Raw genomic sequence first — 53,449 nt, 5'->3', positions numbered from 1 at the left:
GAACCCGTACCGCGTGCCCAGCATCTTCGTGATCGGTGAGGCCGAGGACGGCAGCACGCGTTATGTGGAATGCGAGCCGATCGCCAAGGATGCGCACGGCTTCCTCGCCGTGGGGCCGGTGTTCGGCGAGCAGTTCGCCAGCAAGGCGGACACCGTTGTCGATACCGCGCGCAAGGATCTCAACGAACTCGCCTACGGCGAGCGCGACACGCTCGACGCCATCGACGCCCGCAACAAGGGGCGCATGGCCTTCGACGGCCAGATCGACCCGTTCAAGCACGTGCGCGAAGCGGCCGAGCGCGCGCCCAGCCACATCCTGCGCCGCGGCACCGAGCTGGACGTGCCGAACCCCGTGCATGTGGAGCTGCGCCCGCTGGGCCATGTGCAGGCACTGCAGGAGCTGAAGGCGCGGCTCGAACGCGTCCTCACCAAGGCCGAAGCCGCCGCCGTGCGCGAATGGTACCCCGACGGCGTCCCCGAAACCGAACTCGATGCCCTGGCGCTGCGGCTTGCCGCACCGGCGCCCCAACGCCCGCGCCTATCGGTGGTGGGTTGATCCCTTTCCAAGGAGGAGTTGCACGATGAAAGCCACGTTCCAGATCGATAGCCCCAACATCCTGGCCGAGGCGCGTCCCGGCGACCTGTTCGTCCCGCTGGGCCCCGACCTGGTGGAATGCGTGTGCGCGGTGCGCTGCCATGCCGTCGAGCATGCGCAAGGCAGCCATGTGGCGTGGCCGCAGGATGCCTCGTTCTCCATCGACAGCCAGTTCGATGTGGTGGTGGTGGCCTGCCGCGTGGGCAAGGGCGAGCCGGAGTACTTCCCGTCCGGCCACACGGTGCCCATGCCCGCCGCCACGCCGGTGGCCTTCATGGAGCAGGTGGAGGCGCTGTCGCTGCGCCCGCGCGTGGCCGACGCCGGCCTCACCGCTCTTTCGCTCGATGACATCCGCAGCGCGCTGGCGCTGTCCCCGTCGCCGTTCAACTTCGCCCTTTCCGATGTTTCGCGGCCGGAGCTTGCTTCGCGCCTCTAACCGATCCGCTTCACCCACCTGATCTGGAGATCAGTCATGCACGCACAGACCGCTATCGCAACATCCGTCTTTCCCACCTGCATTGCGCAGGCAGCGGCGATCCCGCCGGGCAACACATTCATCCGCCTCGACTCTCCTAGCGAAGTGCTGGCGCCCCTGACCTTCGCCGGCGGCGACGTCGCCGAGACTGCGCACGTGTGGGCCGTGGTGATCGCAGTGAACCACGACAGCGAGGGCTATATGCCCGGCCAGCTGGTGCGCATCCAGCGCAGCGCCCTGGTTCGCCGTGTGCACGAGGCGCGGGCGCCCGTGTACGCGCTGGAGCAGTGACGATGGCGCGCACCGGCCGCCCCATCACCAGCGAGCGCAGCGAGAAGCCCTACCGGCTGCACGGGCTGCTGATCCGCCACGGCATCCCGCATGACGACCTGCGCCGCGCAATCGTCTATGAGGCAGGCATGCGTGCCGGCCAGTCGCTGGCCAGCAGCACGCTGTCGCAACTGCTCACGCGCCATGCGTGGCCGCGCACGGTGCATCCGGACACTGTGATGACCAAGGTGGCGGACTTCCTGCGCGCGCGCGGCGTGCCCGACGACGAGATCGCCACGGCCTGGGTGCCGGAGGGCGAGGACACCGAGCGGGTGCCGAACACCGAGCGCGGCGTGTTCCGCGCTGCCCAGCACACCGAGGCCACCCCGGCCGACCACGACGACTTTCAATTCCCGGAGGCAGAAATGCTCAGTCCCGCCGCACGCGAACACTTCGGCCTGGCACGTCATCCGTTCATGGACGACGTGCAAGGCCCGGCCGACGTCTACCTCAGCAAGGATCAGCGCTACATCCGCGAAAGCATGTACTACGCGGCCAAGCATGGCGGCTTCATCGCCGTGATCGGCGAGTCCGGCAGCGGCAAGAGCACGCTGCGCCGCGACCTGATCGACCGCATCCGCCGCGACGACGAGCCCATCGTCATCATCCAGACCAAGACGGTGGACAAGCGCGAGCTGACCACGAGCCATATCTGCGACGCGATCATCGCCGACATCTCCACCGAGACGCCCAAGCTCAGCAAGGAGGCCAAGGCCCGACAGGTGGAACGGCTGCTCGCCAGCAGCGCGCGCACCGGCATCTCGCATGTGCTGGTGATCGAGGAGGCACACGACCTCACCAAGCACACGCTGCGCTACCTCAAGCGCTTCTGGGAGCTGGAGGACGGTTTCCGCAAGCTGCTCGGCATCATCCTGGTGGGCCAGCCCGAGCTGGGCGACCTGCTGGACGAGCGGCGCAACCCGGACATCCGCGAGGTAATCCGGCGCATCGAGCAGGCGCGCCTCAAGCCGCTCAACGGCAACTTGGAGGACTACCTCGCGCTCAAGCTCAAGCGCATCGGCGCGCGCGCCGAGGATCTGTTCGAGCGCGACGCGTTCGACGCCATGCGCAATCGCCTCACGCGGCGCCGCCACGGCACCAACGAGGTGGAGTCGCAGCTGTACCCGCTGGTGGTGCAGAACCTGGTCGTGAAGTGCCTCAACCAGGCCGTGGAACTTGGCCTGGACAAGATCAGCGGCGAGCTGGTGGGGAGGGTGTGATGGCCACGCTCACCGGACAGATCCGCGACGCGATCGCTTCTAGCGGTGGCATGTCTGCCACCCAGCTGATGGAAGTCCTTCCCGAGGGCACCAGCAAGGACACCGTCTGGGCACTCCTCACCCAGCGCAAGAAGGCCGGCGAATTCGGCTCCCGCGTGGAGGACGGCATGGCGGTGTATTTCATCGCCCACCCGGCCGCGCCGAAGCCACCTGCGGCGGCTCCGGCGGAGCAAGCGGAGGCCCAGCCGCCAGCCGCCAGCCGCCAGCCGCCAGCCGCCAGCCGCCAGCCGCCAGCCGCCAGCCGCCAGCCGCCAGCCGCCAGCGAAAAGCCTGCAGCTTCTCGCGCAAAGGGCAAGCCCCGCAGTACGCCCGCGCGCCGCGACTTCAAGGCCGCCAGCGACTCGCAGGCCAAGGTGCGCGCCGCGCTGGAGTTCAACCATGCCACGGCGTGCGATGCGGTGGAGATCTATATCGCATCGGTGGCGGACGTCGGCATCTACCACGCCTTGTGCGATGCGCGCGATCGCTCGCGCGCCGCGCTGGACGAGTTCCTGGTGAGCGGAGGACGTGATGGGTAACTCGACTCCCCACCAGCGTCTGCACATCCGCTGCCTGCTGACGGAGCTGGAGATCAGCTCGCTGCACGTCACTGCCGAGCTGATCCCCTGCGCCGAGCGCGCAGGCATCACCACCTGGCAGGTGGGCGACCGCCTCGACGACGTGCTCAACCAGATCACCCGCGAACAGGCGCGGGCGCTGGCCAAGGTGCTGATGCGGCCGGAGGCGGCGCTGTCATGACCCAGATGGGTGCCCTGTATCCACGAAGCGACAGCTCGCACAACGGCATCGAGCTGGCCTTTCGATTCGTGCTGTGGGCCCAGCAGATGCATTCGGCCCCCACCCATCACCAGATACGCGAACACTTCGGCTGCAGCGTTGCCACGGCCTTTCGCTGGCGCGCGGCATGGCTGGCAGCCAACGGCATCACTCCCCCTTTCCAGGAGCACAAGCCATGCACCGTTACCCGAACGAAACCTTGAACCATTGGGCCGACATCTACGTGGCGCGCGGCATGCGCGGCTACGGCATCTCGCTGGAGGCCTTCCTGGCGTACCCGCACCAGATCCTCACGCGCATCGACCGCATCGACGCGACGGCCGCCGCCATTGCTGCGCGCGAGCCGCTGCAGCACCGCCGCGAGCGCCGCGCCGACCACCAACTGCGCCAGCGCGGCCAGTTGCTGATGCAGAAGCTGTGGCACGGCTCGCGCCGCCGCAACCGCGCCGATGCGCCGCTGCCGAGCCGGAGGTGAGCATGCGCATCACGTGCCCCAGTTGCGGCGCCGGCTTCAGCCTTGACGTGGCCCTGCAGATGGATGCCTCGCGCAGCGCGCTGATGCGTGCCCTGCACATGCCAGCGCCGCTGGCCGGCCTATGGGCGCAATACCTCGGCCTGTTCCGCAGCAAGACGCGCGCCCTGGCGCATGACCGCGCCGACAAGCTGATGGCCGAGTTGCTGCCGATGCTCGATGCCGGCGTGGTGGAGCGCAACGGCAACCAGCGCCCGGCGCCGCTGGAGCTGTGGCGCGATGCCCTGCAGCAGATGGTGGAGCTGCGCAACGCCGACAAGCTGCAGTTGCCTTTGAAGAGCCACGGCTACCTGCTGGAGATCGTCTTCGCCGCCGCCGAGCGCGGCGCCGCGCAGGCGGAGCGTCAGCAGGAAGACCAGCGCCGCCGCGGCGATCACCGCCGCACCACCAGCACACAGATGGATCGCCTGGACAAGCTCTCGCGCATCCGCGGCGACTACCAGAACGGCCTGCTCGAACGCGAACAGGCCGAAACCCGCTTGCGCGAGATCGGCTACGGCCCGGAGGTTCTCGATGCCTGACGTTGAACTCACCCGCGACACCCTGCTGGCCGCGCTACGCCATCACATCGGCCGGCGCCACGGCGTCACCGCCACCGCGCTTTGCCGCGAGGTGCTGGGCGTCACGCCCACGCCTGCCGACGAGCGCCGCCTGCGCGAGCTGGTGGTGGAACTGCGCAAGGACGGCCACCACGTGTGCGCCCACCCGCGCGACGGCTACTTCCTCGCCGACAACGCCGAGGAGCTGCAGGAAACCTGCGCGTTCCTGCACTCGCGCGCCATGTCCAGCCTGGAGCAGGAAAGCGCGATGAAGCGCGTGTCGATCCCTGATCTGGTTGGACAGGGGAGGTTGCCGTCGTGAGCCAATCTCCCAGGCAAATCGCGGTGCGGACACTGCGCGCCATGAAGGTCATCGGCTCGATCCTCGAAATCAAGGCCGGCGAGTGGGAAGAGGTCGACGAATACCTGCGTGGCCAGCTCTGGGATCTTCGAGACGCAGTGACGAAGCTGCAGAACGAGATCGATGAGACCTATCCCGGTCGCGGCCGGAGGAAGTCGGCATGAAGACGCAGACGCTGACCGAAGCGCATAAGAGCCGGATCGAGTTCTACGCCGACCTTTGCTTCAAGGCATTGCTGCGTGCTGACGACGCAGTGATGAACGGCGATTCCTATACCGCAGACATGGATCGCGACCGCGCCGCCTACTGGTCGGGCCGCGCCTTCGGCGAAGTGCTGGCCAGCACGGTGTCGGCATGACCTGCACCTGCGTCCGCAACGTCGACCGCCAACTGCGCACCAGCGGCGCACGCCTGGTGACCATGACTCCGCGCGGTCGCGATGGTCGCAAGGCCGGCGCCCCGCGCGTGTTGGTGCGCGCCATGTACGACAACCCCACCCGCCGCATTCCCCCCACGGCAGTGGCCACCCACTGTCCGTTCTGCGGCACCAAGTACAAGGACTGATCCCCATGCAAATGCAAGACATCGAATCCCGCGCCAAGGCCTTCGCCAGCGCCCGCGACGAGTTGGCCAGCCGCCTGCAGGATCTGCGCGACGAGCAGGAAACCGCCAAGCGCCGGCGCCTGCAGGGCATCAAGAATTCCCTGGCGCGCTTCACCGCCGCCCACGGCGAGTTGAAGGAGGCTATCGCCACCAGCCCGGCCGAGTTCAAGTCGCCCAAGACCCGCGTGCTCCACGGCATCAAGGTCGGGTTCGTGAAGCAGCGCGGCAAGCTGGAGCTGGGCGACGTCGACACTGTGCTCAAGCTGATCCGCAAGCACTTCCCCGACCAGGTCGACACCCTGATCAAGGTCGACGAGTCCCCGGTGAAGGCCGCCCTGCAGAACCTGCCCGCCGGCGACCTCAAGCGCCTTGGCGTGCGCATCACCGACGACGTGGACGCCGTGGTGCTCAAGCCCGTCGACGGCGATCTGAACAAGCTGATCGCCGCGCTGATCAACGACGACGACGTGGCGGAGACGCAGGCGTGAACATCAACGTTCGCACCTGCCGTTGTTGTGGCTGCACCGACATGCGGGCATGTCCAGGTGGTTGCTACTGGATCGCCGAGGATCTCTGCAGCGCCTGCGAACAGCAGGCTGCCGACGAGCTGATGCTCGCCAAAGGAGCCAATCCGTTCATGGTCAATATCTGCGGACAGATCTGCCAGACGGTGGACAGCACTGATCGTATCCACATGGTGAAGCAGTTCACTGCTTCGGAATGCCGCAGTGCGATCGCGTTGCCCAACCTACAGAAGACTGTGCTCACTGCCATCGAGCGGCGCCTGCGCAAGCTGGAGCGCGCGTCATGAGCGGCTACACCATCACCAAAGCCGAAGCCCTGTGCTTCGACCACGAGCTTCGCCAGGTAGTCGTGCTCACCTTTGACGGCACCGAGACACGCGTCACAACCTTCGGTGTCACCGCCCTGGACAGCGCCATCGCCGCCGAAGCCGGCAACCGCATCAAGCGCTCGCTGATGTGGCCGGAGTCGATGTGCAACAGCGTCTCGCTCAAGGTGCAGCGTCTCCACGACCGCATTGCGGAGCTGGAACGCCAGTTGGCTGGGGAAGCGTGATGGCCGCGGCGCAGTCGAAGACTGGCCAGGTGCTCGGCGTGCTGGGCGATGGCCCGGCCACCACCGGCGAAGTCGCCGCCGAGCTTGGCTGGTCTGTGCACCTCGCCTGCGCCCACCTGAAGAACCTGCACCTGGCCGGCCGTGTGGCACGCCAGCCATTTCCCACCGGCGATCACCGAGTCCGTTTCCTGTGGTCGCTCCCCGAACCTGAACAGACGCGCGAACGTTCGCGCATCCAGGAGTGAACGATGTTTTTCCGCAACCTCAGCCTGTTCCGTTTTTCCAACATCGTCGGAGACGACCTGAAGCGCCTCGACGAAGCGCTGGGCGAGCACCGCCTGCGCCCCTGCGGCCCGCTGGAATTGCGCACCAGGGGCTTCGTGCCGCCAGTGGGCAACGGCGAGGACGCCGCGCTCACGCTCACCGTGAAGCGTTGCACCTGGCTCACCGTGGGCGGCGAGGACAAGCTGCTGCCAGCGGCGGTGGTCAACGACGAGCTGGATCGCAAGGTGCGCAAGATCGCCAAGGAACAAAGCCGCAAGGTCGTCGGCCGCGAGCGCATGCGCATCAAGGAAGACCTGCTCACCGAACTGCTGCCGCGCGCCTTCGTGCGCAGCTCGCGGCTTTCCGGATATGTGGATACCGAGAACGGCTGGCTGGTACTGGATACCTCCAGCCGCAAGTCGGCCGAGAACGCGCTGACGCAGATCCGCGAAGCGCTGGGTAGCTTCCCCGCCGTGCCGCTGGCGCCGGAGGAAGGCCCGCGCGTGCTGATGACCGACTGGCTGGCGAACGGCAACCTGCCTACCGGCCTGGCGCTGGGCGACGAGTGCGAGCTGCGCGACCCGGCCACCCGCACCGGCGCCCGCTGGAAGGGCCGCGCCGAGGATCTGGACAGCGAGGAAGTGAAGGAGCACCTGCGCAACGGCAAGCAGGTGTTCCAGCTCGGCTTGGTGTTCGATGACCGCATGAGCTTTGTGCTGGGCGAAGACCTGATCGTGCGCAAGCTGAAGTTCCTCGACGTAGTGATCGACGAGCTGGGCGCCGACCATCAGGATGCTCTCGCCGAGGCAAGCGCCAGCTTCGCGCTGTTCACCCTGGAACTGTCGCGGCTGCTGGCCCGGATGGCGGAATGGTTCGCGCTGCCGCGCCCGTCCGATGGTGATGTCCAGTGAACCGCGCCGCCATCCTGCGCAAGATCAAGGCTTGCCTGCGCCTCGCCGGTTCATCCAATCCGAACGAAGCAGCCGCCGCGCTGCGCCAGGCGCAAGCCATGATGCGCGAGCACGGCATCAGCCATGCCGAGGCGATGGACGTCGAGGAGGCCGAGGTCAACACCCGCGCCCGTGGCGCCGAGCTGGCCAGGAGTGTGCTCTGGTTGGCGTCCCTGGCAGCGGACGGTTTCGGAGCGCAGATGATCGTCTGCCGCAAAAAGGACTGGAACAGCGGCTCCACGGTGGTTCGCTTCTACGGCTGCGACGGCGCCGCCGAGATCGCCGCGTTTGCCTTCACCGTGCTGCGTCGGCAACTGGACGCCGACCGCCTCAAGCACATCGCGCGCGTGCGCAAGCGCGGCAACCGCGAGGCTCGCGGCGAGGTGTTCGCCTTGGCTTGGGTCGATGCCGTCGCGCATCTGTTTCCCAAGGCAGTCATCACCGACGATAAGCGGCTGGCGGTCGACGAGTTCATGCGCGCGCGCTACCCAGACGCCGGCACCAGCGCCGGCCGCGACCTGACCACGCGCGGCAAGACCCGCGACGACGATGCCCAGGCCGGGCATGAGGCCGGCAGCAACGCCAGGCTGCATCGTGGTGTGAAGGGTGCTACCCAGCGCGGCTTGGAGCATCAGCCATGAAGCAGCTCCTGATCCGTCGCGTCGAGGGATGCTCGATCGCGCCTCGCGGCTACGGGATCGTGTTCGTCGACTATTTCCGCAGGGAAGCGATCTATGCGCCCATCCCGTTGAACCTCCTGATGGCCTGGTGTCGTGCCGCCTGGATCTGGATGCGGCATGGCTTCTATACCCGCGAGATGGGGCGCCGTGAAAGGGAACTCGCAGACCTGTTCCGTGCACCGGCGCGCTTCCCCTACGGCAGCTTCATTGATCCCATGATTGCTGGCGCAGGCCCGATGCGGTTCCGCTCCGGCGTCCTCTTTCGCTGGGGATCGCTCTGGATCGGCGCCCACTGGTCATCGGCCAACCGCCGCCTGTGCATCAACCTGGTTCCGTGCGTGACGATCTGGATCGTTGCGCCGGGTGGAGTCACGCCATGAACGCGGCGCGCAAGTCGAGCCCGGCTCGCAATGTCGAGCTGGCGAAGATCCACATCGCGGCCCAGCAGCTCGGCATGGACGACGACACCTACCGCGACATGCTGTGGTCGATTGGCCGCGTTCGTTCGGCCAAGGATCTCGACCTGGCCGGCCGCCAGGCAGTGCTGGCGCATCTGGTAGGTTGCGGCTGGGTCGATAGCAACGCCAACCGTGCGCGTGGCGGTAAGCCGGCCCACACCTATAAGAAGGGCAGCCAAGCGGCGCTAATTCGCCACCTGTGGACGCGCCTCGCCCAGGCCGGCCAGGTGCAGGACGGCTCCGACCGCGCCCTGCGCGCCTTCGTGCGCAGCCAGTCGGCGCCTCACCATCCTCAGCGCGCCGGCTGGGACGACCCGCGCCTGCTGCCGCGCTCGGCGGCCGGTCACATCATCGAGCATCTCAAGCAGTGGTGCGAGCGGGCGGGAGTGGCGCGCTGATGGGTTTCCGTACCGACCAGATCCCAGCTCTGATCCGAGACTGGTCGGAGATCGCCGCCGGCGTGCTCGGCGAGCATGGGATGGATAGCGACCGGGCGGCGAAGGTCGGTTTCGACATCGTCCGCACCATCTGCAACGAATACTCAGGCCAGCAGCTCTATCTCCCGGTCTGGCTGGCCAGCCGCATCAGCGAGCGCAACCAGGCCATCGTGCGCGACGCTACGGCGGGCGCCGACATCGCTGTCCTGGTCGACCGCTACAAGCTCAACATGACCACGATCTACAACATCCTGCGCCGCGCCGAACGCGCCGAGATCGCCTCCCGCCAGCGCCCCCTCTTCGACGCCGACTGACTCGCCCGCGCCCCTTTCGCCTCGCGCAACGAGTTTTCATTCCGGCTTCCCGTTATTACCCTTGATGACCCTCTGTTTCCCGGTTTATCAAGGACACGTCCCTTGGAATATCAAGGAACAGCTCACTTTTGCTTGTCCAAAAGAGAAGTAGCCAAGAGAAAACGACACCCCGATGGCGCGCCCTTCGGGCATCCTGCCCTACGGGTGCGCGGGTGGGTTCCGGGGTTTTTCGACGGGACTCCTGTCCCGGCGAAAAACTGGCCGGCATCCCTGCCGGCCACCCTACGGGCTTTCCTCCACCCACCCGCCACGCCATAGGGGCCCCGGGTAAAGCAGCGCGCTCCAAGCGCGCACTTTTGGAGAGAGCCGAAACGAAAGCCAAGGCCAAGCTCGAAACCGAAGCGCTGCAAGCTTGCAGTGCTCCTGCTTCTGGCGCGCACGATGCGCGCCTGCACTTCCGGGCCCCCTCGGGGGCGGTGAGGCGTGGACGATCAGGCCGCGCAGCGGGCGAGTCCATGGATGGACTCGCCTTTTCGACCGGGCAGGAGGCCCGGCCGAAAAGCCCGGCCACGCCTCACGGACTCGGAGGGCAGGATGCCCGCAGAGCGCCTCCGCGGGGTGCCCTTTTCTCTTGGCTACTTCTCTTTTGGGCACGCAAAAGAGAAGTAGCTCGGGCCGCGGCAGCGGCACGAAACCGCTCTGAAACTAGCGCAGGAGTCCAACCATGAACCTCCTGCGCCTAGCCCTCCGCAACCTGCGTCGCGAATGGCGCCTGCCCGAACTGCGCACGCTGGCCGGCTCGCTGCTGCTGGCCGTGCTGGCACTGGGCGTAGTGGCCACGCTGGCCACGCGGGTGGAACGCGGCATCCTCGCCAGCGCGGCGGAACTGATCGGCGGCGACATCGGCCTCTCCGCACCGCAGACCGTGCCGCAGGCATTCGCCGACGAAGCGCAGCGCGACGGCCTCGCCATCGCGCATGCCGCCGGCTTCCCCAGCGTGGCCTTCGCCAACAGCCGCAGCCAACTGCTCGACGTGGAAGCCACCGACGGCGCCTATCCGCTCCGCGGCAAGCTGGTGCTGGCCGATGCAGGCGGTCGCCAGCACAACGGCCACGGCCCCGCGGCAGGCACGGTGTATCTCGACCATCGCGCGCTGGTGGCGCTTTCGCTCAAGGTGGGCGACGCGCTGCAATTGGGCGGCAAGCCATTGCGCATCGCCGCGGAGCTGGTGCAGCAGCCCGACGGCGGCGCACTGGTGACGCTGGCGCCGCGCGCGCTGATGAGCCTGACCGATGCCGAACAAGCCGGCCTGCTTGGCACCGGCAGCCGCGCACGGCATCGCCTGCTGCTGGCCGGCACGCCGGAAGCCGTGCAGCGCTGGCGCGCGTGGGCCGAGCGGCAAACCCTGCCGCAAGGCGCGGAACTGGTCACGCCGGAACAGACGCAGGAACGCATGCGCACGGCATTCGACCGCGCGGGCGCCTTCCTGCACCTCACCGCCCTGCTGGCCGCGCTGCTGGCCGGCGTGGCGATCGCGCTGTCCGCGCAGCGCTACGCGCGGCGCAAGACGCCCGAGGTGGCCCTGTTGCGCGCCTTGGGCACGCCGCGCCGGCGCGTGCTCGGCCTGCTGCTCCTCACGCTCGCCGCGCTGGCCGTGCCGGTCGCGCTGGCCGGCAGCTTGCTCACGCTGGGTGTGGCGCAGCTGGCATGGCAGTTCGCCAGCACGCTGTTCGGCGGCATCCCCACCGAACTGCCGCTGCTGCCCGCGCTGGGCGCCGCAACCATGGGCCTGGCCGTGCTGGCCGGCTTCGCCTTGCCGCCCCTGTTGCGGCTGGCCGAGGTGGCGCCCGTCGCCGTGTTCCGCCAAAGCCTCGCGCGGCGCGTGCGCCGCTTCGACGCCCTGTACCTGCTGCCTGCGCTGGTGGCGCTGGCGCTGATCTGGAGCCAGAGCGGATCGCTGCAACTCGCCGGCATCCTTGCCGCCAGCCTCGCCGGCGTGGCGCTGGTGGCAGCGCTGCTCGCGGCGCTGCTGCTGTGGCTGGCGCGACGCGTGGCACCAGGGGCGCATCCCGCCTTGCGGCTGGGCCTTGCCGCGCTGGCGCGGCGCCGGGGCTTGAGCGTGGTGCAGGCCACTGCGCTCGCGCTCGGCCTCACCGCGCTGCTGCTGTTGTCGGTGGTGGCGCCCGCGCTGCTCGACGGCTGGCGCCGCGAACTGCCCGCCGATACGCCGAACTGGTTCGCGCTGAATCTCCAGGACGAACAGCGCGACGGCTTCGCGCAGGCGCTGACGCGCATCGGCGCCGACCGGCTCAACATGATGCCGCTGGCGGTGGGCAAGCTCGCCGCGATCAACGGCAAGCCCGTCGATGGCCTGCGCTTCGCCGATCCGCGCGCGAAGGAGTGGGCCGACCGCCAGTTGCGCCTGTCGTGGGCCGGCGCGCTACCCCCCGCCAACCGCGTGATCGCCGGGCAATGGTTCGCGGCGCAACCGAGGCAAGCCGAGGTATCGGTGGATCGCATGTGGCGCGACATGTTCGCGCTGAAGCTGGGCGACACGATGAGCTTCGACGTGGGCGAAGGCCGCATCGACGCCAGGATCGCCAGCTTCCGCCAGGTGGACTGGAGCTCGTTCCGCGTCAACTTCTTCCTGCTGCTCGATCCCGCACACGCGGGCACGCTGCCGCACACCTGGCTGGCCAGCTTCCACCTGCCGCCGGGCCACGCGCAGGCGATGGCGCAGCTGTCGCGCAACTATGCCAACCTCAGCCTGGTGGACGTGGACGACCTGCTGGCGCGCATCCGCCAGATCGTGGATCGCGTGGGCGGCGCGGTGCGCTGGATCCTGGCCTTCAGCCTGCTCGCCGGTGCGCTGGTGCTGGCCGCCTCGCTCGCCGCCAGCGCCGCCGAACGCCGCCACGAAGCCGCGCTGCTGCGCACGCTGGGCGCGCGCCGCGCGCAGCTGCGCGTGGCCGCCGCCTGCGAGTTCGCCCTGCTCGGCCTGATCGCCGGGCTCACCGCCGCATTGGGCAGCGCGGGCGCCGGCCTGTGGCTGGGCCGCGCGGTGTTCCGCATCGACGGCTTCGCACCGCCCTTGGCACCGCTGCTGCTGGGTGCGCTGGCCTGCGCCTTCGCGGTGATGCTGCTGGGGCTGGCAGGCACGCGCAAGGTGGCGCGCACCTCGCCGATGCGGCTGTTGCGGGAAGGGTGAGGCTGCCGTCACCATCCGCGGGTTCGCACCCACGCGGAGACCCCATGTACACGCTCTACTACTCCCCCGGCACCGCCAGCATGGTGGTGCACCTGGCCCTGCTGGAAACCGGCGCACCCTACGAGTTGAAGCTGGTCGATTTCGAGCGCGACGCGCAGCACGGCGACGAGTACCTACGGCTCAACCCGCGCGGCGTGGTGCCCACGCTGGTGGTCGACGGCCGGCCGCGCCACGAATCGGCCGCGCTGCTGGCGATGCTGGCCGAGCGCCATCCCGAGGCGAAGCTGATCCCGCCGCCGGGCACGCCGGAGCGCGAGGCCTGGCAGCAGTGGGTGGTCTATCTCAGCAACACGCTGATGTCCGCCTACCGCTTCTGGTTCTATCCCGCCGACCTGGGCATGGCGGAACACACCCCGGAGGTGCGCGCGGCCCTGCAGAAGAAAATCGAGGCGGTGTGGCGCCTGCTCGACACCCAGCTCGCGCAGGACGGCCCCTACCTGCTGGGCGCGAGCTTCTCCGGCGCCGACCTGCTGCTCACCATGCTGATGCGCTGGTCGCGCAACATGCCGCGCCCCGCCACCGAATGGCCCGCGCTGCAGCGGCTGGCCGACCTGGTACGCGCGCGTCCGAGCTGGAAGAAGCTGTACGAACTGGAAGGCCTGAGCGAGTGGTGACGCGCGACGGCGATGCCGCCGCCGCGGACGGATCGAACCTGTAGAGTGCGCTCTCCAACGACAAGGAAACACCCATGGCCGACCAGACTCCACCCGGCAAACCCGATCCCGGACGCCAGCGCAACATCGGCGTCGGCATCGGGCTCGGCGTAGCCATCGGCTCGGCCATCGGCGGCGCGATACACAACCTGGCGCTGGGCATCGGTGTGGGCGTCGCCATCGGCGCCGCGTTCGGCGCCAGCCGCCGCGGCACCGGCAAGCAGGATCGCGAGTGACCCCTGCCGCCATCGTCCCCGGCTGGCGCGCCAGGCTGCGATCCGAATGGCTGCTGCTGCTATTCGCCACGCTCTCGCTCATCCTGGCCCTGCTCGATCCGCACCCGCTGGCGGACTACCACCGCTGGCTGCAGATCCCCACGCTGGCTGGCCTGCTGGGCCTGATGCTGGCGATCCAGGGCATCCGCGCCAGCGGGCTGGTGCAGCACGCGGCGGGCGCGCTGGCCGCACGCGTGCACAGCCTGCGCGCGCTGGGCCTGCTGCTGGTGGCGAGCGCCGCCCTGCTCGCCACGGTGCTGACCAACGACGTGAGCCTGTTCCTGATCGTGCCGCTGACGCTGGCGATCGGCACCATCTCCAACCTGCCGGTAGCGCGCATGGCGGTGCTGGAAGCGCTGGCGGTGAACGCCGGCAGCACGCTCAGCCCCATCGGCAACCCGCAGAACCTGTTGCTGTGGCAACACTCGCAGTTGCCGTTCCCGCGCTTCGCGCTGGCCATGCTGCCCGTGGCCGCCGTGATGTTCGCGCTGGTGGCCGCGCTCACGCTGGCGTGGCTGCCGAAGGGCCGCGCGACGTTCCACCCGACGCAGGTGGACGGTCACTCGGTGGCCACGCCGCTAGCCGTCGGCTCGCTGCTCGCGCTGGCGGCGATGGTGCTGGCGATGGAATACGGCCTGGCCTTGCCGGGCGCGCTGGCGCTGGCTGTGGCCTACGCGCTGGCGGCGCGGCATGTGCTGGGGCGCATCGACTGGCTGCTGCTGGCCACGTTCGCGGCGATCTTCCTCGGCCTCGGCCACTTCGCCGCGCTGCCGCTGGTGCAGCACGGCCTCGGCCGGCTGGCGCTGGATCGCCCGCCGACCTTGTTCGTCAGCGGTATCGCGATCTCACAGATCATCAGCAACGTGCCGGCCACCGTGCTGCTGCTGGATCGCACGCACGACGCCATCGCGCTGGCGGTGGCGGTGAACGTGGGCGGCTCCGGACTGGCGATCGGGTCGCTGGCGAACCTCATCGCGCTGCGGCTGGCGGATCAGCCGCATGGCTTGCGGCTGTTCCATCGCGTGTCGATTCCGTTCCTGGTGGTGTCCGCGCCGCTGGTGTACCTGGTGTGGCGGTGGCTGGGGTAAGTCCGCCTTTCCGCTCGTGTGCTTTCGCAACACGATGTGGCCACGCTACGCCGCGCCATGCCTGAAAACCGAGGACTTTCACGCTCGTCATTCCGGCGCAGGCCGGAGGTGCCTTACAACAGCGAAGCTGGTCATCCAGTGACCTTATGGCTCGAACGAGCGTGATCGCTGCTGGATGACTCGCTGCGCTCGCCCCTCCGGGGCCGCCCTACGAGCGTTCTGCGCACTGCGTGCTTGTCCGGCCTGCGCCGGGATGACGAGCAAAGTCTTGGCGCCTTGCCCCTCGCGACGATGCGAAGGGCAAACCCTCTCGGCAAGCAGAGGTCAATCGTCGTCGCTGGGCACGCTGACCTTGCCCTTCACTCCGCTGTGGTTGACATCACCGCTGCCCTTGGCGCCAAGGCTTAGGTCGCCGCCAACGTCGTGCACGCCGAGGTCGCCCGAGCCCAGCGTGTCCGCATGCACGCTGCCGCCCACGTTGCGCAGGGTCACGTCGCCGGAGCCGATGCTGCCCACCTTCGCATCGCCCTTGATGCCGCTGACCTTGAGATCGCCCGAACCCACCGAGCCGGCCTGCAGGCTGCCCACGTCGCTGGCGTCCACGTCGCCCGAGCCCACGCTGGTGCGGAACGCGCCGGCGATGCCGGACGCGTGCAGGTCGCCCGAACCCACCGAACTGTGCAGCTGCTGCACGCCGTTCACGCTGGCGTCGCCGGAGCCCACGCGCACCGTCACCGGAAGTTCCGGCGGCAGCTGCACGTTGGCCTCGATGTTCGTGGAGTAACTGCCGAACAGGTGGAACGAGAACGTGTTCCCGCCACCCAATTCGATGATGAGCTGGTCGCCTTCGCGGCGCTGGGTGATCTGCAGCTTGTCCAGCAGCGACTGATCGGAAGCGCAGGCGCGGCCGTTCACCACCAGCTGCTTCGCGCCCGGCGTGCCGTTCACGTGCAGGTCGTAGCTGTTGACGTCGATCTGCACGCCGTGCACGCCGGCGAGGTCGACCTGCAGGTTGCGCGGCGCCTGGTATCGGCAATCGTCGGCGGCGTAGGCGATGAGCGGGGCGAGCAGCAACAGGGCAAGGGCGGTGCGGCGCATGGCGGGACTCCGTGTTGGGTATCGCCTGATCTGATGCGGCCGGGCGGCAAAAGGTTGCAAGCCTGCGAAAAAGGCGGCCAAGGGTAGTTGTCCATTTGATTTCGCGATCCATCGATCCGAGCCGCCAATGGTCTGCGCCGCCGTCCTTCGACTCCGCTTCGCTACGCTCAGGACGAACGCTGGTGCATCGTATTTGCGGGCCGGATCAATGAGGATAATCGCGAAGTTCAAGCCTCGTCCTGCTTGGCGCGCCGCCACAGCGCTTCCTGCGCGGCGAGGTCGCGTCCGGCCAGCGTGCCGCCCTCGTCGGCGGCCAGCTGCTCCATGCGGCGGAAGCGGCGCTCGAACTTGGCGTTGGCATGGCGCAGCGCGCGGGAGAAATCCACGCCGGCATGGCGGGCGAGGTTGGCCGCCACGAACAGCACGTCGCCGATCTCGTCCTCCAGCCGCGCCGGGTCGGAGCCGGCGTCGAACTCGGCGCGCACCTCGTCGATTTCCTCGGCGAGCTTGTCCAGCACCGGGCGGTGATCGGGCCAGTCGAAACCCACCGTGGCGGCGCGCTGCTGCAGCTTGGTGGCGCGCTTCCACTCGGGCAGGCCGCGCGAGACGCCGGCCAGCGCGCTGGCGTCGTGCGCTTCGCCCTTTGCGGCGCGCTCGGCGGCCTTGAGTTCTTCCCAGGCCTGCTTCTGCGCATCGAGATTTTCGTACTGCGCTTCGCCGAACACGTGCGGGTGGCGGCGGATCATCTTGGCGCTGATCGCCTGCGCCACGTCGTCGAAACCGAAGCGCCCCTGCTCGGCCGCCATCTGCGCATGGAACACCACCTGCAGCAGCAGGTCGCCAAGCTCCTCGCGCAGGTCGTCGAAGTCGCCGCGGTCGATCGCGTCGGCCACCTCGTAGGCTTCCTCGATGGTGTAGGGCGCGATGCTGGCGAAGTCCTGCTGCACGTCCCACGGGCAGCCGCGCGCGGGATCGCGCAGGCGCGCCATGATCGCCAGCAGCTCGTCGATGCCGCGCCGCGGAGCGTCGCTCATGGCAGGCCCGCGTCGCGCAGCCTGGCCGGCCAGTCGAGGCCGGCGTCGCCCACCGCGACGAACTCGGGGTTGAGCAGGGATTCGCCGCGGTCGTAGCGCAGCGGCCTGCCGTGCAAGTCGAGCACGGCGCCGCCGGCTTCCTCCAGCACGCATTGCGCGGCGGCGGTGTCCCATTCGCTGGTGGGGCCGCGGCGCAGATAGATGTCCGCGCCGCCGCGCGCCAGCAGGCAGAACTTCAGCGAGGAACCGAGCGGCTGCAACGCGTAGTCATCGCCGATCAGACAACGCAAGGTGTCCTCCTGCGAGCCACCGTGCGAGCGGCTGCCGGCCGCGATGGCCGGCCGCGCCAGCGTGCGGGTGCCGATGCGCTCCCAGCCGCCGCCTTCCACCGCCTGCCGCCAGGCGCCGATGCCGCGCGCAGCGGCGTACAGGTCGCCGGTGACCGGCGCCAGCACCACGCCCAGCACGGGCTGGTGGTCGTCGATCAGGGCGATGTTGACGGTGAACTCGCCGTTGCGCTTCACGAACTCGCGCGTACCGTCCAGCGGATCGACCAGCCAGTGCCGCTCCCACCCACGGCGCTGCTCCCACGGCACCTGGCTGGCCTCCTCGGAAACCAGCGGCAGCACGGGCTCGATGCGCGCCAGGCCCTCGGCGATCACCTGCTGCGCGGCGAGGTCGGCGGCGGTGAGCGGCGAGCGGTCGTCCTTCAGCTCGACGTCGAAGTCCTGGCGGTAGATGTCGAGGATGGCTTCGCCCGCGCGACGCGCCAGCACGGCGACGTCGAGCAGCAGGGGATGGTCGAACGGCACGCTCACTTCGGTTGCATCCTTCCGGCAAGGTATTCGCGCGCCATGAACAGCGCGGCGATGGAACGGCCCTCGGTGACGTCGTCGCGCTCCATCAGGGTATGCAGGTCGTCGAGCTTCCACGGCACCACGTCCAGCGGCTCGGGCTCGTCGCCTTCGAGGCGTTCGGGATAAAGCTCCTGCGCCAGCACCACGTGCGCGACATGACTCATGTAGGACGGCGACAGCGAGAGCGTACGCAGCGGCGTCAGGCGACGCGCGCCGTAGCCCACCTCTTCCTTCAGCTCGCGGTCGGCGCCCTGCTCCACCGTTTCGCCGGGGTCGAGCCGCCCCTTGGGCAGGCCCAGTTCGTAGCGCTCCAGCCCCACGCCGTACTCGCGCACCAGCAGCACGGTTTGCGCATCCAGCAGCGGCACGATGATCACCGCGCCCAGGCCGCCCGGCTTCATCCGCTCGTAGGTGCGCCGCTCGCCGTTGGAGAATTCCAGGTCGACCTGCTCGAACCGCAGGAAACGGCTGTCGGCGACGTCGCGCGTGGCGTGGATGATGGGCGGCTTGGGCATCGGTCGATTGTAGCTTCAGCGCGCCAGGCGCCGCAGCGCCTCGGCGTGGATCGCCGGCGTGCCGGCCAGCACGCTGCGCGTTTCCAGCGTGGGCGTTTGGCCGTCCAGATCGGTGAACACGCCGCCGGCCTCGCGCACGATCGCGGCCAGCGCCGCGATGTCGAGGATGTTCACGTCCGACTCGAGCACCAGATCCAGCGCGCCGCGCGCCAGCAGGTGGTAGTGGCAGAAATCGCCGTAACCGCGGATGCGGTTGCTATCGCGGATCATCGCGCCCAGCGCGGCCCAGCGCGTGTCGCCGGTGAGCGTCTTCACGTTGCCGGTGGAGATCGACACCTGCGCGAAATCCGCGGTGTCGGCCACGCGCACGCGCTCGCCTTCGAACCATGCGCCGTTGCCCGCGCTGGCCCACATCGTCTCGCCGTACACCGGCGCGCTGGACACGCCCAGCACCAGCTCGCCGCGATCCATCAGCGCGATCTGGGTGGAGAAGAACGGCGTGCGGCGCACGAAGCTCTTGGTGCCGTCCAGCGGATCGACCAGCCACAGCAGGCCGTCGCGCGCGCCGTCGAGGCCGCTTGCTTCCAGACCATATTCCTCGCCGTAGATCGCCGCCTCGGGCAAGGCCGCGCGCAACACCTTGCGGATCGCCTGCTCGGCCTCGCGGTCGGCCACCGTCACCGGCGTGGCGTCGCCCTTGATCTCCACGTCCACGCCGCGCTTCCAGTAGTGCAGGATCACCTCGGCGGCGGCGGCGGCGGCCTCGCGGGCGGCGGCGAGGGCCTGCGCGGCGGTTTCGCTGTTCATCGTGCGGTTTTTCCCGTGATGGCGGCGGCCATGCCGCCGCTGCGTGCAATGTGGAGAGTGCCGTCGGCATCCGGCTTGCCCAGCGTGGCGATCCAGCGTTGCAAGGCCGGATCGGCATGCCGCGCCTGCAACGTGGCTGCGAGCCGCCAGCCCAACAGGCTCAATTCGAGATCGCCGGTCGTGCGCAGCGGCCCCTGGCCGTCGTCCTGCCATTGTGCATGGATCACGCCGCCCTGCGCAGCGAGCGTGCCATGCAGATTGCCCAGCGGAACATCGCCGTTTTTCATATGCATCGCGGCCTGCCGCCACTGCCAGTCGGCCTGCAGTTCCAGCGGCCAGCCACCCTGCAGCACGGCATGCTGCGCACTCAACACGACTTCGCCCTGCGGCTGGCCCGACGGCAGGCGAAGGCGCGGATCGGCCAGCGCCGCCAGATCCGCATGCGCGCGCAGGTCGTTCAATTCCACCTGGCCGCCGGGCAGCTTCCGCATGCGCCCGCGCAAGTCGAACTGCGGCCCCGCGAAATCGAGCTGCAACCCGGCCTGCCCGAGCAGCGCGCGGCGCGACAACTGCCATTGCACGCGGCCCAGCTCGCGGCCATCCGACGACCGCACGCTATCCGCGTGGCCGTCCCACAGCGTGCCGCCTACCTGCTGCAGGCGCAGGCCGTGCAGCGACGGCTGCAGCAACGGCATCGCCCAGCGCGCAGGCAGCCACCACAACAGTGCCGCGGCGGCCAGCAACAGCACGGCCACGGCTGCAAGTATTTTCCTGAGGATTTTCAAACGGACTTCCCGCAAGTTCCTTGCGCGCACTTGAGCGCGCAGCCACGCACGCCGATCATAACCGGATGACGAATCCCGCCGACCGCAACGCCGCGCTAGCCGCACGCGACCTGAAGCACATCTGGCACCCCTGCACCCAGATGCACGACCACGAGACGATCCCGATGCTGCCCATCGTGCGCGGCGAAGGCGCATGGCTGGTCGACGCCGAGGGGCGGCGCTACCTCGACGGCATCAGTTCATGGTGGACCAACCTGTTCGGCCACGCCAACCCGCGCATCGCCGCCGCGCTGGCGGAACAGGCGCGCACGCTGGAACACGTGATCTTCGCCGGCTTCACCCACCCGCCCGCGATCGAACTGGCCGAGGAACTGGTGCGCATCACGCCGGCCGGGCTGGACAAGGTGTTCTTCGCCGACAATGGCTCGGCGGCGATCGAAGTGGCGCTGAAGATGAGCTTCCACTACTGGCTCAACCAGGGTCACGGCGAGAAGACCCGCTTCATCGCGCTCAGCGGCAGCTACCACGGCGAGACGCTGGGCGCGCTGTCGGTGAGCGACGTGGCGCTGTACCGCAAGACCTATGCGCCACTGCTGCTCATGCCCATCCTCGCGCCCTCGCCCGACGCCTACGAGGGCGAGCCCGGCGAAACGCCGGCGCAGGTCGCCGCGCGCCGCCTGGCCGAGCTGCGCGCCCTGTTGGAGCGCCACGCGCACGAAACCTGCGCGGTGATCGTGGAGCCGCTAGTACAGTGTGCGGGCGGCATGCGCATGTACCACCCGGATTACCTCGCCGGCCTGCGCAGGCTCTGCGACGAGTTCGCCGTGCACTTCATCGCCGACGAGATCGCGGTGGGTTTCGGCCGCACCGGCACGCTGTTCGCCTGTGAGCAAGCGCACGTCTCGCCCGATTTCATGTGTCTGTCCAAGGGACTCACCGGCGGCACCCTGCCGCTGTCGGCCGTGCTCACCACGCGGCACGTGTACGAGGCGTTCTACGCCGAATACAGCGCCGGCAAGGCCTTCCTGCATTCGCACAGCTACACCGGCAACCCGCTGGCGTGCAGCGCGGCGCTGGCCACGCTGGCGATCTTCCGCGACGAACCGGTGCTGGAACGCAACCGCGTGCTGGCGACGCACCTCGCCCGCCGCCTGGCACCGTTGCGCGACCATCCGCACGTGGCCGAGGTGCGCCAGACCGGCATGATCGCCGCGGTGGAGCTGGTCGCCGACAAGGCCACGCGTCGCCCCTTCCCCGCCGAAGACCGCCGCGGCCTGCGCGTGTACCTGCACGGGCTGCAACATGAAGCGCTGCTGCGCCCGCTGGGCAACGTGATCTACTTCATGCCGCCCTACGTGGTGAGCGAGGCGGAGATCGACCACCTGGTCGCGGTGGCCGCGGCCGGCATCGAACGGGCCGTGGCCTGACATGCGCACCATCCGCATCCATGTCGACCTGCCGTTGGCCATCGGTACCGAGACTGCCCTGCCGGCACAGGCCGGCGAACACGTGGCGCGCGTGCTGCGCCTTGTGGCAGGCGACCCGCTGACGCTGTTCAACGGCGATGGCGACGACTACACCGCGACGATCACCAGCGTCGGCAAGCGCGAAGTGCTGGTGCGGGTGCTGGATCGGCAGGCCGTGGAGCGCGAATCGCCGCTGCCGCTCACACTGGCGCAAGGCGTGGCGCGCGGCGAGAAAATGGATCTGATCGTGCAGAAGGCCACCGAGCTGGGCGTAGCGCGCATCGTGCCGCTGCTCACCGAGCGCGCTGAGGTGAAGCTGGACGCCGCACGCGCCGAGAAGCGCCTGGCGCACTGGCGCGCAGTGGCGGCCAGCGCCTGCGAACAGTGCGGCCGCGCCCGCCTTCCCGAAATCCTCCCCACGCAGACCTTGCCTGCGTGGCTGGCCTCGCTGGATGACGCTGCGGCGCTGCGCCTGGCCCTGCTGCCCGAGGCCACGGCTTCCGCGCGCGACCTGCGCCCCGGCAACGCTGGCGCCTTGCTGGCGGTGGGGCCGGAAGGGGGGCTGGGCGAACGGGACGTGGCGCTGCTGGGCGAAGCCGGCTTCCGCGGCCTGCGGCTAGGGCCGCGCATCCTGCGCACCGAAACGGCGGGACTCGCGGCCTTGGCCGCGTTGCAGGCATTGCACGGGGATTTTTGAGCAGCGCGGCCGGATCGAAGGCGGCCCCGGCAACGTTCGGCGAAACCGGGAGTCCGGAAACCGCCTGCCGCCTCGCCGGTCTTGTCAGGCCGCGCCGTCCAGCGCTTCCGCTTCGTCGCCGGGCCGATCCAGCAGTTGCATCAATTCCGCCTCGATGCCTTCGAGGTCGGGGATCACCGCCACGTCGTCGCGCACCAGCACCTGCGCGCGCACGCCGGCCGGCAGTGCGTTGCCGTCGTGGGTGGGGATGATGAGCTCGGAGTTCAGCGTGGTCAGTCGCGGGAAACCCTGGGTGAGCACGGCGATGAACGGCATCTGCGGGTGGCCGCCCAGCGCCTTCAGCACGGCCACGCGCACGGTGAGTTCGGCATCGCCCTCGTCGGCGCCGGCGAGGCGCGAGAACGACACCAGCGGCACGCGCCAACCGCGCCAGGCGAAGCGGCCGAGCAGCCACTCGGGCGCGCCCTCCACCGCCTCGTGGGCCGGCAGGGTGATCACTTCGGCCACGGTGGCGTTGGGCAGCAGCAGGCGCAGGCTGCCCGCCGGCACCAGCACGCAACGGATTTCGCGGGGCAACTCGACGCTCATGGATAGACCTCGATCAGATGCGCCGCCAGTTCGTGCAGCGTTCCGGAATAACTCACCAACCGCTCGGCGAAGATGCTGCCGACCATGTCGTCGTAGTGCTGTCCGTCGACGGCCTCCACCCACACCTGGCCGCCGCGGTCGTGGATCGCCTGCGCGCCGGCCACCGCATCGGTGGAACGGCCGGCGAACACGATGCCCAGCGCGTCGCGCGCGAACGCGCCCGCCGCCATGCTGAAGCTGGCGTCGATGGACGGCTCCTGCGCGGCTTGCAGTTCGATCTTGCCGTCGCGGCGCAGCTTCACCTGGCCGTCGGCCGGCGCCAGCAGCACTTCGCCGCCGCGCGCGCGGCTGCCCTGCGTGGCCAGCCGCACCGGCAGGATGGAATGGGTGGATAGTTGCTCCAGCACGGCCTCGACCGGCTGCGTGCCGAAGTGCTGCACCAGCAGGATGGTGTGGCGCGCACTGGCCGGCAGCAGGGCGAGGAAATCGCAGACCGACGGCAGGCCATCGGCGGCGGCGCCCAACAGCACCACGCGGCTGAGCGCGCTGTCGAGATCGTCCAGCAGCATCTCGGTCGGCTCCCAGGCCTGCGGCGCCACGGCCTCCTCCATCGACACCAGCTCCAGGCTCAGCGTCGGCTTGAAGTCCTCCGCCGTGGGCTCGACGTCCGGCGCGAGGAAGTCGGCGGCGCTGAGCTTCTGGATGCCGAAGTCCGCGGCCTTCGGCGGCGCGGCGGCGACTTCGTCGTGATCGACCAGCGACCAGTTGCCGGGCGCCGGAGGCGCCTTGGCCTCCACAACCGGCGCCGGTGCGGCGACAGGCGCGGCAGGCGCCTCGTCGGCCTGCGGCGCGAAGCCGAAATCGCCGTCCTGCAACGGCAATTCCTGGTGCGGCACGGCGGACGTGCCGTCTTCCTCCGGCAGCAGCAAATCGCCGGCGAGCATGGCGGCCAGCTCCGCTTCCAGGTCGTCCGGTGCGGCTGATCCACGCGCCGCGGGCTCCCCGGCTTCGTCGTGTTGCGCGGCCGGCGCGACCGCGTCGAAATTCTCTAGCAGAGGCTCGATGGCCGGCATGTGGGCCTGCTCCTCGGGTGCCGGCGGCGCGGGCTCGGCAAGCAGCGCGGCCAGTTCCGCTTCCAGATCGTCGGAAGTGAGCTCGCCCTGCACCTCGGGTTCGACGGGCTGTTGTTCTGCCGCTGCCGCTGCCGGCGCGAATGCGGCTTCCGGCTCCGATGCGGGTACCGGTTCGACGGGCGCGACGACGGCCGGCGCCACCGCTTCCGCGTCGGCCGGACGCGGCGGGTCGATGTCGCCGCTGGCCAGCACCTTCACCGCGAGGTGGCGCGCCCAGCGCGCGCGATCCCAGCCGCTCAGCGCGCGGCTGGCGCGGGCGTCGTTGAGCACCAGGCGCGGACGGTCGCCGTCGACCATGCCGAACAGGCGGTCGAAGGCGTCGTCGTCCTCGTCGTCCAGGTTCACCACCAGCACGTCGGGATCGTGCTGGCGCAGCGTGCCGGCATCGAAGCCCGCGACGGCGCCTTCGTGCACGATGCGCGCGCCGCGTTCCTGCAACACTTGGCGCAGGTGCGCGCCCAGCTCGGCATCGTCGAACAGCAACGCCACCGAAGGCTGCGTTTCAACCATGATGCGGCTCCTGCGCAAGCTGCTCTACGGCACGGCGCTCCAGCGCCTCGGCGCGCTGATCCAGCACCTCGGCGATCTGCGACAGCAGCTCGGCCTCCTGGTACGGCTTGCCGAGATAGCGATCCACACCGATGTCGAACGCGCGCTGGCGATGCTTCTCGCCGGTGCGCGAGGTGATCATGATGATCGGCACGTCGCGCAGGCGCGGATCCGCCTTCATGTGAGTGGCCAGCTCGTAGCCGTCCATGCGCGGCATCTCGATGTCCAGCAGCATCAGGTCGGGCACGCGCTCGTGCAGCTTCTCCAGCGCGTCCACGCCGTCCTTCGCGGTGCCCACTTCGTACTCGTGGCGCTCCAGCACGCGGCCGGTGACCTTGCGCATGGTGATCGAATCGTCCACCACCATGACCAGCGGACGGGCGCGCTGCTCCTCGATCTTCGGCAGCTCGACCGCGGTGAGGCCCTCGGACAGGCGCTGCTCGCGGCGCACCATGCCGCTGCGCACCAGCGGCGCCAGGTCGAGAATCACCAGCACCGAGCCGTCGCCCATGATGGTGGCGCCCAGCACGCCCGGCACCGAACTCACCTGCGGGCCGACCGACTTCACCACGATTTCGCGCGAGCCCAGCACCGCATCGACGCGGATCGCGGCGCGCAGGTCGCCGGCGCGGGCCAGCAGCAGGGGCGGCTGTTCGCCTTCCGGCACCGAGCCGGGCGGCAGGCCGAGCAGTTCGGCCAGGTCGTGGATGCCGAACTGTTCGTCGCCGTGGCCGAACACGGGTTCGGCTTCGGCCATGCGCACGGCCAGTTCGTCGGCATTGACGCGCGCCACGCCCTGCACCGAGGTCATCGGGATGGCGAAGGTGCTTTCGCCGATGCGCACCAGGATCGCCTGGGTCACCGCGAGGGTGAACGGCAGGCGCAGCACGAAGGTGGTGCCCTGGCCCTGCTGCGACTCGATGGCGAGCGAACCGCCCAGCTGCTTGATCTCGTTCGCCACCACGTCCATGCCCACGCCGCGGCCGGCCAACTGGGTGACCGTGCTGGCGGTGGAGAAGCCGGGCTGGGTGATGAGGGCGAGCACCTGGTCGTCGCTGAGGCGCGCGTCGGCGGCGATCAGGCCGCGTTCCACGCCGCGCTTGCGGATGGCCTCGCGGTCGAGGCCGCGGCCGTCGTCGCTAACGCGCACCACCACCTCGGTGGCCTCGCGCGCCACGCGGATGCGCACCGCGCCTTCGGCCGGCTTGCCCGCCTTGCGGCGTTCCTCCGGCGACTCCAGGCCGTGCGCCACGGCATTGCGCAGCATGTGCTCGAACGGCGCCTTGATGCGGTCGAGCAGGTTGCGATCCATTTCGCCGTGCGCGCCGTCCACGTACAACTGCGCGCTCTTGCCCTCTTCCTGCGCCGCCTGGCGCAGGGTGCGGCGCAGGTTCGGCACCATGGTGTCGAACGGCAGCATGCGCGTGCGCAGCAGGCCTTCCTGCAGCTCGGTGCTGACGCGCGACTGCTGCACCAGCAGGTTTTCGGCCTGGCGGGTGAGTTCGTCCAGCGTGCCCTGGATGGACACCAGGTCGGACACCGACTCGGCCAGCGCACGCGAGTACTGCTGCAGCTGCGAGAAGCGGTCGAGCTCCAGCGGGTCGAACGCGGCGACGCTGCCCGCCTCGCGGTGCTCGCGCTGGAAGCGCGCGATGATCTGCGCCTCGGTCTCGATTTCCAGCATGCGCAGCTGGCTGCGCAGACGCTGCACGGTCTGGTCGAGTTCGACCAGGTTGTTGCGGTAGCCGCCCACCTGCTGCTCCAGGCGCGAGCGGTAGATCGCCACCTCGCCGGCATGGTTCACCAGGTTGTCGAGCAACTCGGCGCGTACGCGGATCTGTTCCTGCGACGAGGACGCCTCGGCGGCCTGTTCCGCCATCAGCTCCGGCAGCGACTCGGTCTCCACCTCTGCCGCATGCGCCGCCGGTTGCACGGCGGGCTGCACAGGCGCCGCACGGGCAGCCAGCGCGGCGTCGTCGGCGAACTGCTGCTGGCCGGCCAGCGCCAACAGGTGGTCGATCACGCCCTTCGGGTAGGCCGGCGCCTGGTTCTGCGACACCTGCTGCACCATCGTGTGCAACTGGTCGAAGCTGGTCTCCAGCACGGCGATCAGCGGCGTCGCCTGGGCCGCGTCGGCCACCGGCTTCTCCAGCAGCGTCTCGATGGCGTGGGCCAAGTCGCCCACCGACATCATGCCGGCGATGCGTGCGCCGCCCTTGAGCGTGTGCAGGTCGCGCTGCAGTTCGCCCAAGTGCGCGACCGCAGCCGGCTCGGCATGCCACTGCGCCAGCACGCCGTCGGCGTGATCGAGGATTTCGCGTGCCTCCTCGACGAAGACCTCCAGCAGGTCGGCGTCGACGGGCAGGCTTTCGTTCGCGGCAGGCACATCGGCGGCAGGCGCGGCGCGCACGGCTTCGGCGGCGGCACGGCGTGCCGCTTCGGCGGCGCGTTCCGCCTCCGCCCTGGCCTGTTCCGCTGCCGCGGCTTCCGCGGCGCGCTGCTCGGCCGCGGCCTTTTCCGCAGCGGCGCGGATCTGCGCCTCGGCGGCTTCGCGGGCGGCGCGCTCCTGCGCCTGGCGTGCCAGTTCGGCCTGCTCCTGTTCGAGGCGCTCCTTCTCGGCCTGCTCGCGCGCCGCCTGCTCCTGCGCTGCTTGTTCTTGCGCCGCTTGTTCGGCGGCGGCGCGTTCGGCCGCTTCCCGTTCGGCGGTTTCGCGGGCGCGCTGCTCGGCCTCGGCGCGCTCGGCTTCGGCCGAGGCATCCGGCTCGAACGCACCCAGCGCGGCCATCAGTTCGTTGGCGAAATGGTCGTGCGCGCCGTCTTCCGGCAACACGACCGGCGCCACATGCTCCGCCGCGGCGAGGTGGGCCTCGAGGGCATCCGCCGCATCCTGTTCCGGCTCGGCATCCGCGGCGTGCGCCGCAGGCTCGGCTGGCGGCTGCGCGGCCTCCGCATGGTGCTCGGCGATGACGTGGGCGCCCTGCACTTCCGGGTAGCGGTCGCGCATTTCGGTCAACTGTAGGGCCAATTGGTCGACGTTCGGCAGTTGCGGCAGGGCCACGTCGAACTGCGCCATGGTCTGGTCGACCACGTCGGCCGAGCGATCCATCAGGCGCACGCCTTCCACCGAGAGCGGCTGGCCCGCGTGGCGCAGGCGCTTGAGCAGGCTTTCCAGCGGCGACAGCAACTGGATGAGCAGCGGGATGTCGACCATCGCGATGGCGCCATGCAACGTGTGCACGGCGCGCAGCAGGTCTTCGCCCACCGGAAGTTCGCCGCTGCTGCGCTGGATCGCGGTGCGGATGGTCTGCAGGTACTGCGCGACCTCGCTGCGCAGGATTTCCAGCAGCACCGGATCGACCGACGGCAACGGCGAGATGGCCAGCGACAGCAGCGGCTCGGCAGGAGCCGGTGCCGGAGCGGCGCTGATGGCGGCATCGGTGATGGCGGCGACGGGGATCGCGGTCGCTGCGGCATCGAAGCGCGGCACGCGGCGGCGCACGACGCGGCGCACGGTTTCCATCGCGGCCGGCGCATGATCCTCGATGCGCGCGGCGGCGTCGCCGGCGGCGAGCTTGGCGGCGGTCTGCTGGATCGCCTCGACCGGCGCGGTGGGCAGGCCCTCGCCCTTCAGCGAGGCCAGCAGCTGCGGCAGCGCGGCGATGGCATGGCGCACCAGCGCCTGTACGCCCGCATGCGGCTCGATGGTGTGGTCGAGCACGCGGTTGAGCATGTCCTCCACCTTCCACGCGAATTCGCCCAGCGCGGCGATGCCGACCAGCCGGCCGGAGCCCTTGAGCGTGTGGAAGGAGCGGCGGATCGGCGTGAGCGCGGCAAGCTGCGCGGGGTCGGTCAGCCAGGCGCCTTCGGCGGCGCGCAGGTTGTCGATCTCCTCCTGCATTTCCTCCAGGAAAATGTCGCGGATGTCGTCGTCGATCCCTTCGGCCTGCTGGTCGAAACGGAAGCCTTCGGCCAGCGCGCCGTGCGCCGGCACCTGTTCCTCGATTTCTTCCTCGATCTCGACCCAGTCGCCGTCGTCGCCAGCGGCCAACGGCGGCGTGGTGGGTTCGGTCTGCGCAAGGCGCAGGCCGTCGACATCGTGCGTAGGCACCTGCTGCGGCGCCTCCTGCGCCACGAACAGCTGGCTGGCGTCGTCGCCCGGGAAGACGCTCACCGGCTCGGACAGGTTGTCGTGGGCGTGTTCCGGCGCATCGCTCACCGCCGCCGGCAGCGGGCGCTCGTCGGGCAACGGCCAGTAGCCGAGCTGGCCAAGGCTGTGCTCGGCCACGTCGATGATGTGCGCCAGCCCGCCGCGGTGCTCGCGCGCCGCCTCGAGGTAGTACTCCAGCGCGGCCAGCGCATCGGCCAGGTGATCCATCTGCGTGCTGCTGGGCACGCGGCGATCCACCAGCAGTTCGTTGTGGATGAAGCGGCCGATGCCTTCGGCCAGCTCGGCCGGGCGTTCGGCGGAAAGCATGCGCGCGGCGCCGGCCACTTCGGCCATCTGCGCCGGGGCGTCGGCCAGCCCGGCGTGTTCCCAGCCGGATTCGACGAAGGCGACGATGGCTTCCTTCACCTTGCCGGTGCTGCGGATCGCTTCCAGCATCACCGTGCTGAGGATGCCCTGCACCTCGCTGCGCGGCAGGCTCGGCGCCTCCGTGTCGTGCGCCTCTTCGCCGGCGCCCAGGCTTTCGATGTGGTCGTCCAGCGACGCTTCCACGTAGAGCAGCGCGCCGGCCACGTCGAGCAGGACTTCCTCGTCGACATTGCGCAGCTTGCTGGCGACTTCTTCCAGCACGCGGCGCTGCTCGTCCACCACCCGGCGCGGCACGGCCAGCGCCAGCATGCCGAGCGTGTCGGCGACGCGGCCCAGCAGTTCGCACTGCGGCGCCAGCGAGGCCGGATCGGCGTTCGGCTGGCGCTGGAACAGGTCGAGCGCTTCCTTGACGCGCAGCAGGTCTTCCTTGAGCGCCTTGGCCACCGAGTCGAGCAGGGCACGGTTGTGCCCGGCCATCGAGCCACGGGCGTGCTCCAGTTCCTCGGCGTCGGGCAGCAGGCTGTCCAGCGCATAGGTGCGGCACAGCAGCTCCATGTGCGGGCTGTGCTGGCGCGACTGCGCCACGATGTAGAGCAGGCGGTTGCACAGGTCGTCGGCGTCGCCGCCGCGCAGGCTGTCTTCGCCCTGTTCGATCAACTGGCGGACATGGCGATCCACCTTGCCGAGCAGCTGGCGCAGCTCGGTGGCGTGTGGGCCGAGCATGCCGTGCTCCAGGCCCTCCACCACGCCGGCGGCGATCCACCACAGGCGCCGGCCGTGCACGTGGAAACAGCGCGCGGCGATGGCCAGCAGCGTCTTGCGCATGCCGGCCAGCGGCTGCGCCTGGGTCTGGCCGCGGAACCAGGCCAGCATGTGCTGCTGGAACTGCAGGCGCAGCGCGGCCAGCTCGCCGCGGCGCTCGCGCGCCTGCGCCTCGCTCATCGCGGCGGGCGCCTGCTGGGGCAGGAAGGCGTCGAGGTTGGGACGGAACAGCGCGGCTTCGGTCAGCGCCTCTTCGCCGCGACTGGCGCGCAGGTCGTTCAGCAGCGGCAGCAGCACCACCGGCACGTCGCGGTGGCCGCTGGCGACACGTTCGAGGTAGTCGGGCAACTGCATCAGGCCGCGCATCATCGCGGCGTAGGCGTCCTCGCGCTGGACGACCTTGTTCTGCAGCAGCGCGATGGCGAGCGACTCCATCTCCGTCGCGACCATCGCCGGGCCGGGCAGCTCGACCATGCGCAACGTGCCCTGCACCTGGTGCAGGCAGTCGGCGCACACGCGCATGGCGCCCGCGTCGGTCGGGTTGCCGACGTAGGATTCCAGCGACTCGCGGGCGTCAGACAGCGTCTGCTCCAGCTCGGGCCGTACCCACTGCAGGGTGGTGAAATCAATGTTGTCTTGAAGTCTCATGCACTTCCCTCAGCGGTCGCGCGGCGCATCGCCACGCCACCATCGAGACTGCCCCCAGTCGGTAAATGTCGCCGTCAGCCCGGCAGCTTGAAGTGGGCCACCGAACGACGCAGGTCGCTGGCCAGCTGCGCCAGCGTACCGATCGAATCGGCGGTGCGGCTGGCGCCCTGCGAGGTCTGCGAGGTGATCTCACGGATTGCGTTCATCGATTGCGAAATGTCCGTCGCCGCCGCCGACTGCTGGCGCGCCGCGCTGGAGATGTTCTGAATCAGCGCGGACAGATCGTGCGACACGCGCTCGATGTCGCCCAGCGCGCTGCCGGCGTCCTCCGCCTTGCGCGCGCCGGCCACCACTTCGGCGGTGGTCTGCTCCATCGAGTTCACCGCTTCGTTGGTATCGGACTGAATCGCCTGCACCAGCGTCTCGATTCGCTTCGTGGCGCTCGCCGAGCGTTCGGCGAGGCGCTGCACTTCGTCCGCCACCACCGCGAAACCGCGGCCCGCTTCGCCCGCCGAAGCCGCCTGGATCGCCGCGTTCAACGCCAGGATGTTGGTCTGCTCGGCGATGTCGTTGATGAGTTCCACGATGGAGCCGATTTCCTGCGAGGATTCGCCCAGCCGCTTGATGCGCTTGGAGGTTTCCTGGATCTGGTCGCGGATCGAGTCCATGCCGGAGATCGTCTCGCGCACCACTTCGGCGCCGTGCGAGGCGATCTGCACCGAGCGCTCGGCCACGTCGGCCGACTCGGCAGAGTTCTTCGACACGTGATCCATCGAGCTGGCGATCTCGTTGATCGCGCTGGTCGCGGTGCTGATCTGCTGCGCCTGCTGTTCGGCCGAGGCCGCCAGGTGGCGCGCGGTGGTCTGGGTTTCCTGCGCCGACGAGGACACCTGCTCGGAGGTCTCGTTGATCGTGGTCACCAGGGTGCGCAACTCGTCGATGGCGTAGTTCACCGAGTCGGCGATCGCGCCGGTGATCTCTTCGGTCACCGTGGTCTTCACCGTCAGGTCGCCTTCGGCCAGCGCGCCCATCTCGTCCAGCAGGCGCATGATCGCCTCCTGGTTGCGCTGGTTGAGCGAGGTGGACTCGGCGAAGCGGCGGCGCTGGTCGCGCACCAGGCTGACCACCAGCAAGAGGGCGAAGGCCACCGCGCCGATCGCGGCGAGCAGGCCCCACCACACGTTCGGGAAGAAGCGGCGCAGCGGCAGCTTGCCGATCTGGTCGGCGAGGTCGTTCGCGCGCAGCAGCACCGACTGCGAGTCCAGCGAGGCCTTGGTGCCGGCCTGCTTCACCGCGGAGAGGTTGCCGGAGGCGGACACCAGCTTGGCCAGCGGATCGGCCAGCTTGCCCCAGCTGTCCTGCATGTCGGTGAGGATCTTGCGCGCGTTGGCGTCGGCGATCGGCTTCACGCCGCTGTTCGGGTCGTTCTGGATCAGCGCCTGCAGCACGATGCCGTACTGCTGCGCGTCGCGCTGCAGGCCGTCGGCGGCGGCCTGGGCGTTGTCGCCGCCCTGCAGCACTTCCTGCACGCGGCGGATGATGCGGTCGGCCGACAGCATCTGGCGCGAGGTGCCGAGCATCTGGTCGGCGCTGCCGTTGCGCTGCTGCAGGATGGTGACCACCTGCTCCATGCTGGAGTTGAGCAGCGGCATCTGCTGCGACACGGTGGCCGCGCGCTGGCCGGAGTCGAGCACCACGGCCTTGTTCGAGAGGATCTTGCCGATGTCGCCGTCGAGCTGGTTCCAGGCGCTTTCCAGCGCGCTGTACGAGCGACCGACCGGCGAGGCGTTGTTGTCGGAGTAGGCGTGCATGCCGGTGGAGGCGTCGCCCTTGTTCAGCTTGCGCACCGCCGAGTCGATGGCGTTGCGCGTGCTTTCCAGCTCCTTGTACGACTCGGCGTTGCCGTCGGACGACTCCAGCGCGAACTTCGCGGTCTGCTGCGACAGCACCTGGATCTGCGTGGTCAACGCGACGGCTTGGCGATCTTCGCCGTTCTTCACGTTGAGCTGCCAGAAATCCAGGGCCGCGAAGCCGATCGCGACCAGCAACAGGACAATGAGTGCGGTATTCCCACGCTCCTTGCCGACGCCCCCTGTAGTGCTCATGTTCACCTCGTCCGTCTACTTCGCCGGGTCGGCCGCGTCATCGGACGGGCAAACCCTGAATCTGTCGTCTTTTGGAGTTGCCGGCCCATGGCGGCGCCGGATCTGCTGTCCGCAACCGATCCGGATCAGGCCGCGGCCTGGCGGAAATCGGGGGCACGCACCAGCTTGCCCATGCTCAGTATCGCCATCTGCTGCACGCCCTCGCCCACCCGCTGCTCGGCGAAGCGCGCCAGCCGCGGATCGTCTTCGGGCTCCGCCTCGCGCCGCTGCCCCGCATCCACCGTGCGCTGGCCGAACACCTCGTCCACCAGCAGCGCCACGCTGCCGCCGCCCTGGCGCACCACCAGCAGGCGGGCGCGGTCGGTCAGCTGCGTGCGTTCGTCGAACAGGAAGCGGCCGAAATCCACCACCGGCATCAGGTTGCCGCGCACGTTGGCCACGCCGAGCAGCCACGGCTGCGTGCGCGGCACCGCGGTGAGTGGGGGCAGCGCCAGCAGTTCGTTGATCTCGCCGATCTCGCTGACCAGGATACGCGGCCCCACGCGGTAGCCGATGCCGCGCCACAGGCCGGGCGCGTCCATCCGCTCGCGGCTGTCCGAGGCGTGCGCCAGCGACAGCCGCTCGTAGCGGGCCAGGATTTCGAACGGGGTGAGTCCGGTGCTTGCGTTCATGCCGCGCTCGACAGCAGTTGGTTGATGCAGGCGAGCAGCTCGCCCTCGTTCACCGGCTTGGTGATGAAGGCGCGCGCGCCCTGGCGCAGCCCCCACACGCGGTCGGTTTCCATCGCCTTGGTGGTGATCATCACGATGGGCACGCCGGCGGTGACCGGGTCGCGGGTGAGCGTGCGCGTGGCCTGGAAGCCGTTCATGCCGGGCATGATGACATCCATGATGACCAGCGCGGGCGGCGTGCTGCGCACGCGCTCGATGCCCTCCTCGGCGTTGCCGACGGAGGCTACTTGATGGCCCGCCCGTTCGAGCAGCGTGGTGAGCACGCGCACGTCGATGGGCGAGTCGTCGATGATGAGAATGTCGGCCACAGTTTCCCCCTGATGGATCTGTGGTCAGCGGTTGGCGGTCGCGCTGACGTGGTGCTGGATGGCGCCCAGCAGCTCGTCGCGGGTGAACGGCTTGGTGAGGTACTGCTCGGCGCCGACGACGCGGCCACGCGCCTTGTCGAACAGGCCGTCCTTGGAGCTGAGCATGATCACCGGCGTGGCCCGGAACTGCGGGTTGTTCTTGATCAGCGCGCAGGTCTGGTAGCCGTCGAGCCGCGGCATCATGATGTCGACGAAGATGATGGCCGGCTTCTGGTCGGCGATCTTGGCCAGGGCCTCGAAGCCGTCCACGGCGGTGAGCACCTCGCAGCCTTCCTTCTTCAGCAGGGTCTCTGCCGTGCGACGGATGGTCTTGGAGTCGTCGATCACCATGACCCGCAGGCCGGTCAGACCATTCGCGTTCGCGTTCAGATTCATTACTCCCCCCTGTCGCCCAACACGGGCCCAGGAAAATCAGCTCATAGCGAGCAACAAACGTGCCGCCGGGCCTGCGTGACTGGACAACTTGTTCGGTACCGCGCTCCGCAACGCCCGCGCTGCACGGGATTTGCATAGGTGGTTGTTTACTGCCTGCCCGCGATTGCGTCAAGCAAGATTCGCCTTGCCGGGCGCCTTGCGGGTGCGCATTGTGCCGCAATTCGGCAAGTGTGTGCCCTTCGCGGCACGCGCGCTTGTCGCCACCGGCGCCGTGGGCGAACATCGCCCCTTCCCCGGTCGGCGCGCCGCGTCGCAAAACCTTTCGCGGAGAACCACGATGACTCTTGCGGTCGCGGTGCTGATGGATCCCATCGGCGCGATCAAGCCGGCCAAGGACACCAGCCTGGCCATGCTGCTGGAGGCGCAACGCCGCGGCCACGCCCTGCACTACATGGAGCAGGGCGATCTGGCGCTGCGCGACGGCGCGCCATGGGCGCGGCTGCGCCCGCTGGCCGTGCGCGACGACGCGCGCGACTGGTTCACGCTGGGCGAGGCGCAGTGGCGCGACCTGCGCGAACTGGACGTGGTGCTGATGCGCAAGGATCCCCCGGTCGACCAGCAGTTCGTCTACGACACCATGGTGCTGGAAGCGGCCCAGCGCGGCGGCGTGGACGTGGTGAACGACCCGCGCGCGCTGCGCGACTGCAACGAGAAGCTGTTCGCGCTGCAGTTCCCGCAGTGCATCGCGCCCACCCTGGTCAGCCGCGACGCCGCCGAGCTGCGCCGCTTCGTGGCCGAATGCGGCGAGGCGGTGCTGAAGCCGTTGGACGGCATGGGCGGGCGCGGCATCTTCAAGGTCAAGGCCGGCGACGGCAACCTCAACTCGATGCTGGAAACCCTGCTGGCGGGAGGCCCGCACGGCGAGGGCCGACAATTCGCCATCGCGCAGAAATTCATCCCGGCGATCAGCGCGGGCGACAAGCGCATCCTGCTGATCGACGGCGAGCCGGTGCCGTACGCGCTGGCACGCATCCCGCAGGGCGACGAGTTCCGCGGCAACCTCGCCGCCGGCGGCCGCGGCGAAGGCGTGCCGCTGTCCGAGCGCGACCGCTGGATCGCCGCCCAGGTGGCGCCGGAACTGCGCCGGCGCGGCCTGCGCTTCGTGGGCCTGGACGTGATCGGCGACTACCTCACCGAGATCAACGTCACATCGCCGACCTGCGCGCGCGAGCTGGATGCGCAGTTCGGGCTTAATATCGCGGGCCTGCTGTTCGACGCCATCGAGAACGCCTCTTCGTGAGTTCCGCCACCGCACGCCCCGCCGCCGACCCCATCGGCGCGACCCTGCTGTTCTCGCTGCTGCTGCACGGCGTGCTGCTGCTGGGCATCACCTTCCACTTCGCCGAGACCCGACCCGGCCTGCCCACGCTGGACGTCACCCTGGTCAACGTGGCCAACCGCGAGGCGCCCGACCAGGCCGATTTCCTGGCGCAGGCGAACAACAGCGGCGGCGGCCAGAGCGACCATGCCGCACGGCCCTCGCAGCCCTTTTCCGGCGCCCTGCCCAAGCCGCTACCCGGCACCGCCATGCAGTCGATCGCCGCCGCCACGCCGTCGCCGCGCGAGGCCACGCCGCAACGCATGGTCACCACCAGCGGCCAGAGCAGCTTCAGCGTGACCAGCGACACCGCGCAGACCGAAGTGCCGCCGCAGGACGCGCCCAGCGCCACCGAGCTGCGCCGCCAGCAGGAAATGGCCCAGCTCGCCGCCGAGGTGCGCAACCAGGCCGCGGCCTACGCGAAGCGGCCGCGCAAGAAGTACATTTCGGCCAGCACCAGGGAATACGTCTATGCCGCCTACATGCGCGGCTGGTCCGACCGCGTCGAGCGGGTGGGCAACCTCAACTACCCGGAAGAGGCGCGCCAGCGCGACCTGCACGGCGACCTGCTGCTCACCGTGGGCATCAACCGCGACGGCAGCATCCACAGCATCGACGTGATCCGGAGCTCCGGCCAACCGCTGCTGGACGCCGCCGCCAAACGCATCGTGCAACTGGCCGCGCCGTTCCCGCCGCTGCCCGCCTCGGCCAAGGTGGATCAGCTCTACATCACCCGCACCTGGCAGTTCCTGCCCGGCAACGTGCTGCGGAGCAAATAGCCGATCCTTCACCCCGGCCGGCTTACAATGCGCGCATGAGCCGCACCGAACCGCCCACCCTCACCGGCCACTTCCTGATCGCCATGCCCGGACTGGCCGAACCGCCGTTCTCGCGCGGCGTGGCCCTGCTCTGCCAGCACAACGAGGAAGGCGCGGTGGGCCTGCTGGTGAACCAGCTCTCGCACTACCGCTTCGGCGACGTGCTGGCGCAGATGAAGCTGGAATGCAGCGACCCCGAACTGGCCGACGCGCCGGTGCTGATCGGCGGCCCGGTGCAGCAGGAGCGTGGCTTCGTGCTGCATCGCGAGCCCGGCCACTGGGAATCCAGCTACCGCGTCAATGCCTCGTGGTCGGTCACTACCTCGCGCGACATCCTGGTGGCGATGGCCGCCGGCGAAGGCCCACGCCAGGCGATCATGGCGCTGGGCTACGCGGGCTGGGACGCCGGCCAGCTGGAACAGGAGCTGATGGCCAACGCCTGGCTCACCGTGGAAGCCAGCGAGCGCGTGGTCTTCGATACGCCGCTGGAAGACCGCTGGAGCGCCGCCGCCGGCCTGGTCGGCGTCGATCCGCTGCAGCTCGCCGGCTACGCGGGCCACGCATGAGCTGCGCCTTCGGCTTCGACGTCGGCAGCAAGCTGATCGGCGTCGCCGTGGGCAATGCGTTCACCGCCAGCGCCCGCGCGCTGGGCGTCGTGGCGATGCGCGACGGCGCTCCCGACTGGCCCGCGCTCGATGCGCTGCACGCGCAATGGCTACCCGATGTCCTGGTGGTGGGCCTGCCGCTCACCCTTGATGGCGATGAACAACCCGCCAGCAAGCGCTCTCGCCGCTTCGCCGAGCAGCTCAAGAGCCGCTACGGCACCGATGTGACGCTGGTGGACGAACGCCACAGCTCGCGGGAAGCCGCGCAGCGCTTCGCCGGCGCGCGCGCCGCGGGCCTCAAGCGCCGCCGCGACGCCGTCGCCATCGACGCCGAAGCCGCCGCCGTGATCCTCGAACGCTGGCTCGCCGGCGCCCCTTCCGATCTTTCCACTCAAGCATCCCCGCCATGAGCCCACGCCTGCGCCACCTCACCACGCTGGAACACCTGCCGCGCGCCAGCATCGAACACCTGCTCGACCGCGCCATCGCGCTGCGCGACGCCTGCGCGCACGGCACGCGCAAGCTGGACACGCTGGCCGGGCGCACCGTGCTCAACCTGTTCTTCGAGCCGTCCACGCGCACGCGCACCTCGTTCGAGCTGGCCGCGCGCCGATTGGGCGCCGACGTGGTGAACTTCGACATCGGCTTCTCCTCGGCCAACAAGGGCGAGGCGCTGTACGACACCCTGCACACGCTGGAGGCGATGCACCTCGACGCCATCGTGGTGCGCCACAAGGTGTCCGGCACGCCGGACGAGCTGGTGCGCCACGCGATGAGCGGCGTGTCGGTGGTCAACGCCGGCGACGGCAACCGCGCGCATCCCACCCAGGGCCTGCTCGACGCGCTGACCATCCGCCAGCACCGGCCGGATTTCGAGAACCTGGCGGTGACGATCTGCGGCGACATCCGCCACTCGCGCGTGGCGCGCTCCGACGTGCACGCGCTGGCCGCGCTGGGCGTGGGCGATATCCGCCTGTGCGGCCCGGCCGCGCTGCTGCCAGACGCCGCCGAGTTCCCCCAGTGCCACTTCACCGAGGACTTCGACAGCGCCGTCGCGGGCGCCGACGTGGCGATCATGCTGCGCCTGCAGAAGGAGCGCATGGCGTCCACCGACCTGCCCGACGAGGCCGCCTACTTCCGCCACTACGGCCTCGACCAGCGCCGCCTGGCCATGGCTGCCAAGGGCTGCCTGGTGATGCATCCCGGCCCGCTCAACCGCGGCATCGAGATCGCCGACGCGGTGGCCGACGGCGCGCAGTCGCGCATCCTCGAACAGGTGGCCAACGGCGTGTTCGTGCGCATGGCCGTGCTGGGCGAGCTGCTGGCGCGCTGAAGCGGCAGGCAGGCGGCATGTCGAAAGCGGCGGCGCCCGTTCGTCGCCATGGCAGAAAGGCCGCCGTCGCGGCCTGGCCACCACTTGGGAAACCCGCATGAACCTGCAGCTCTACATGCACCCGCTGTCCTCGTTCTGCCACAAGGTGTTGATCGCCTTGTACGAGAACGGCACGCCGTTCGAGCCGCGCATGGTGCGGCTGGACGACGAGGCCTCGCGCGAGGATTTCCGCAAGGTCTGGCCGATCCTGCGCTTCCCGGTGCTGCGCGACGAGGCACGTGGCCGCACCGTGCCGGAATCCACCGTCATCATCGAATACCTGGCGCTGCACTACCCGGGCAGCACGGCGCTGATTCCCGCCGATCCACAGGCCGCGCTGGACGTGCGCGAACGCGACCGCTTCTTCGACCTGTACCTGCACGTGCCCACGCAGAAGGTCATCACCGACCGCCTGCGCCCAGCGGACGGCCACGACGCGATCGGCGTGGAGCAGGCGCGGGCGCAGCTGCGCACGGCCTATGCGCTGCTCGACGGGGAAATGCGCGAGCGCACCTGGGCCATGGGCGACGCATTCACCCTGGCCGACTGCGCCGCGGCCCCGCCCTTGTTCTACTCGGCATGGGCCGAACCGGTGGACGGCTTCCCGCACGTCGCCGCCTACCGGCAACGCCTGATGGAGCGCACCTCCTTCGCCCGCGCGCTGCGCGAGGCGGAGCCTTACCTGCAGTTCGTGCCGAAGGCTTAGCTGCGAGAGCGCAGCCCACGCGCGAATGGCCCTATTGATCCGGCCCGCAAATCGTTTCCGCCGATGTCCTTCGACTTCGCCTCACTACGCTCAGGACGAACGGTGGATGTATCGCATTTGCGAGCCGGATCAATAGTTCGTCATTCCGGCGCAGGCCGGAATCCAGCGGCGCCCGCGCGCATCCAGGCCATGCCGTTACTGGATCCCGGCCTGCGCCCACTGCTGTCCGGAATAATCTGGGGATGGTGTCGAAGGATGAAGGCCCGCGCCGCTTGCACGAAGCATTGCGAGAAGGCGACTTCATTTCCGATAACGACCACCTATCCAGACCGTCATCCCGGCGAAGGCCGGGATCCAGTAGCGACCATGTTCGCTCAGGCCGCACGGCCACTGGATTCCGGCCTGCGCCGGAATGACGAGAAAGACCGCGGCCACGAATGTTCAAAATTACTCCGGACAGTAGTGGGCCTGCGCCGGAATGACGGGCATTTGCGCAATGTCTTCAGCCCAACGCCAGCACGTCGCCCAGCAGCGCCTGCGCGGTAACCTCCGGCCCTGCACCCGGCCCCTGGATCACCAGCGGCTGCGTGTGATACCGCGTGGTGGTGAGCGCGAACTGGTTGTCGGTGCCGTAGAGCCGCGCGGCGGGATGGTCGGCGGGTACTTCCACCAGCCCCACGCGGGCATGGCCACGCTGGTTGAGGCGGGCAAGGAAGCGCAGCACGTTGCCGCGCGCCTTGGCCTCGGCATGCAGCGTGGCGAGCGGTTCGTCGAGTTCCTCGAGCCGGGCGAGGAACTGCTCGGTGTCCAGCGCGCGCAGCGGCTCGGGCACCAGGCTTTCCACCTGCACTTCGTCCCAGCCCAGCGCGAAGCCGGCGTTGCGAGCGAGGATCAGCAGCTTGCGCGCCACGTCCTCGCCGGACAAATCGGCGCGCGGATCGGGCTCGGTGTAGCCGCGCTCGCGCGCCTCGAGCAGCAGCGCGGAGAACGGGCGGCTGCCGTCGTAGCCGTTGAAGAGATAGGAGAGCGAACCGGAGAACACGCCCTCCAGCGTGAGCAGCGCGTCGCCGCACTGGCGCAGCCGGCGCAGCGTGGAAAGTACCGGCAGGCCCGCGCCCACGGTGGCGGAATCGCCGTAGCGCGCACCGTTGGCCAGTGCAGCCTGTAGCGCACGCCAGCCCGGCAGCTCACCGCCGCCCAGCGACTTGTTGGCGGTGACCACGTGGTAGCCGCGATCCAGCCATTCCGCGTGGCGCGCGGCCAGCGCGGCGCTGGCAGTGGCGTCCACGATCACCTTGACCACCGCGTCGCTGGCGTCGAGCGCGGCCAGCAGGGCCGCGTCGTCGCGCTGCGCGCCGGCGCCCTTCAGCTGCTCGCGCAGGTTGCGCTCGGCGAGCTTCGCCGGCTCGGTCTGCTGGCGGCGCGAATTGGCCGCACCCACCAGCCGCAGCGACGCGGCGGCGGGCGTATTCAGCAGCTTGAGGAAGGCGCCGCCGACGACGCCCGTGCCGAGCAACACCACGGCGATGTCGGATGCCGGCTCGCGCTTCGCCAGGGGCACCGCTTCCGCCAGCACCGCGCTCATGCGCCCACCGCACGTTTGGATTTGCCTGCCGCCACCGCGCGCACCAGCGCGGCGTCGAGGTCGCGCAGCAGGTCGTCGCCGTCCTCGATGCCTACCGACACGCGCAGCAGGGTGTCGGCGATACCGGCCTTGCGGCGCGCCTCCGGCGCCATCGCGGCATGGGTCATGGTGGCCGGATGCGCGATCAGGCTCTCCACGCCGCCCAGCGACTCGGCCAGCGAGAAATACTCCAGGCCATCGACGAAGGCGGCGATCTGCGCCTCGTCGCCCTCCAGCTCGAAGCTGAGCATGGCGCCGAAGCCCTGCTGCTGGCGCGCGGCCAGCGCGTGGTACGGGTTGGACGCGAGGCCGGGGTAGTACACCTTGCGCACGGCGGCATGGCCGTCCAGATGCGCGGCGATGCGTTCGGCGTTCTCCTGGTGCTGGCGCAGGCGCACGCCCAGCGTGCGCAGGCCGCGCAGGGTGAGATAGCTGTCGAACGGCGCGCCGGTGAGGCCGTTGCAGTTGCCCCACCACTTGAGCTGCTCGGCCAGCTCCGGCGTGCGCGCCACCACGGCGCCGCCCACCACGTCGCTGTGGCCGTTGATGTACTTCGTCGTCGAATGCACCACCACGTCGGCGCCCAGCGCCAGCGGCTGCTGCAGGGCGGGCGAGAGGAAGGTGTTGTCCACCACCACCAGCGCGCCCGCGGCGTGCGCGGCCTGCGCCACGTGGCGGATGTCGGTGATGCGCAGCAGCGGGTTGGACGGTGTTTCCACCCACACCAGCGCCGGCTTGGCGGCGAGGCCGGCAGCCAGCGCGGCGGGATCGGTGAGGTCGGCGAACTGCACCGCGAAGCGGCCCTTCTTCGCCCAGGCGTCGAGGATGCGCCAGGTGCCGCCGTAGCAGTCATGCGCGGCCAGTACCGTGGCGCCGGCTGGCACCAGCTCCAGCGCCAGCGCCACCGCGGCCATGCCGCTGGCGGTGACCACGGCGCCCGCACCTTGCTCCAGCTCGGCCAGCGCGTTCGCCAGCAGGTCGCGCGTGGGATTGCCACTGCGCGAGTAGTCGTAGGGCCGCTTCTTGCCGAAACCCTCGAAGCTGTAGTTGGTCGAGAGATGCAGCGGTGGCACCACCGCGCCGTGCTGGGTGTCGCTCTCGATGCCGGCGCGCACGGCGCGGGTGCTGGGGGCGGTGCTGTCGCTCATGGGTGTACTCCCGAAATCCAGATGTGCAGCTTGTTGTTGTCGTTTGGTTTCAGCGCAGGGCTTCGCGCAGCAGCGGCGCGAGCTGCTCCGGTTCCTTGAGGAAGGCGTCGTGGCCGTAGGGCGACTCCACCACTTCCAGCGTGGCCGGGCCGCGCAGGCGGCGCTGCAGTTCGCAGAGGTCGGCCAGCGGCACCAGGCGATCCGACGGAAAGCCGATCAGCGTGGTCGGTAGCGGCACCTGCTCGGGCTTCACGTCGTGCAGGTCGATGGACTCGGACAGCGCCAGGAAGCGGTCGGCGTCGAAGCGCTCGACGAAGCGGCGCCCCTGGTGTTCCAGGTAGTCCTCGACCGGAAAATGGAAGCGCTCGCCGCGCCACTCCGGCTCGCCGGCGAAACGGCGGCCGAACTCGGCGCTGCCGCGGTAGGTGGTGATGGCGAGCTGGCGCGCCAGCGCCAGCGCCTCGTCCAACTGGCCGCTGGACTGCCCCAGCCGCACGATGCCGCGCTGCACGCTGCGCTGCGCGGTGGACAGCGGATGGGCGCGGTGCGCACCGGCCAGGAGCACCAGACGATCGGCGCGCTGCGAATGCCCGGCGGCAAAGGCCAGCCCCACCATCGCACCATAGGACGACCCTACGAAGGCATGCGCCTTGACGATGCCCAGCGCATCCAGCAGCGCGGCCAGCGCATCGGCCTGATCCTCGCTGGAGATGGTGGCGGTGCCCAGCTCCGCGGGAACGAGCCAGTCGATGGCCAGCACGCGGAAACGAGCGAGATCGATCGCCGCATCCTCCGCCACCAGCGCCTGCCACCACCCCGCCGCGGCACCGGCCGGCGCGGTGACATCGCGGTTCGCGGAGATGCCGCCCTGCACGATCACGGTGGGCGCATCCGGCGCGCCGCACCACAGGTAGCGCACGTCGACCTCGCGCGGGCCGTTGCCGTGCTTCGGGTTGAGCACCAGCCGCCGCGTGCTGCGCTGCGCCCCGAGCGCACGCGGCGCCACGGACGGCCCCACCACGTCGGCGGCACAGGGATTACAGGTTTCGGGCTGCGGCTGGCTCATGCGTCTCTCCGTTCGGCATCGCCTGCGGATGCCGGAGAGGAGCCCCGCGCGAATGCGGCACGACGCCGCTGCGCAAGCTGCCCATCTGCCGGGGCGCCTTCGCGCCGCCGCAGGAGTTGGCACCGTCGCGGAACATTCCGCAGGTTGCCCCGGCTTCAAAGGGCCTGTCCCTCAGCCGGTCTCGATGAGTGGGGAAGATTCTGCATGCGGCATATAAACATGTCAATAGACGTCTAAACGTCTGGACGTTCATATGGCCATTCGTGATAGTAGCTTCACAAGACCCGCGCACGAACGTGGACTGGACAGTGAATCCCCTCTCACACTCGCCGGGGAGAAGTCCGGCCTTGCCGCAACGCCCAGGCCACTTTCGGGACAAGAGGCATCCGCCGGCCGATGCAAGAACCTGTTCACGACCTCCCCGTCGACCCGGCGACTGCCTCTCGCCATGCCTGCGAGGCGCTTTTCAACAGCCGAAGGGCTGGTCAAGCAGGAATCCAGTGACTCAGACCTGAAAAAGCAACGACACTGAATGACTCGCTGCGCTCGCCCCTGCGGGGCCAGCCTTCGGCTGTTCAACGCGCGCAAGGGCGCGCTTTTGCCCGGTGTTCGCCGGGATGACGCTTCGTGGAGGCCGGCGGGGATCGTGAACAGGCTCCGGGGCCTGCCCGCATCCCGCCCCACGCCAGCCAGTGCCGCTTCATGCGCGAACTGCTAGCTTTGCGCGGATGAGCCACCCAGCCCTTCCCGACCTGCACGCCGCGTTGCGGCGCGACGGCTTCGCCTTCGTCGTCGCCGAAGCCATGCGCGGCCTGCTGGACGCATCCACGCTGGACGACTGGCCGGCGTTCGCCGCGAGCTGGAACACCCTGGGCGACGACGGCTACCTCGCCGCGCGCGGCCGCCATCGCCGTCGGCGGCATGCGGTGTTCGCCGCTGGCGCCGACGGCGCGATCCGCCACGAGCCGCACCAGCCGCATTACCAGAGCCTGACCTACAACACCCTGCAGGGCGGCATCGAGCGCTGGTTCGAGCCGGTGGCGCCGGCCATCGCGGAGGGCGCCAGCCTGCGGCGCATCCTCGCGTTCTGCCGCGACGGCTTCGGCGCGCTGGCGCCGCAGGTGGCAAGCTGGCGCATCGAGGCGCACCAGTTCCGTATCGAGGCGCGCGCCGACGCCGCCGGCGAGCCCACGCCCGAAGGCGTGCACCGCGACGGGGTGGACTACGTGCTGGTGCTGCTGGTCGACCGCGAGAACATCGAGCGCGGCACCACCACAATCCACGCGCCCGATGGCCGCGAGCTGGGCCAGTTCACCCTCGCCCGCGCCTTCGACGCGGCGCTGCTCGACGACCATCGCGTCTTTCACGGCGTCACGCCGGTGGTACCCAAGGATCCTGCACAGGCCGCATATCGCGACGTGCTGGTGGTGACGCTCAAGGCCGCCTGACCATCAGGCATCACGCAAGGAACACCATGCTCCCACGCTTTCCGAAACGCGCGTTTGCGCTCGCCGCGCTGCTGTTCGCCGCCCAGGGCGCGTTCGCGCAGACGCCGGCCACCGTGCAGCTGCAGGATCTCACCTGGACCGAGCTGCGCAGCCAGATCCATGCCGGCAAGACCACCGTCATCATCCCCATCGGCGGCACCGAGCAGAGCGGCCCGTACATCGCGGTGGGCAAGCACAACCGGCGCGCCACCGTGCTGGCCGAGCGCATCGCGCAGCAGCTGGGCAACGCGCTGGTGGCGCCCACCGTCGACTACGTGCCCGAAGGCGGCTACGCGCCGCCGACCTCGCACATGCGCTTCCCGGGCACCATCACCATCCCGGACGCCACGTTCGAACAGTTGCTGGAGTCGGCCGCGAACAGTTTTGCGGTGCACGGCTTCCGCAACGTCGTCTTCCTCGGCGACCACGGCGGCTACCAGAAAGACCTGCGGCAAGTGGTCGCACGGCTCAACAAGCAATGGGCCGGCAAGCCGGCACGCGCGTTCGCGCCGCCGGAATACTACGCGGCGAGTTCCACCGGCTTTGCGCAGATCCTGCGCCGGCACGGCATCCGCGACGACGAGATCGGCACCCACGCCGCGCTAGCCGACACCTCGCTGCAATTGGCGGTGGCTCCGCAGATGGTGCGGCTGGACGCCCTGCGCGCCGCGCCCAAGCCCGGCGCAGCCGACGGCGTGTATGGCGGCGACCCGCGCCGCTCCAGCGCGGCGCTGGGCCAGCTCGGCGTCGACGCCATCGTGGCACAGACCGTGGAAGCGATCCGCAAGGACACGTCTGCGCGATAATGCGCCGCTCGCTTTTTTCCGTTCCCACAGCGAACCCGAACATGACCCCACGCAACCGCTTCTCCCGCATCGCCCTGCTCGCCGGCCTGTGCGCCGCGCCGCTGGCCGCCGGCGCCGCCTCGGCCGTCCGCACGGTGCCCGGCATGCCGCCGGTGACGAATCCGAACAATCTCTACAGCGACGCCGGCTACGACATGTTCAGCCCGGCGGTGGCCGGCGCGCTGCCGCGCATCTACGTGCCCAACCTGCGCGGCGACAGCGTCACCGTGATCGACCCGGCCACCTACAAGGTGCTCTACACCTTCCCGGTGGGCCGCAGCCCGCAGCACGTGGTGCCCTCCTACGACCTCAAGACGCTGTGGGTCACCAACAACGCCGAGGGCCACACCGACGGCAGCCTAACGCCGATCGATCCGAAGACCGGCAAGCCGGGCCAGGCCATTCCGGTGGACGACCCGTACAACATGTACTTCACGCCCGACGGCAAGTACGCCATCGTGGTGGCCGAGGCGCACGCGCGGCTGGATTTCCGCGACCCGCACACGATGGCGCTGAAGTTCAGCGTGAACGCGCCGGAGTGCAAGGGCATCAACCACGCCGACTTCTCCATCGACGGCCGCTACGCGATCTTCACCTGCGAGTTCGGCGGCAAGCTGGTCAAGATCGACATGGTCAACCACAAGGTGCTGGGCTACCTCGACCTCGACAGGCACGGCATGCCGCAGGACATCCGCGTCTCGCCCGACGGCAAGGTGTTCTACGTGGCCGACATGATGGCCGACGGCGTGTTCCTGATCGACGGCGACAGCTTCACCAAGATCGGCTTCATCAAGACCGGCATCGGCACGCACGGCGAATACCCCAGCCGCGACGGCACCAAGCTGTACGTCGCCAACCGCGGCTCCAACAAGGTGCACGGCCCGCGCCACGGGCCGGGCAGCGTGTCGGTGATCGATTTCGCCACGCGCAAGGTGATCGCCAACTGGCCGATCCCCGGCGGCGGCAGCCCGGACATGGGCAACGTCAGCGCGGACGGCAAGACGCTGTGGCTGTCCGGCCGCTTCGACGACGTGGCCTACGCCTTCGACACCGCCACCGGCAAGGTGCGCATCATCAAGGTCGGCGCCGAGCCGCACGGCATCGCGGTGTGGCCGCAGCCGGGCCGCTACTCGCTGGGGCATACCGGCATCATGCGCTGACGGCGGAACGGCACGCTTTCATGGAAAGCCCGGGCCACGGCCCGGGCTTTCTCGTTTCAGGATGCCGGCCACGCCTCGCCGTGTACATCATTCCTTGGCGTGGCAGCCGAGCCCGCAAGAATGCCGCCGTCGACATGGATCTCGCTGCCCGTCATGTAGGTCGCCTCGTCCGAGGCAAGCAGGACGGCGACGGCGGCCACTTCCTCCGGCCTGCCAAAACGCCGCAACGGCGTATCCCTGACGAAGGCCGCCATGTTCGCCTCGCGCGCCGCGCCGCTGCCCAGCATCGGCTCCCACATCGGCGTGAGCACCGCGGCCGGGTGGATGGCGTTGCAGCGCACGCGCAGCCCCTGCTCCGCGCAATAGAGCGCAACGCTCTTGGTGTGGTTGCGCACCGCCGCCTTGCTCGATGCGTAAGCGGCCGCCGCCGGGATGCCGACCACGCCGGAGCGCGACGAGAGGTTGATGATCGACCCCGTTCCGGTCGTGCGCATCGCGCGGATCGCCTCGCGGCATCCGAGGAACACGCCGTCCAGGTTGGTTTCGTGCACGCGCCGCCACTCGGCCAGCGTGGCGTGCTCCGGATCGTGCGGCACGAAGCCGGCCTCGAATCCCGTGATGCCGGCATTGTTCACCAGCACGTCGAGCCGGCCGGAGCGCGCCAGCACCCGATCGACGGCTTGCAGCCAATGCGTTTCTTCGCGTACGTCCAGCGGCAGGAACGCCGCCGACCCGCCGAGCCGCGACGCCACTTCCTCGCCGCGCACGGCGTCGATGTCGGTCACGTAGACCGATGCACCCTCATTTGCGAAAGCGGCCGCGATGGCCGCGCCAATGCCCCTTGCCGCGCCAGTCACCAGCGCGGCCTTGCCCTTCAGACGACCCATGGTTGCGTCCCCAGCAAAAAGTCATGGAAAGCGAGGCGCACGGGCGCCTTGCCGTTGGCTTATTGCCTGGACGTGTTCATGGCACGCTGCTCCGCAGCCGCATCGGGAAGGCCGCATGATCCCCGGGATGGCTGCGCCGATGCAACCCGCTCAGGGTCAACCGGGGGCCAACCGGGCCTGCGCAAGCTAGAATGCGCGGTTAGCCGAACGACCGATGCCCTCCTATGTCCACCCACCTCGACGAAACCCGCCGCCGCCGCACCTTCGCCATCGTCAGTCATCCCGACGCGGGCAAGACTACGCTGACGGAAAAGCTGCTGCTGTTCGGCGGCGCGATCCAGATGGCCGGCTCGGTGAAGGGCCGCAAGGCGGCGCGCCACGCCACCTCGGACTGGATGGCGCTGGAGAAGGAGCGCGGCATCTCGGTGACCTCGTCGGTGATGCAGTTCCCGTACGAAGGCAAGATCGTCAACCTGCTCGACACGCCCGGCCACGCGGACTTCTCCGAGGACACCTACCGCGTGCTCACCGCGGTGGACTCGGCGCTGATGGTGATCGACTGCGCCAAGGGCGTGGAGGAGCGCACGATCAAGCTGATGGAGGTGTGCCGTCTGCGCAACACGCCGATCATGACCTTCATCAACAAGCTCGACCGCGAGGGCAAGTCGCCGATCGAGCTGCTGGACGAGGTGGAATCCGTGCTGGGCATCGCCTGCGCGCCGCTGACCTGGCCGATCGGCATGGGCAAGCGGCTGAAGGGCGTGTACCACCTGCTACTGGACGAGGTGCACCTGTTCGAGCAGGGCAGGAACTTCACCCGGCAGGACTCCACCATCTTCAAGGGTCTCGATGCGCCGGGTCTCGAAGCCGCCATCGGCAGCGAGGCGCTGGCCGAGCTGCGCGAGGAGCTGGAACTGGTGCAGGGCGCCGCGCCCTCGTTCGACCTGGGCGACTACCTCGCCGGCAAGCTCACCCCGGTGTTCTTCGGCTCGGCGGTGAACAACTTCGGCGTGCAGCTGCTGCTGGACTTCTTCGTGGAGCACGCGCCCGCACCGCGCGCCCGCGCCACCACTACGCGCGAGGTACAGCCGGAGGAGGAAAAGCTCACCGGTTTCGTGTTCAAGATCCAGGCCAACATGGATCCCGCGCACCGCGACCGCGTGGCCTTCATGCGCGTGTGCTCGGGCACCTACAGCGCCGGCATGAAGATGATCCAGACGCGCACGAACAAGGAAGTGCGCATCGCCAACGCGCTCACCTTCATGGCCAGCGACCGCGAGATCGTGGAGACCGCGTATCCCGGCGACGTGATCGGCCTGCACAACCACGGCACCATCGCCATCGGCGACACCTTCACCGAAGGCGAACCGGTTTCCTTCACCGGCATCCCGAACTTCGCGCCGGAACTGTTCCGCCGCGCGCGCCTGCGCGATCCGCTGAAGATGAAGGCGCTGCAGAAGGGCCTGGCGCAGTTGTCGGAAGAAGGCGCCACGCAGTTCTTCCGCCCACTGATGTCGAACGACCTGATCCTGGGCGCGGTGGGCGTGCTGCAGTTCGACGTGGTGGCCTACCGCCTCAAGGACGAGTACGGCGTGGACGCCGCGTTCGAGCCGGTGACCGTGGCCACCGCGCGCTGGGTGCACTGCGACGACGCGAAGAAGCTGGAGGAATTCCGCGAGAAGAACGCGATGAACCTCGCCATCGACGCCGCCGGCGAGCTGGTCTACCTCGCGCCCTCGCGGGTGAACCTGCAACTGGCGCAGGAGCGTTCGCCCGCGGTGCGCTTCTCGGCCACGCGCGAGCACGCGACCGCTGTCGAGGTGTAAGCCGCATGACATGACGCGTGTCACTACCGTCTGCCACGCGCTCCGACCAGACTGCCGCCACTGTCCACCGCATGGGCCCGCACATCATGTCGAACGCATCCGTCGCCTTCGTCACGCCCGCTTCGGCGCCAGGATGGAAACGCTGGCTGGTGTATTCGCCGCTGGCGCGCTTCCTGATCTTCGCAGTGTTGTTCGTGGCCGGCTCGATACTGACGGGTGCCGTGCTGCACCATCTGTTCGGAGTGAGCAAGGCCATGCTGGCCGGCAAGGGTGCGCCGACGCTGAAGTTCGGCCTGGCCCAGTTCTTCATGCGCGCGCCGACGGCGCTGCTGGCCTACCTCGTGCTGGTCAAGCTGATCGAGCGCCGCCCGCTGGACGAACTGGCGCCGCGCAAGCTGCTGCCGGACGGCCTGCGCGGCATCGTCGCGGGCACGCTGCTGTTCAGCGCGATCGTCGGCGTCATGTGGTTGCTGGGCAGCTACCACGTCACCGGCTTCAACCCGCACGCCGCATGGCTGTCCGCCTTGCTGATGACGGGCATCGGCGCAGGTATCGGCGAGGAAATCATGTTCCGCGGCGCGCTGTTCCGCATCGTCGAGGAAGGCCTGGGCACCTGGGCGGCGCTGCTGGTTTCGGCACTGTTCTTCGGCTTTGCACACGGCTTCAATCCCGGCGCCACCGCGTGGAGTTCGTCGGCCATCGCCATCGAGGCCGGCGTGCTGTTCGCCCTGATCTACCACGTCACCCGCTCGCTGCCGATCTGCATGGGCCTGCATGCGGCGTGGAATTTCTGCGAAGGCACGGTCTACGGCAGCCCGGTGTCGGGCCTGAAGGCCGATGGCTGGCTGGTCTCCACCCGCACCGGCCCGGACTGGCTGAGCGGCGGCGTGTTCGGCGTCGAGGCCTCGGTGGTGGCACTGGCGCTGTGCTCGTTGTGCTCGATCGCCTTGCTGATCGTCGCGCTGCGACGGCACTCGTTCGTGGCGCCGAGCTGGCGGCGGCGCTGACGACCGCGCAAACGAAAACCGGGCGCCAAACGGCGCCCGGTTTTCGTTTGCGGCAGCTTATGGAATATCAGGCCGCGCCGGCCTGCTGCTTCCTGCGTTCGTCCGCGCGCGTCACCGCCGCGCGCAGCTCGGAAGGATCGAAGTCGTCCACCGAGATGAACTCGAACGCCGCCTCGTGAACGCGCTTCAGCAGGTCGCGCTCGGCCTGGCTGATGACGTTGGCGGCGAGCGCCTCGTCCAGTTGCCCGTCGTAGTCGTGCGACTTGAACTGGCCGGCCTTCAGACCCTTGAGGAACTTGCGCTCCACCGGCTCGGCAGCGATCACGTCGGGCAGCAGCGCGTTCATGCGGCCCACCGTGTTGTTGGCCGTGGGCGTGAGGTAGACCCATTCGGTAAGGCGGCCGCGCGCCTCGTTCGGCGCGGTGAGCAGCGCGGCCACGCGGCGGCCCAGACGATCGGACGGCGGCACCTCGCGGCGGCCCAGCGGAAACACCAGCGCGCGCAGCAGCCACGCCACCGGGCGCACCGGGAAGTTGCGGATCGCGCCGTCCAGCGCGTTCTGGATCAGCCACATGCACTCGTGGAAACCCCAGGCGAGGAAGGGACGATCCGCTTCCGGGCGGCCGGTGTCCTCGTAGCGCTTGAGCATGCTGCTGGCGATGTAGAGGTAGCTCAGCACGTCGCCCAGACGCGCGGAGAGCTTCTCCTTGAACTTCAGCTTGCCGCCCAGCACGCCCATGAAGGTGTCCGCGCACAGCGCCAGCGCGGCGGAGTAGCGGTTGAGCTTCTTGTAGTAGCGGCGCGTATAGGCGTCGCCCGCGGCGTCGCCCAGACGGCCGCCGCAGAGGCCCATCGTGAAACTGCGCACGGCATTGGAGAGACCGAAGCCGATATGGCCGAACAGCGCCTTGTCGAAGCTGCGCAGGCGATCGCCGTAGTCGGCGATGGACAGCGCCTGCATCTCCTTCAGCACGTAGGGATGGCAGCGGATCGCGCCCTGGCCGAAGATCATCAGGCTGCGCGTCATGATGTTGGCGCCTTCCACCGTGATCGCGATCGGCACGCTGGACCAGCCGCGCCCGGCGTAGTTCTTCGGGCCCAACTGCACCGCCTTGCCGCCGTGCACGTCCATGGTGTCGCCGGCCACTATGCGCGCCCACTCGGTGGCGTGGTACTTGGCGATCGCCGAGGGCACCGCCGGCTTCTCGCCGCGATCCACCGCCGCAGCGGTGGCGCGCGACAGCGCCGTGGTGGCGTAGGTGAGGCCGCCGATGCGGCCCAGCACTTCCTCCACGCCCTCGAAGCGCGCGATGGCGAGGCCGAATTGCTTGCGCATGCGCGCGTACGCGCCGGTGGCCGCGGCCGAGCCGCGCATCGCGCCGGTGGCGTTGGACGGCAGCGAGATCGCGCGGCCCACCGACAGACATTCCACCAGCATGCGCCAGCCGTGGCCGGCCATGTGCGGGCCGCCGATCAGGGTGTCGAGCGGCGCGAACACGTCCTTGCCGTGGATCGGGCCGTTCTGGAACGGGATGTTGAGCGGGAAGTGGCGGCGGCCGATCTGCAGCCCCGGCGTAGAGCGCGGCAGCAACGCCAGGGTGATGCCGAGGTCTTCCTTCTCGCCCAGCAGGTGCTCCGGGTCGTACATGCGGAAGGCCAGGCCCACCACCGTGGCGATCGGCGCCAGCGTGATGTAGCGCTTGTCGAAGGTGAGCCGGATGCCCAGCGTCTCGACGCCGTCGACCACCTGCTTGCACACGATGCCCACATCGGGAATCGAGGTGGCGTCGGAGCCAGCGTAGGGGCCGGTGAGCGCGAAGCAGGGGATCTCCTCGCCCACCGCGAGCCGCGGCAGGTAGTGGTTCTTCTGCTCGTCCGAGCCGTAGTGCAGCAGCAGCTCGGCCGGGCCCAGCGAGTTCGGCACCGCCACGGTGGAGGCCACCGTCGCCGACATGGTGGAGAGTTTCTGCAGCACCGCCGAATGCGCCAGCGCGGAGAACTGCAGGCCGCCGTACTGCTTCGGGATGATCATGCCGAAGAAGCGGTGCTTCTTGATGAAGTCCCAGATCTCCGGCGGCAGGTCGGCCAGCTCGTGGGTGATCTGCCAGTCGTCGATCATGCCGCAGAGCTCTTCCACCGGGCCGTCGAGGAAGGCCTGTTCCTCCACGCTCAGCTCGGGCCTGGGCTGCTTCAGCAGTTCGTGCCAGTCCGGCTTGCCGGAGAACAGCTCGCCCTCGAAGCCGACGGTGCCGGCTTCCAGCGCGGTCTGCTCGGTTTCCGACAGCTTCGGCGTGACCTTGGCGAACATCTTCAGCAGCGGCGCGGTGATCTGCCTGCGGCGGAAGCCGTCCATCAGCAACGGCACCGCGATGGCCAGTTCGACGACGAGCAGCAGGAAGGTCGTCCAGCGCGCGCCGGTAGCAAGACCGACGACGACGGTGGCGACCACCGTCACGATCGCCCACGTGCGCAGGCTGCTGCGGTGGTAGGCACAGGCGCCGGTGGCGATGAGCGCCGCCAGCAGGGTGAGTATCACGGCCATCTCGACTTCCTCGTTGCGGTTAACCGGCGCGGGTGAAGGCGCCGTCCAGTGACTGGATGAAATGTGCGATCTCGCGGGTGAATGCGTCGTTGGCGTCGCCTGCCAGCATGTGGGTGGCGCCGGCCACTTCGACATGGCGCGCGTGCGGCACCAGTTGCAGGAATTCCTCGACAGTGGATTGCGACACCACGTCGCTGCGTTCGCCAGACAGCAGCAGCACCGGCACCTCCACCTGCGCCGCGGCGGCGAACAGGCGCGGCTGGTAGCGCTCGCTCTCGGCGATCAGGTCGCCGGCCAGCAGGGCCGGATCCCAGTGCCAGCGCAGGCGACCGTCGCCGCCGGTGCGCATCAGCGGGCGCAGTTGTTCCTCGCTCTTGCGGCCCGGGCGATGCGGCAGATAGGCGGCGATCTGCTCGGCCGCCTCGGCATAGTCCGCGAAGCCGTCGGGATGCGCCTGCATGAAAGCGAGGATGCGCTCCACGCCCTTCGTCTCCCAGCGTGGCGTGATGTCCACCAGCACCAGGGCGCGGAACGGCGACGGTCGCGTCTCGCCCGCCGCCACCAGACCCAGCAGGCCGCCCATCGAGGCGCCCACCAGCAACGGCGGCTCCGGCTGCGCACGGGCCAACGTCAGCAGGTCATCCACGAACTGCTGCATGTGGTAACCGCTTTCAGAGTCCGCGCCACCCGGCACGCGCTCGCTTTCGCCATGGCCGCGCGCATCGAAGCTGACGCAGCGGTAACCCTGCGCCGCCAGCGCGGCGACCGCGCCACTCCATGCCCCGCGCGTCTGGCCGAAGCCGTGGGCGAACAGCAAGGTGGGCGCGCCGCTGGCGTGGTGCGTCTCCACGGCCAGCGCCACGCCGTCGCGGGTTGCCACGGATTCGATGCGTGCGGTGGCGGTCGACATATCCATACGGATGAGTATGGATCGGCCAGTCCAGCGCCGTCAATCCTCCCGCGTGGATTA

At 69.3% G+C, this 53,449-nt stretch carries 58 protein-coding genes and 1 riboswitch (1 of these 59 cut by a window edge); of the genes, 39 read left to right on the top strand and 19 right to left on the bottom strand.

Annotated elements, in window-relative coordinates; translation table 11 throughout:
- From ACZ5Z2_RS03650 to ACZ5Z2_RS03525, 26 genes are all read left to right on the top strand, one after another.
- Positions 1-556: the end of a transposase gene (locus ACZ5Z2_RS03650; protein ID WP_464760625.1), read on the top strand. The gene continues 1,196 nt to the left of window position 1, outside the view; only the last 556 of its 1,752 coding nucleotides appear in the window; the start codon falls outside the window, past its left edge; its stop codon occupies positions 554-556.
- 25 nt (positions 557-581) lie between these two features.
- Positions 582-1,031, top strand: coding sequence for a hypothetical protein (locus ACZ5Z2_RS03645; RefSeq protein ID WP_464760624.1), 450 nt, complete (start codon positions 582-584; stop codon positions 1,029-1,031).
- Positions 1,032-1,067: 36 nt separating this feature from the next.
- Positions 1,068-1,361 carry a hypothetical protein gene (locus ACZ5Z2_RS03640; protein ID WP_464760623.1) on the top strand — a complete coding sequence of 98 codons (294 nt, stop codon included), beginning with the start codon at positions 1,068-1,070 and terminating at the stop codon, positions 1,359-1,361.
- Positions 1,362-1,363: 2 nt separating this feature from the next.
- A complete protein-coding gene (locus tag ACZ5Z2_RS03635; RefSeq protein WP_464760622.1) occupies positions 1,364-2,620 on the top strand; it encodes an ExeA family protein in 1,257 nt (418 codons plus the stop codon).
- Positions 2,620-3,198, top strand: a complete 579-nt coding sequence (locus ACZ5Z2_RS03630) for a hypothetical protein (protein ID WP_464760621.1) — start codon at positions 2,620-2,622, stop codon at positions 3,196-3,198. The genes ACZ5Z2_RS03635 and ACZ5Z2_RS03630 overlap by 1 nt, the downstream gene beginning before the upstream one ends.
- Entirely contained in the window at positions 3,191-3,418 is a 228-nt protein-coding gene (locus ACZ5Z2_RS03625) for a hypothetical protein (protein ID WP_464760620.1), read from the top strand. The genes ACZ5Z2_RS03630 and ACZ5Z2_RS03625 overlap by 8 nt, the downstream gene beginning before the upstream one ends.
- A complete protein-coding gene (locus ACZ5Z2_RS03620) occupies positions 3,415-3,660 on the top strand; it encodes a hypothetical protein (protein ID WP_464760619.1) in 246 nt (81 codons plus the stop codon). The genes ACZ5Z2_RS03625 and ACZ5Z2_RS03620 overlap by 4 nt, the downstream gene beginning before the upstream one ends.
- On the top strand, positions 3,633-3,932 hold the full coding sequence (locus ACZ5Z2_RS03615) for a hypothetical protein (RefSeq protein ID WP_464760618.1): 300 nt from the start codon (positions 3,633-3,635) through the stop codon (positions 3,930-3,932). The genes ACZ5Z2_RS03620 and ACZ5Z2_RS03615 overlap by 28 nt, the downstream gene beginning before the upstream one ends.
- Positions 3,933-3,934: 2 nt before the next feature.
- A complete protein-coding gene (locus ACZ5Z2_RS03610) occupies positions 3,935-4,510 on the top strand; it encodes a zinc ribbon domain-containing protein (RefSeq protein ID WP_464760617.1) in 576 nt (191 codons plus the stop codon).
- Positions 4,503-4,850 carry a hypothetical protein gene (locus tag ACZ5Z2_RS03605; protein WP_464760616.1) on the top strand — a complete coding sequence of 116 codons (348 nt, stop codon included), beginning with the start codon at positions 4,503-4,505 and terminating at the stop codon, positions 4,848-4,850. Before ACZ5Z2_RS03610 ends, ACZ5Z2_RS03605 begins: the two co-directional genes overlap by 8 nt.
- Positions 4,847-5,053 (top strand): hypothetical protein, encoded by a 207-nt coding sequence (locus ACZ5Z2_RS03600; protein ID WP_464760615.1) that lies wholly within the window; start codon positions 4,847-4,849, stop codon positions 5,051-5,053. Before ACZ5Z2_RS03605 ends, ACZ5Z2_RS03600 begins: the two co-directional genes overlap by 4 nt.
- Entirely contained in the window at positions 5,050-5,247 is a 198-nt protein-coding gene (locus ACZ5Z2_RS03595) for a hypothetical protein (RefSeq protein ID WP_464760614.1), read from the top strand. Before ACZ5Z2_RS03600 ends, ACZ5Z2_RS03595 begins: the two co-directional genes overlap by 4 nt.
- The gene (locus ACZ5Z2_RS03590) at positions 5,244-5,453 is read left to right on the top strand and encodes a hypothetical protein (RefSeq protein ID WP_464760613.1); all 210 of its coding nucleotides are present in this window, start codon (positions 5,244-5,246) and stop codon (positions 5,451-5,453) included. The genes ACZ5Z2_RS03595 and ACZ5Z2_RS03590 overlap by 4 nt, the downstream gene beginning before the upstream one ends.
- Positions 5,454-5,458: 5 nt before the next feature.
- Complete coding sequence (locus ACZ5Z2_RS03585; RefSeq protein WP_464760612.1) at positions 5,459-5,980, top strand: hypothetical protein; 522 nt, start codon at positions 5,459-5,461, stop codon at positions 5,978-5,980.
- Entirely contained in the window at positions 5,977-6,303 is a 327-nt protein-coding gene (locus tag ACZ5Z2_RS03580) for a hypothetical protein (protein ID WP_464760611.1), read from the top strand. The genes ACZ5Z2_RS03585 and ACZ5Z2_RS03580 overlap by 4 nt, the downstream gene beginning before the upstream one ends.
- A complete protein-coding gene (locus tag ACZ5Z2_RS03575; protein WP_464760610.1) occupies positions 6,300-6,569 on the top strand; it encodes a hypothetical protein in 270 nt (89 codons plus the stop codon). The genes ACZ5Z2_RS03580 and ACZ5Z2_RS03575 overlap by 4 nt, the downstream gene beginning before the upstream one ends.
- On the top strand, positions 6,569-6,814 hold the full coding sequence (locus tag ACZ5Z2_RS03570; protein ID WP_464760609.1) for a DprA-like winged helix domain-containing protein: 246 nt from the start codon (positions 6,569-6,571) through the stop codon (positions 6,812-6,814). Before ACZ5Z2_RS03575 ends, ACZ5Z2_RS03570 begins: the two co-directional genes overlap by 1 nt.
- A gap of 3 nt (positions 6,815-6,817) precedes the next feature.
- Positions 6,818-7,744, top strand: coding sequence for a recombination-associated protein RdgC (locus ACZ5Z2_RS03565; protein WP_464760608.1), 927 nt, complete (start codon positions 6,818-6,820; stop codon positions 7,742-7,744).
- Positions 7,741-8,424: a DUF2786 domain-containing protein gene (locus ACZ5Z2_RS03560; protein ID WP_464760607.1), complete on the top strand. Its 684-nt coding sequence runs from the start codon at positions 7,741-7,743 to the stop codon at positions 8,422-8,424. The genes ACZ5Z2_RS03565 and ACZ5Z2_RS03560 overlap by 4 nt, the downstream gene beginning before the upstream one ends.
- Positions 8,421-8,843, top strand: coding sequence for a hypothetical protein (locus tag ACZ5Z2_RS03555; RefSeq protein ID WP_464760606.1), 423 nt, complete (start codon positions 8,421-8,423; stop codon positions 8,841-8,843). The genes ACZ5Z2_RS03560 and ACZ5Z2_RS03555 overlap by 4 nt, the downstream gene beginning before the upstream one ends.
- Entirely contained in the window at positions 8,840-9,319 is a 480-nt protein-coding gene (locus ACZ5Z2_RS03550; protein WP_464760605.1) for a gp16 family protein, read from the top strand. The genes ACZ5Z2_RS03555 and ACZ5Z2_RS03550 overlap by 4 nt, the downstream gene beginning before the upstream one ends.
- Positions 9,319-9,672, top strand: a complete 354-nt coding sequence (locus ACZ5Z2_RS03545) for a Mor transcription activator family protein (protein ID WP_464760604.1) — start codon at positions 9,319-9,321, stop codon at positions 9,670-9,672. The genes ACZ5Z2_RS03550 and ACZ5Z2_RS03545 overlap by 1 nt, the downstream gene beginning before the upstream one ends.
- A gap of 724 nt (positions 9,673-10,396) precedes the next feature.
- Positions 10,397-12,880 carry an ABC transporter permease gene (locus tag ACZ5Z2_RS03540; protein WP_464760603.1) on the top strand — a complete coding sequence of 828 codons (2,484 nt, stop codon included), beginning with the start codon at positions 10,397-10,399 and terminating at the stop codon, positions 12,878-12,880.
- 44 nt (positions 12,881-12,924) lie between these two features.
- A complete protein-coding gene (locus tag ACZ5Z2_RS03535) occupies positions 12,925-13,554 on the top strand; it encodes a glutathione S-transferase family protein (protein WP_464760602.1) in 630 nt (209 codons plus the stop codon).
- Between the two features lie 74 nt (positions 13,555-13,628).
- Positions 13,629-13,829, top strand: coding sequence for a hypothetical protein (locus ACZ5Z2_RS03530; RefSeq protein ID WP_464760601.1), 201 nt, complete (start codon positions 13,629-13,631; stop codon positions 13,827-13,829).
- Positions 13,826-14,956 (top strand): SLC13 family permease, encoded by a 1,131-nt coding sequence (locus tag ACZ5Z2_RS03525; protein ID WP_464760600.1) that lies wholly within the window; start codon positions 13,826-13,828, stop codon positions 14,954-14,956. Before ACZ5Z2_RS03530 ends, ACZ5Z2_RS03525 begins: the two co-directional genes overlap by 4 nt.
- A gap of 324 nt (positions 14,957-15,280) precedes the next feature.
- Here ACZ5Z2_RS03525 and ACZ5Z2_RS03520 read toward each other — a convergent pair whose 3' ends face one another.
- The 6 genes from ACZ5Z2_RS03520 to ACZ5Z2_RS03495 all read right to left on the bottom strand — a co-directional run bounded on the left by ACZ5Z2_RS03520 (position 15,281) and on the right by ACZ5Z2_RS03495 (position 20,052).
- Entirely contained in the window at positions 15,281-16,054 is a 774-nt protein-coding gene (locus ACZ5Z2_RS03520) for a DUF4097 family beta strand repeat-containing protein (protein ID WP_464760599.1), read from the bottom strand.
- Between the two features lie 227 nt (positions 16,055-16,281).
- The gene (mazG, locus tag ACZ5Z2_RS03515) at positions 16,282-17,088 is read right to left on the bottom strand and encodes a nucleoside triphosphate pyrophosphohydrolase (protein WP_464760598.1); all 807 of its coding nucleotides are present in this window, start codon (positions 17,086-17,088) and stop codon (positions 16,282-16,284) included.
- Positions 17,085-17,906, bottom strand: a complete 822-nt coding sequence (cysQ, locus tag ACZ5Z2_RS03510) for a 3'(2'),5'-bisphosphate nucleotidase CysQ (protein WP_464760597.1) — start codon at positions 17,904-17,906, stop codon at positions 17,085-17,087. Before cysQ ends, mazG begins: the two co-directional genes overlap by 4 nt.
- Positions 17,903-18,460, bottom strand: coding sequence for an ADP compounds hydrolase NudE (nudE, locus tag ACZ5Z2_RS03505; protein WP_464760596.1), 558 nt, complete (start codon positions 18,458-18,460; stop codon positions 17,903-17,905). The genes cysQ and nudE overlap by 4 nt, the downstream gene beginning before the upstream one ends.
- 15 nt (positions 18,461-18,475) lie before the next feature.
- Positions 18,476-19,267, bottom strand: a complete 792-nt coding sequence (locus tag ACZ5Z2_RS03500; protein ID WP_464760595.1) for an inositol monophosphatase family protein — start codon at positions 19,265-19,267, stop codon at positions 18,476-18,478.
- Positions 19,264-20,052, bottom strand: a complete 789-nt coding sequence (locus ACZ5Z2_RS03495) for a type II secretion system protein N (protein ID WP_464760594.1) — start codon at positions 20,050-20,052, stop codon at positions 19,264-19,266. The genes ACZ5Z2_RS03500 and ACZ5Z2_RS03495 overlap by 4 nt, the downstream gene beginning before the upstream one ends.
- A gap of 65 nt (positions 20,053-20,117) precedes the next feature.
- Between ACZ5Z2_RS03495 and ACZ5Z2_RS03490 the strand changes: the two genes are divergently transcribed.
- Both ACZ5Z2_RS03490 and ACZ5Z2_RS03485 read left to right on the top strand, forming a co-directional pair.
- A complete protein-coding gene (locus ACZ5Z2_RS03490) occupies positions 20,118-21,479 on the top strand; it encodes an adenosylmethionine--8-amino-7-oxononanoate transaminase (protein WP_464760593.1) in 1,362 nt (453 codons plus the stop codon).
- Between the two features lies 1 nt (position 21,480).
- On the top strand, positions 21,481-22,215 hold the full coding sequence (locus ACZ5Z2_RS03485; protein WP_464760592.1) for a 16S rRNA (uracil(1498)-N(3))-methyltransferase: 735 nt from the start codon (positions 21,481-21,483) through the stop codon (positions 22,213-22,215).
- A gap of 84 nt (positions 22,216-22,299) precedes the next feature.
- Here ACZ5Z2_RS03485 and ACZ5Z2_RS03480 read toward each other — a convergent pair whose 3' ends face one another.
- The 7 genes from ACZ5Z2_RS03480 to ACZ5Z2_RS03450 form a co-directional block, all read right to left on the bottom strand.
- On the bottom strand, positions 22,300-22,803 hold the full coding sequence (locus ACZ5Z2_RS03480; protein WP_464760591.1) for a chemotaxis protein CheW: 504 nt from the start codon (positions 22,801-22,803) through the stop codon (positions 22,300-22,302).
- Positions 22,800-24,446, bottom strand: coding sequence for a chemotaxis protein CheB (locus tag ACZ5Z2_RS03475; protein ID WP_464760590.1), 1,647 nt, complete (start codon positions 24,444-24,446; stop codon positions 22,800-22,802). The genes ACZ5Z2_RS03480 and ACZ5Z2_RS03475 overlap by 4 nt, the downstream gene beginning before the upstream one ends.
- Positions 24,439-30,429: an Hpt domain-containing protein gene (locus tag ACZ5Z2_RS03470; RefSeq protein WP_464760589.1), complete on the bottom strand. Its 5,991-nt coding sequence runs from the start codon at positions 30,427-30,429 to the stop codon at positions 24,439-24,441. Before ACZ5Z2_RS03470 ends, ACZ5Z2_RS03475 begins: the two co-directional genes overlap by 8 nt.
- 74 nt (positions 30,430-30,503) lie before the next feature.
- Positions 30,504-32,534, bottom strand: a complete 2,031-nt coding sequence (locus ACZ5Z2_RS03465) for a methyl-accepting chemotaxis protein (protein WP_464760588.1) — start codon at positions 32,532-32,534, stop codon at positions 30,504-30,506.
- Positions 32,535-32,659: 125 nt separating this feature from the next.
- Complete coding sequence (locus tag ACZ5Z2_RS03460; protein WP_464760587.1) at positions 32,660-33,205, bottom strand: chemotaxis protein CheW; 546 nt, start codon at positions 33,203-33,205, stop codon at positions 32,660-32,662.
- On the bottom strand, positions 33,202-33,573 hold the full coding sequence (locus ACZ5Z2_RS03455; RefSeq protein ID WP_464760586.1) for a response regulator: 372 nt from the start codon (positions 33,571-33,573) through the stop codon (positions 33,202-33,204). Before ACZ5Z2_RS03455 ends, ACZ5Z2_RS03460 begins: the two co-directional genes overlap by 4 nt.
- 24 nt (positions 33,574-33,597) lie before the next feature.
- Positions 33,598-34,008 carry a response regulator gene (locus ACZ5Z2_RS03450; RefSeq protein ID WP_464760585.1) on the bottom strand — a complete coding sequence of 137 codons (411 nt, stop codon included), beginning with the start codon at positions 34,006-34,008 and terminating at the stop codon, positions 33,598-33,600.
- Positions 34,009-34,345: 337 nt separating this feature from the next.
- Here ACZ5Z2_RS03450 and gshB point away from each other — a divergent pair, with 337 nt between their 5' ends.
- The 6 genes from gshB to ACZ5Z2_RS03420 all read left to right on the top strand — a co-directional run bounded on the left by gshB (position 34,346) and on the right by ACZ5Z2_RS03420 (position 38,887).
- Positions 34,346-35,308, top strand: coding sequence for a glutathione synthase (gshB, locus tag ACZ5Z2_RS03445; RefSeq protein ID WP_464760584.1), 963 nt, complete (start codon positions 34,346-34,348; stop codon positions 35,306-35,308).
- Positions 35,305-36,165 (top strand): energy transducer TonB, encoded by an 861-nt coding sequence (locus ACZ5Z2_RS03440; protein ID WP_464760583.1) that lies wholly within the window; start codon positions 35,305-35,307, stop codon positions 36,163-36,165. Before gshB ends, ACZ5Z2_RS03440 begins: the two co-directional genes overlap by 4 nt.
- A 35-nt stretch (positions 36,166-36,200) precedes the next feature.
- Positions 36,201-36,770 (top strand): YqgE/AlgH family protein, encoded by a 570-nt coding sequence (locus tag ACZ5Z2_RS03435; RefSeq protein ID WP_464760582.1) that lies wholly within the window; start codon positions 36,201-36,203, stop codon positions 36,768-36,770.
- Positions 36,767-37,219 (top strand): Holliday junction resolvase RuvX, encoded by a 453-nt coding sequence (gene ruvX / locus ACZ5Z2_RS03430; RefSeq protein ID WP_464760581.1) that lies wholly within the window; start codon positions 36,767-36,769, stop codon positions 37,217-37,219. Before ACZ5Z2_RS03435 ends, ruvX begins: the two co-directional genes overlap by 4 nt.
- The gene (locus ACZ5Z2_RS03425) at positions 37,216-38,142 is read left to right on the top strand and encodes an aspartate carbamoyltransferase catalytic subunit (protein ID WP_464760580.1); all 927 of its coding nucleotides are present in this window, start codon (positions 37,216-37,218) and stop codon (positions 38,140-38,142) included. The genes ruvX and ACZ5Z2_RS03425 overlap by 4 nt, the downstream gene beginning before the upstream one ends.
- 97 nt (positions 38,143-38,239) lie before the next feature.
- Entirely contained in the window at positions 38,240-38,887 is a 648-nt protein-coding gene (locus tag ACZ5Z2_RS03420; RefSeq protein WP_464760579.1) for a glutathione S-transferase family protein, read from the top strand.
- A gap of 502 nt (positions 38,888-39,389) precedes the next feature.
- On the opposite strand, the gene ACZ5Z2_RS03415 is transcribed toward ACZ5Z2_RS03420, so the two are convergent.
- Genes ACZ5Z2_RS03415 through metX form a run of 3 tightly spaced genes read right to left on the bottom strand, consistent with a single transcriptional unit; the run spans position 39,390 to position 42,725 of the window.
- Positions 39,390-40,472 (bottom strand): homoserine dehydrogenase family protein, encoded by a 1,083-nt coding sequence (locus ACZ5Z2_RS03415; RefSeq protein ID WP_464760578.1) that lies wholly within the window; start codon positions 40,470-40,472, stop codon positions 39,390-39,392.
- Positions 40,469-41,659, bottom strand: a complete 1,191-nt coding sequence (gene metB, locus ACZ5Z2_RS03410; protein WP_464760577.1) for a cystathionine gamma-synthase — start codon at positions 41,657-41,659, stop codon at positions 40,469-40,471. Before metB ends, ACZ5Z2_RS03415 begins: the two co-directional genes overlap by 4 nt.
- A gap of 49 nt (positions 41,660-41,708) precedes the next feature.
- Positions 41,709-42,725: a homoserine O-succinyltransferase MetX gene (gene metX, locus ACZ5Z2_RS03405; RefSeq protein WP_464760576.1), complete on the bottom strand. Its 1,017-nt coding sequence runs from the start codon at positions 42,723-42,725 to the stop codon at positions 41,709-41,711.
- Between the two features lie 78 nt (positions 42,726-42,803).
- A riboswitch (SAM riboswitch) is annotated at positions 42,804-42,916 on the bottom strand.
- A 537-nt stretch (positions 42,917-43,453) separates the two neighbouring features.
- Here metX and ACZ5Z2_RS03400 point away from each other — a divergent pair.
- From ACZ5Z2_RS03400 to ACZ5Z2_RS03390, 3 genes are read left to right on the top strand one after another with little or no spacing between them, the layout of a single operon-like run.
- Entirely contained in the window at positions 43,454-44,173 is a 720-nt protein-coding gene (locus tag ACZ5Z2_RS03400; RefSeq protein ID WP_464760575.1) for a 2OG-Fe dioxygenase family protein, read from the top strand.
- Between the two features lie 26 nt (positions 44,174-44,199).
- Positions 44,200-45,018: a creatininase family protein gene (locus ACZ5Z2_RS03395; protein ID WP_464760574.1), complete on the top strand. Its 819-nt coding sequence runs from the start codon at positions 44,200-44,202 to the stop codon at positions 45,016-45,018.
- A gap of 41 nt (positions 45,019-45,059) precedes the next feature.
- The gene (locus tag ACZ5Z2_RS03390) at positions 45,060-46,217 is read left to right on the top strand and encodes a YncE family protein (protein ID WP_464760573.1); all 1,158 of its coding nucleotides are present in this window, start codon (positions 45,060-45,062) and stop codon (positions 46,215-46,217) included.
- A gap of 56 nt (positions 46,218-46,273) precedes the next feature.
- Here the strand turns inward: ACZ5Z2_RS03390 and ACZ5Z2_RS03385 are convergent, their stop codons facing one another.
- Positions 46,274-47,104, bottom strand: coding sequence for a glucose 1-dehydrogenase (locus tag ACZ5Z2_RS03385; protein WP_464760572.1), 831 nt, complete (start codon positions 47,102-47,104; stop codon positions 46,274-46,276).
- A 224-nt stretch (positions 47,105-47,328) separates the two neighbouring features.
- On the opposite strand from ACZ5Z2_RS03385, the gene ACZ5Z2_RS03380 reads away from it, so the two are divergent.
- Both ACZ5Z2_RS03380 and ACZ5Z2_RS03375 read left to right on the top strand, forming a co-directional pair.
- Positions 47,329-48,930 (top strand): peptide chain release factor 3, encoded by a 1,602-nt coding sequence (locus ACZ5Z2_RS03380; RefSeq protein WP_464760571.1) that lies wholly within the window; start codon positions 47,329-47,331, stop codon positions 48,928-48,930.
- A gap of 86 nt (positions 48,931-49,016) precedes the next feature.
- Positions 49,017-49,937, top strand: coding sequence for a lysostaphin resistance A-like protein (locus ACZ5Z2_RS03375; protein WP_464760570.1), 921 nt, complete (start codon positions 49,017-49,019; stop codon positions 49,935-49,937).
- 67 nt (positions 49,938-50,004) lie between these two features.
- On the opposite strand, the gene ACZ5Z2_RS03370 is transcribed toward ACZ5Z2_RS03375, so the two are convergent.
- The gene (locus ACZ5Z2_RS03370) at positions 50,005-52,479 is read right to left on the bottom strand and encodes an acyl-CoA dehydrogenase (protein ID WP_464760569.1); all 2,475 of its coding nucleotides are present in this window, start codon (positions 52,477-52,479) and stop codon (positions 50,005-50,007) included.
- 19 nt (positions 52,480-52,498) lie between these two features.
- A complete protein-coding gene (locus tag ACZ5Z2_RS03365; RefSeq protein WP_464760568.1) occupies positions 52,499-53,395 on the bottom strand; it encodes an alpha/beta fold hydrolase in 897 nt (298 codons plus the stop codon).
- Positions 53,396-53,449 lie beyond the last annotated feature (54 nt).

The sequence above is a fragment of the Rhodanobacter sp. G1 genome, assembly GCF_055397855.1.
This window is presented reverse-complemented; position numbering and strand designations above follow the sequence as displayed.

Excerpts from the sequence above, each read along its gene's own strand:
- ACZ5Z2_RS03645 (WP_464760624.1), top strand. The coding sequence starts at position 582 with ATGAAAGCCACGTTCCAGATCGATAGCCCCAACATCCTGGCCGAGGCG.
- ACZ5Z2_RS03640 (WP_464760623.1), top strand. The coding sequence starts at position 1,068 with ATGCACGCACAGACCGCTATCGCAACATCCGTCTTTCCCACCTGCATT.
- ACZ5Z2_RS03635 (WP_464760622.1), top strand. The coding sequence starts at position 1,364 with ATGGCGCGCACCGGCCGCCCCATCACCAGCGAGCGCAGCGAGAAGCCC.
- ACZ5Z2_RS03630 (WP_464760621.1), top strand. The coding sequence starts at position 2,620 with ATGGCCACGCTCACCGGACAGATCCGCGACGCGATCGCTTCTAGCGGT.
- ACZ5Z2_RS03625 (WP_464760620.1), top strand. The coding sequence starts at position 3,191 with ATGGGTAACTCGACTCCCCACCAGCGTCTGCACATCCGCTGCCTGCTG.
- ACZ5Z2_RS03620 (WP_464760619.1), top strand. The coding sequence starts at position 3,415 with ATGACCCAGATGGGTGCCCTGTATCCACGAAGCGACAGCTCGCACAAC.
- ACZ5Z2_RS03615 (WP_464760618.1), top strand. The coding sequence starts at position 3,633 with ATGCACCGTTACCCGAACGAAACCTTGAACCATTGGGCCGACATCTAC.
- ACZ5Z2_RS03610 (WP_464760617.1), top strand. The coding sequence starts at position 3,935 with ATGCGCATCACGTGCCCCAGTTGCGGCGCCGGCTTCAGCCTTGACGTG.
- ACZ5Z2_RS03605 (WP_464760616.1), top strand. The coding sequence starts at position 4,503 with ATGCCTGACGTTGAACTCACCCGCGACACCCTGCTGGCCGCGCTACGC.
- ACZ5Z2_RS03595 (WP_464760614.1), top strand. The coding sequence starts at position 5,050 with ATGAAGACGCAGACGCTGACCGAAGCGCATAAGAGCCGGATCGAGTTC.
- ACZ5Z2_RS03590 (WP_464760613.1), top strand. The coding sequence starts at position 5,244 with ATGACCTGCACCTGCGTCCGCAACGTCGACCGCCAACTGCGCACCAGC.
- ACZ5Z2_RS03585 (WP_464760612.1), top strand. The coding sequence starts at position 5,459 with ATGCAAATGCAAGACATCGAATCCCGCGCCAAGGCCTTCGCCAGCGCC.
- ACZ5Z2_RS03575 (WP_464760610.1), top strand. The coding sequence starts at position 6,300 with ATGAGCGGCTACACCATCACCAAAGCCGAAGCCCTGTGCTTCGACCAC.
- ACZ5Z2_RS03570 (WP_464760609.1), top strand. The coding sequence starts at position 6,569 with ATGGCCGCGGCGCAGTCGAAGACTGGCCAGGTGCTCGGCGTGCTGGGC.
- ACZ5Z2_RS03565 (WP_464760608.1), top strand. The coding sequence starts at position 6,818 with ATGTTTTTCCGCAACCTCAGCCTGTTCCGTTTTTCCAACATCGTCGGA.
- ACZ5Z2_RS03555 (WP_464760606.1), top strand. The coding sequence starts at position 8,421 with ATGAAGCAGCTCCTGATCCGTCGCGTCGAGGGATGCTCGATCGCGCCT.
- ACZ5Z2_RS03550 (WP_464760605.1), top strand. The coding sequence starts at position 8,840 with ATGAACGCGGCGCGCAAGTCGAGCCCGGCTCGCAATGTCGAGCTGGCG.
- ACZ5Z2_RS03545 (WP_464760604.1), top strand. The coding sequence starts at position 9,319 with ATGGGTTTCCGTACCGACCAGATCCCAGCTCTGATCCGAGACTGGTCG.
- ACZ5Z2_RS03540 (WP_464760603.1), top strand. The coding sequence starts at position 10,397 with ATGAACCTCCTGCGCCTAGCCCTCCGCAACCTGCGTCGCGAATGGCGC.
- ACZ5Z2_RS03535 (WP_464760602.1), top strand. The coding sequence starts at position 12,925 with ATGTACACGCTCTACTACTCCCCCGGCACCGCCAGCATGGTGGTGCAC.
- ACZ5Z2_RS03530 (WP_464760601.1), top strand. The coding sequence starts at position 13,629 with ATGGCCGACCAGACTCCACCCGGCAAACCCGATCCCGGACGCCAGCGC.
- ACZ5Z2_RS03520 (WP_464760599.1), bottom strand. The coding sequence starts at position 16,054 with ATGCGCCGCACCGCCCTTGCCCTGTTGCTGCTCGCCCCGCTCATCGCC.
- mazG (WP_464760598.1), bottom strand. The coding sequence starts at position 17,088 with ATGAGCGACGCTCCGCGGCGCGGCATCGACGAGCTGCTGGCGATCATG.
- nudE (WP_464760596.1), bottom strand. The coding sequence starts at position 18,460 with ATGCCCAAGCCGCCCATCATCCACGCCACGCGCGACGTCGCCGACAGC.
- ACZ5Z2_RS03500 (WP_464760595.1), bottom strand. The coding sequence starts at position 19,267 with ATGAACAGCGAAACCGCCGCGCAGGCCCTCGCCGCCGCCCGCGAGGCC.
- ACZ5Z2_RS03490 (WP_464760593.1), top strand. The coding sequence starts at position 20,118 with ATGACGAATCCCGCCGACCGCAACGCCGCGCTAGCCGCACGCGACCTG.
- ACZ5Z2_RS03485 (WP_464760592.1), top strand. The coding sequence starts at position 21,481 with ATGCGCACCATCCGCATCCATGTCGACCTGCCGTTGGCCATCGGTACC.
- ACZ5Z2_RS03480 (WP_464760591.1), bottom strand. The coding sequence starts at position 22,803 with ATGAGCGTCGAGTTGCCCCGCGAAATCCGTTGCGTGCTGGTGCCGGCG.
- ACZ5Z2_RS03475 (WP_464760590.1), bottom strand. The coding sequence starts at position 24,446 with ATGGTTGAAACGCAGCCTTCGGTGGCGTTGCTGTTCGACGATGCCGAG.
- ACZ5Z2_RS03470 (WP_464760589.1), bottom strand. The coding sequence starts at position 30,429 with ATGAGACTTCAAGACAACATTGATTTCACCACCCTGCAGTGGGTACGG.
- ACZ5Z2_RS03465 (WP_464760588.1), bottom strand. The coding sequence starts at position 32,534 with ATGAGCACTACAGGGGGCGTCGGCAAGGAGCGTGGGAATACCGCACTC.
- ACZ5Z2_RS03460 (WP_464760587.1), bottom strand. The coding sequence starts at position 33,205 with ATGAACGCAAGCACCGGACTCACCCCGTTCGAAATCCTGGCCCGCTAC.
- ACZ5Z2_RS03450 (WP_464760585.1), bottom strand. The coding sequence starts at position 34,008 with ATGAATCTGAACGCGAACGCGAATGGTCTGACCGGCCTGCGGGTCATG.
- gshB (WP_464760584.1), top strand. The coding sequence starts at position 34,346 with ATGACTCTTGCGGTCGCGGTGCTGATGGATCCCATCGGCGCGATCAAG.
- ACZ5Z2_RS03435 (WP_464760582.1), top strand. The coding sequence starts at position 36,201 with ATGAGCCGCACCGAACCGCCCACCCTCACCGGCCACTTCCTGATCGCC.
- ruvX (WP_464760581.1), top strand. The coding sequence starts at position 36,767 with ATGAGCTGCGCCTTCGGCTTCGACGTCGGCAGCAAGCTGATCGGCGTC.
- ACZ5Z2_RS03425 (WP_464760580.1), top strand. The coding sequence starts at position 37,216 with ATGAGCCCACGCCTGCGCCACCTCACCACGCTGGAACACCTGCCGCGC.
- ACZ5Z2_RS03420 (WP_464760579.1), top strand. The coding sequence starts at position 38,240 with ATGAACCTGCAGCTCTACATGCACCCGCTGTCCTCGTTCTGCCACAAG.
- ACZ5Z2_RS03415 (WP_464760578.1), bottom strand. The coding sequence starts at position 40,472 with ATGAGCGCGGTGCTGGCGGAAGCGGTGCCCCTGGCGAAGCGCGAGCCG.
- metB (WP_464760577.1), bottom strand. The coding sequence starts at position 41,659 with ATGAGCGACAGCACCGCCCCCAGCACCCGCGCCGTGCGCGCCGGCATC.
- metX (WP_464760576.1), bottom strand. The coding sequence starts at position 42,725 with ATGAGCCAGCCGCAGCCCGAAACCTGTAATCCCTGTGCCGCCGACGTG.
- ACZ5Z2_RS03400 (WP_464760575.1), top strand. The coding sequence starts at position 43,454 with ATGAGCCACCCAGCCCTTCCCGACCTGCACGCCGCGTTGCGGCGCGAC.
- ACZ5Z2_RS03395 (WP_464760574.1), top strand. The coding sequence starts at position 44,200 with ATGCTCCCACGCTTTCCGAAACGCGCGTTTGCGCTCGCCGCGCTGCTG.
- ACZ5Z2_RS03390 (WP_464760573.1), top strand. The coding sequence starts at position 45,060 with ATGACCCCACGCAACCGCTTCTCCCGCATCGCCCTGCTCGCCGGCCTG.
- ACZ5Z2_RS03385 (WP_464760572.1), bottom strand. The coding sequence starts at position 47,104 with ATGGGTCGTCTGAAGGGCAAGGCCGCGCTGGTGACTGGCGCGGCAAGG.
- ACZ5Z2_RS03380 (WP_464760571.1), top strand. The coding sequence starts at position 47,329 with ATGTCCACCCACCTCGACGAAACCCGCCGCCGCCGCACCTTCGCCATC.
- ACZ5Z2_RS03375 (WP_464760570.1), top strand. The coding sequence starts at position 49,017 with ATGTCGAACGCATCCGTCGCCTTCGTCACGCCCGCTTCGGCGCCAGGA.
- ACZ5Z2_RS03370 (WP_464760569.1), bottom strand. The coding sequence starts at position 52,479 with ATGGCCGTGATACTCACCCTGCTGGCGGCGCTCATCGCCACCGGCGCC.
- ACZ5Z2_RS03365 (WP_464760568.1), bottom strand. The coding sequence starts at position 53,395 with ATGGATATGTCGACCGCCACCGCACGCATCGAATCCGTGGCAACCCGC.